Here is a 41,946-nt window from a genome sequence, read left to right as displayed (position 1 = left end):
GCACCACCCCACAAACCGCAGCCGCTGAGACTAGATCGGCCACCCTAGGGAACCGCGCTAGTTTCCCTGAGGTTGCCGAGGCCCGCCGGAGGCCCGGCCCTTCATCACAGCCCTTGACCTTGACCTTCAGCTCTTGATCTTGCACTGGCTAACTGGAGTTGAAGAGGCCTGAGGTGCGGCCGGGGTTGTGAACCCGCGAACCGGCAGCCGACAAACACACCCACCACCCCGAACCCCGAACCGGCACAACTATGACCGAAGGCCGTAAAAATCGCCTTTCAAACCACACCCCAACCGCAACCCGGCCAGCAAACCCCAGCCCTCTCCCAAAAGACCCGAACCAGACCTCACCCGTCGACGAGCGTCCGGCGAAGGAGGCCGAGCAGGCGGTCCCAGTGCAGCTGCCGCGCGTCGGAGTTGAAGGCGTCGGTGTCGGACATGGTGAAGCCGTGGATGGTGCCGGGGTAGATCTCAGAGCTGTGGCCGACACCGGCGGCGTCCAAGGCCTCGTTGAGTTCGTTCAGTGCTTCGGGTGTCATGTCGGATTCGGCGTGGCCGAGGTGGACCTCGGCAGTGATCTGCGAAAGCAGTCGGTGCAGGCCGTCGGGTCCGTCGGCGACCACCGGGCTGTGGAATCCGGCGAAGGCGGCTACCTGGGCGGGGTGGGCCGCGGCGGTGCGCAGTGCCCACAGGCCGCCGATGCAGTAGCCGGTCACCGCGACCGGTCCGGTGCCGACCTCGGGCTGGGCGGTGAGGAAACTGAGATAGGCCTCGGCGTCCACTAGGACATGTTCGTTGGTGTGCGCCGCGATCATGGGCATCAGCCGGGCGAAGATCGCGGGCCTGGCCTCTTCTCCGATGTAGTCGGGAAGTTCGATCACCGGGGTCGGGCCGGTTCGGTAGAAGTAGTTGGGGACGAGCACGTAGTACCCGTGCCCGGCCAGTTCGCCGGCCATCTCCCGCAGTACCGGCCGGATGCCGAAGCCGTCCGGGTACATCAGCACCCCCGGGTGGCGCCCGCCGTCGTCGGGGAACGCGGCGAAGGCGTCGGACTGGCCGTCAGGGGTGGGAATCTGCAACGTTTTGGTGGACACCGAAGCTGCGGGCATGGGTCCAGGCTAGGCGATGGTGCCGGTGATCGTCGGCAGGGCGTTCGCCGTCAGCGAATGGGGACGCACTTCGGCCGGGCGCCTGCCTAGGGTCGTTTCTATGACTGATGACGCCGCGTTGGCTGAATACGCGTTCGGAGTCTATGAGCGCCTGACTCCGCTGGACCCCGATGCGACGCCGGTCGCGGTGCTGGTCGCCGGGGTGCCGGGGGCCGGGAAGAGCACGCTTGCCGAGGGTCTGGCCCGGGAGCTTCGCGCGGCGGTGTTCTCCATGGACTGGCAGCTCGGGGCGCTGACGCCGTTCCGGGTGCTGACGAACGACAACCAGGTCCCGGTGGCGGAGATGATGATCGTGGCGGCACTGGCCCGGCAGTTGCAGCTGGGGCTGGACGTGGTGCTCGACGTGACCGGGCACGAGGTCCAGGCCCGGGAGCGGTATCGGCGGGTGACGGAGAATCTCGGGGCGCGCCTGGTCGGCGTGGAGTGCGTCTGCTCGGACGCGGAGCTGCACCGCTCGCGGGTGGAGGGCCGGGACCGGGGCATCCCCGGCTGGCGGCCGACGGTGCCGTGGGAGCACGTGCTGCGGATGCGGGGGCAGTGGGAGGCATGGCCGGAGCCGCACGCGGTCATGGACTCGGCGAAGCAGGACGCTGAGACCTCGCTGAAGCTCGCGCTGGAGGCCGTCGCGGCGGCCCGCGGGGCTTCGGCGTCATAAGTCGGCGTCATAAGGGAGTAAGGGTACGAGTACGAGCCACAGCCCCGGCCCGCACAAGGCGGGCCGGGGCCGGGTGAAGCAGTGTGCTGTCAAACTCAGAGCTTGATGACCTGGCCCGGGAAGATCAGGTTCGGGTTCGAGATCTGGCCCTTGTTCAGCTGGGCCAGGCTCTGCCAGCCGCCGGCCACGTGGTGGCTGACGGCGATCTGGGACAGGGTGTCGCCGCTGACGATGGTGTAGGTCTGGCCGTTCGGCTGGGCCTGGACGGCCGGAGCCTGGGTCTGAGCCGGGGCCTGGGTCTGGACCGGAGCCTGGACCGGGGCCTGCTGGGTGTTCTGCTTCGGCGCGCTCCAGTCCTGGGTGTTGGTCTGGGACTGGGTGTACTGCTTCGGCGCCTGCTGCTGGGTCTGCTGAGCCGGCTGGCTCTGCTGCTGGGTGCTGCTGCTCGACGAGCCGCCGCTGGTGTTCACGGCGGCCGCGGCGCCGCCGGCGCTCAGGCCGGCACGGGGGCCGCAGACCGGCCAGGCGCCGGGGCCCTGCATGGCCAGCAGGTGCTCGGCGACGGCTATCTGCTGGTCCTTGGTGGCCAGGTCGGCGCGCGCGGCGTACTGGCCGCCGCCGGCGCCCAGCCAGGAGCTGGTCGAGAACTGCAGGCCACCGTAGTAGCCGTTGCCGGTGTTGATCGACCAGTTGCCGCCGCTCTCACAGGACGCGACCTGGTCCCAGGTGGAGACGCTGGCGGCGCTGGCGGTGGTGGCCATGAGGGCGGGCAGCACGACTGCGGCACCGGCCACGGAGGCCACGACGATTCCGGTCTTCTTGCGGTTGGACAGCTTGAACATGCTCGGCTCTTGCTTTCTCTCCGCCACGCCGGCGGACGACCAGGGGTCGTCCGCGTCCTGCTCCGATCACGGGGGTCGGTTCCAGATGACTCTCGCGGTCCGGGGCAGGAAGGGGCGTGCCGGCCGGCGAGGTCCCCACTCGCGGCGGGGCATGCCCCAGACGGTAAGCACAAGCCTGAGCAAATAACAAGAACGATGACATGTAGTTGATATAGGGCGCACTGGCGGTAAGGGTTTTAGGTGCTTTTGACCACACGCCTTACGATCCGTGGCGGCGGGATCACTGTCAGGGCAACTGAAACCGGGAAGGGCCTGAGGTGATCTCAGGACCTTCCCAGGGGCGCAAAAGGAACTATTCAGCCCGCCCGGTCACCCCACCCGGCGGCGGCGTCCCGGGTCCTGGCGCGGCATGCTCTGCTCCGTGGGCGGCACCGGCGCGGGCAGCGTCGCGACCTCGTTCAGCTCGGTCTGGTACAGCGCCTCGGCGTCCGGGAGCTTCGGGAACGCCCGGTGCGGCTCGTGCATACGCAGCGTCCGCGTCAGGTCACCCACCGTGCGGCGGCGCCAGTCGCTGATGTTCGGCTCCCAGATGCCGAACCGGCGCTCCAGGAAGCGCAGCGTCGAGGTGTGGTCGAAGACCTCCGAGCACACGTAGCCGCCGGCGCTCCACGGCGAGACGACGAGCGTCGGCACCCGGAACCCGAGGCCGTTGGGGCCCGCGAAGCCGCCACAGTCCGCCGGCAGCGGGTCGACGGTGATCCACTCCCCCGGCGTGCCGGGCGGCGCGGTGGGCGGCGGCACGTGGTCGAACTGGCCGTCGTTCTCGTCGTAGGTGATGATCAGCACGGTCTTGGCCCACACGTCGGGGTTCTGGCCGAGCGCGTCCAGCACGTCCCAGATGTACTTCGCCCCGGCCCCGGGCAGCCCCGGCGGGTGCTCGCTGGCCTCCGGCAGCCCGATCGAGGGCTGGTACTGCGAGTTCAGCCAGCTGACGGCGGGCAGGTCGCCGTTGGCGATGTCGTCGGCGATCGCCTGCGGCGGCCGGGCCTGCACGCCGTTGATCCACAGCGAGGAGTCCTTGGGAGCGTCCTGGAAGGCCTGGAACCAGCCCAGATCCGAGCCCGCGGTGTTGGCGACGTAGTAGCGCCAGCTGATACCGGCGGCTTCCAGGCGTTCGGCGTAGGTGGTCCAGCGGAACGGCACCGGGTTGGCGTTGCTCACCACCGGGCCGCCGGCCACGCCGTGCGGGTCGTTGGTGCCGCTGATCGCCATCACCCGGTTGGGATGCGTGGGGCCGAAGACCGAGCAGTGGTAGTTGTCGCACACGGTGAAGGCGTCGGCGAGCGCGTAGTGGAACGGCACGTCCTGGCGCGTGTGGTAGCCCATGGTCCAGGGCCCGCCGTCGGTGAGGCGGTGCGCGGCCAGCCAGCCGTCCATCGCGCCGGAGTTCCAGGACGCGTGCTGGGCCGGCCAGCCGTGGTCGGTGCTGGGGTACTTGGCCCCGCTGGTCTTGGTGGTGTCGACGCGGAAGGGCAGGGTGTAGCCGTCGGGGTTGGCGGCGTCCGGCTGGTAGAACACCGGGCGGCCGTCGGGCAGGCGGACGACGTCGCGGTCCCCGAACCCCCGCACCCCGGACATCGTGCCGAAGTAGTGGTCGAAGCTGCGGTTCTCCTGCATCAGGATCATGACGTGCTCGATCTGGTCCAGCGAGTGCAGCCGCGGATCCGGGGCGGCCGCGGCCATCGCCTCGGTCAGCGAGGGCGGCAGTAGGGACAGCGCGGAGGTGGCGGCGGCTGTGGTGACCAGACGACGACGGGACAACGACATACGCGGGCTCCTGTCTTCGACAGAGGATTGAGATGTCGCTCTTCCTTCGCAAAGTAGCCGCGGATGATGGATTCGGGGAGAACTCCGGGTGCCGGGCGTTGCCCGAAGGCACCCGGTCCCCCCGATGATGACCGCATGACTGTTTCCGTCGTGTGGGCCCGCGAGCCGATCCCGGCCGGGCCGAGCGTGTTCCTGGCCGGCCCGACCCCGCGCTCGGCGGCCGTCGCCTCCTGGCGTCCACAGGCGATCGAGGCGCTGGACGCCGCGTGGACCTTGCCTGCGACGTTGCACATCCTGGTTCCGGAGAACCCCGGCGGCCTGTCGGACACCGAGTACGAGGACCAGATCGAGTGGGAGTGGGACGGACTGGACCGCGCGTCGGCGGTCCTGTTCTGGATCCCGCGCGATCTGCGCACCATGCCGGGTTTCACCACAAACGTCGAGTTCGGGTTCACCGTGCGCTCAGGCCGCACAGTGCTCGGCTGCCCGCCGGACTGCCCGAATCCCGAGCGGAACCGGTATCTGGTCCGGCTGGGGCGCAGGTTCGGGATTCCGGTGACGGAGACACTGGCGGCGACGGTCGCCGCGGCGCTGGAGATCATCTCAATGATCGATATCACGCGATGATCGCGAGCCGCTCACGTTTGGCATCGTCTTTAAGGGATATCCCTCCGGTCTGTGCACTCGCCGTCAACCCGTTGCGGTAGCGTGGCGAGGCACTTCGCACGTCCGATACACAACAATGGGGGTAACACCAATGTCCACCACGCGTGGCGTCCGGGCTCTCGTCGGCGCAGCCCTGGCCTCGTCGGTGATCCTGCTCGGGGGCTGTTCTTCGTCCGGCACGACGTCCGCAAGCAGCAGCAACCCGCTCACCGGCCACACCTCGGCGGCGGGGTCCACCGGCGGCACCTCGTCGACCGGGGGGTCCTCGACGGGCGGCAGCACCGGCGGCGCTACTTCTTCTGACACCTCGGGCACGACCGGCGGCGACTCGTCCTCGGACGACTCCAGCTCGACCGGCGGCACCACCGGCGCGCTCGGCGGTAGCGACCCGGGGTGCCAGGCGGCGATGTCGGACCTGTCCACCCTCGGCTCATCGATGGGCAGCGTCGGCACCAATCCCGCAGCCGCGATCGCCGCGTTCAAGACCCTCGGCGGCAAGTTCCACGCTGACGCGGGCAAGTCCACCGACCCGTCGAAGGCCGCGGCGATCAACAAGGTCGGCGACGACCTGACCAACATCGCCAATGCCGCCGCCTCCGGCAAGCAGCCTGACGAGACCGCGGTCACGACTGACATGACCGCGCTGGGCACGACCTGCGGCTGAGTTCCGCACAGCGCGCGGGCGGAACGTGACGACGCGCCGCCCGCGGTAAGGCACACGATGGACGGCCCTGGCCGGGGATTCCCCGGCCAGGGCCGTCACTTTTCGCGGCTCCTATCTCATCTCAGAGCTCAGACACGTCGCTCAGACACACCCGTGGATGTCACTGGTCGACGAGGCCACGATCGTGTCCAGCAGCCCGGGCACGATCACGTGCACCGCGTTGACCGTCAGCGTGTGGTCGGTGCCGGTGTCGGTGGGGAGCTGCTCGTTCAGGATCAGCTTGATCCCGAGCAGGTTCACCGTGGTGTTCGGGCCCGGGGTGAGGCTGACCGGGACCGCGATGCCGCCGACCGTGATGGAGGCGATGGTCGCGCCGCCGGTGCTGCCGGCGCAGACCGAGTGCGAGGTGGATGTGACCGCACCGATCTGGATCGCCGGGATGCCGAGCAGGCCGATGCCGACGTGCTGGACCGAGGCGTTGGCGGTGGAGGAGTCCGGGTCGAGTGCGGTGGTGACGTTCGCGCACAGGGTGCCGGCGTTGATCAGGCCGCTGATGGTGACCACGCACGGCGGGGAGCTGTTGCCGGCCACGGTGGTCGCGACCGGGCCGGCCTGGGGTGTCGGCGTGATGCCGAGCAGGCCGGAGGACTCCAGGCCGTAGGCGCGGCCGGTCAGCAGGATGTCCCAGATGACGCTGACGTTGTTGGAGCTGACGGTGCCGGCCGGGTTCGACGTCGAGGAGCCGACTGTGTCAGTCCCCGAAGTCGTACTGGTATAGCTGAACGTCGCGTTGCCCGCGGCGTCGGTGGTACCGGTCCCGGTCAGGCCGTCGTTCGGGCCGGCGGAGACCTTGAACGCGATCGGCGCGCCCTGGAGCGGGTCGCCGCAGCTGTTGACGTAGTTGGCGGTGACAGAGGCCTGCGAACCGACCGCCAGCTCCTGCTGCGGCGGCGCCAGCGACAGGATCGAGCCCGGGCAGGAGACGCTGCCGACCGGGGCCCACTGCTGGGACTCGTTGCCCATCCCGCAGGAGGCGCCGTCGACGCCGCCGGTGTTCAGGATCTTGCCGCTGTCGTTGAAGCTGCTGACCACACCGTCGATGGACACCGTGACGACCGGCACCACGCCGGACTGGTTGCAGTTGCCGGACCAGCTCGCGCCGTTCGGCCCGATGTCGGAGGTGTCGAAGGAGCCGTCGGAGGTGCAGCCGGAGCTGAAGGAGTTGATCGTCTGGGTGACGATGTACTGCCCGTTCACCCCGAGCGGTACGTTGTGCCGCCAGATGTCGAACACGCAGGTGCCGAAGCTCACCTTGATGTAGTCGACGCTGACGTCGACCCCGGTGTTGTTGATGACCCGCACCGCACCGGCGTCGAAGGTGCAGCCGCCGGTACAGCCGCCGTAGGTGACGTCCGGCGCGCCCTCCCACGGAGTCGGGAAGTTGTTGGGATTCGCGCGCAGGTTGTCGGCGTAGCCGAGCTGCACCGCGACGTTGGCGGCGGCGTGCGCCCGGCCGGCCGGAGCGACCACCAGCGCGGCGGCCGTGAGCACCAGCATTCCGAGGAACGCCAGGGCTCTTCGCACACTGATTGAGGATGCTGACATGACACCACCCCTTGTCGGACCCGAATGGGACGCGCGGCCCGCTCCCACTGGCACCCGAAGAACGGATCCGCCGGAACCCGGGCCGCGTGCCGGTGACCCTATGCGTGCTCTGATTCGGTGTCGCTCGGGCGCGGGCCGGGTGCCGGCTGGCGCGCCGCTTCAGCGCCCGCCACCGCAATGCGGCATAGCACCGTGGCCGAACGGGTCCGACAGGTGAATCAGAGAACTGAATCAGTTCGTGGCCGGCGTCAGCAGCTCCGCGGACAGGCCCAGCCAGGTGGTGAGGACGTCGCGGCCGACCGGGGTGACGAGCACCGCGCGGCTGCTGCCGACCCGCCGGATCCAGCCCTTGTCCAGCGCGTGGCCGCACAGCGCCGCGCCGACGGCTCCGGCCAGGTGCGGGCGGCGTTCGGTCCAGTCCAGACACGGCCGCAGCGCCGGGCGTCTGGCCGAGACCGGGACCTCGATCGCGAGCTCGGCGAGCCAGCGTTCGCCACCCGGCGTGAGCTTCAGGCCGTGCTCCCACTCCACGAACGCGCGCTCGGTCATCGCCTCGGCGATCGCCACGCCGACCCGGCCGGCCAGATGGTCGTAGCAGGTGCGGGCGTGGGCCAGCGCGCGCCGCCGGCTGTCGGCGGACAGCGTGCGCGGGGCCTGGGCGGGCCGGACCGGTGCGGCGGCGGCCATGGTCTCGATCAGCTCGGCGATCGGCTGGCCGGCCAGCCGCACGTAGCGGTGCCGGCCCTGGCGTTCCTCGGCCAGCAGCCCGCCGGCGACCATGGTGTTCAGGTGCTCGGTGGTGGTGGACGGCGCGACGCCGGCGTACCGGGCCAGCTCGGTCGGGGTCCAGGCGCGGCCGTCGAGCAGGGCCAGGCAGAAGGTGGCGCGGGTGCCGTCGGCCAGCAGGCGGGCCATCGCGGCCAGTTCGGAGCCGGCGAGGGTGGGGTCCGCGGGGACGGGGCCGGTGGTGCTCATACCAGCGATTATGGTCCGGCCACGGTTCGGCCGCCGCCGAAGTGTCCGCTGCCTACCTTCGGTTCATGAGCGAGCATGTCCCGATCGAGCCGACGATCCTGTATTTCGGCACCCCGGTGGTCCTGCTGTCCACGGAGAACGACGACGGCTCGGCCAATCTCGCGCCGATCTCGTCGGCGTGGGCACTCGGTTACACGATCGTCCTCGGCCTCGGCGCGGACGGCCAGAGCGCGTACAACCTCGCGCGGCGTCCGGACATCGTGATCAACGTGCCCGGACCGCATCTGTGGAAGCAGATCGAGTCGCTGGCCGGGGTGACGGGCCGGTTCCCGGTGCCGGAGAGCAAGCCGGCGGGGATGCGGTATGAGCCTGACAAGTTCGCTGTATCAGGGTTCACATCTCAGGAGTCTGTGGTTGTCAACCCGCCGCGGGTCGCGGAGTGCGGATTGCAGTTCGAGGCCCGGGTGGCGCCGGCCCGGCTCGGCGTCACCGGGGACTTCCTCATCGTCCAGGCCCAAGTGCTGAAGGTGCACGCCGATGCGGCGGTCGTCATCGCCGGGACGAACTACGTGGAACCGGCGGCGTGGAGTCCGCTGATCTACAACTTCCGGCACTACTTCGGGCTGGGTCCGGAATTGGGCCACACGTATCGGAGTCAAACCCCTCGGTGAGCCGATACAGCATGATCTACCTGGGGTTTTTGATCTGATGCTCCGTTATATTACTTGTCAGTAAGTGCGTGACTTCTCACGGTGGCGGTAGTAGAACAAGTTCTCAAAATCCGCACCGTGTGAGGAGCGTCACATGAGCGCAACAGCAAGGCGGGGCCCAGGAGTCCGAGGTCTGTCACGGCGCGGATTCCTGGCGGGAACAGGTTCCGTTCTAGGCGCGGCGGCGCTGGGCGGCTTCTCCGCCGCGAAGGCCACCGCCGCGGCCCGGCGCGCCACCCCCATCGGCAACGGCGCGCACGTCCAGGCGCTGGTCATCGGCACCGGCTACGGCGGCTCGGTGGCCGCGCTGCGGCTGGCCCAGGCCGGCGTCGCGGTGGAGATGATCGAGATGGGCATGGCCTGGGACACCCCGGGCTCGGACGGCAAGATCTTCTGCAACCTGACCAGCCCCGACGAGCGGTCGTTCTGGCTGCGGACCGAGACCAAGCAGCCGGTCGGCTACTTCCTCGGGATCCCGATCGACCGGAGCATCCCGTCGTACACCGGGATCCTGGACGCCGAGGACTTCGCCGGGATCACCGTGTACCAGGGCCGCGGCATCGGCGGCGGGTCGCTGGTGAACGGCGGGATGGCGGTGACCCCGAAGCAGGAGAACTTCGGCGCGATCCTGCCCTCGGTGGATCCGAACGAGATGTACAACGTCTACTACCCGCGGGCCAACGCCGGGCTCGGTGCCGGGGTCATCCCCAACAGCTGGTTCAACACCACGCAGTGGTACGAGTTCGCGCGGGTCGGGCAGAAGCAGGCCGGCCGCTCGGGGTTCCCGTTCGAGTTCGTGCCGGACGTGTATGACTGGAACTACATGCAGCAGGAGGACGCCGGCACGGTCCCGCGCTCGGCACTGGCCCAGGAACTGCTCTACGGCAACAACTACGGCAAGAAGTCCCTGCAGAAGACGTACATCCCGGCCGCGCTGGCCACCGGCAAGGTCAACATCTCCCCGCTGCACAAGGTGACCTCGGTGTCCCCGGCCTCCGGCGGCGGCTACACGGTGCTGATGAACCAGCTGGACACCTCCGGGAACGTAATCGTCACCAAGGAGGTGACCGCGGACAAGGTGGTCTTCGCCGCGGGCAGCGTGGGCACCAGCAAGCTGCTGGTGCAGATGCGCGACACCGGGCAGCTGCCGAATCTGAACGACCAGGTCGGCCAGGGCTGGGGCGACAACGGGAACATCATGGTGGGCCGGGCCAACCAGATCTGGGACCCCACCGGCGCCAACCAGTCGACCATCCCCTGCGGCGGCATCGACAACTGGACCGCCGGCGGCGCGTTCGCCGAGGTGGCCCCGCTGCCGATCGGGATCGAGACCTGGGCCTCGCTGTACCTGTCGATCACGAAGAACCCGCACCGCGCGCAGTTCTCCTGGAACAGCTCCACGCAGAAGGTGGATCTGAGCTGGCAGCAGGCGTGGAAGCAGGACGGGATCACGATGGCCAAGACCATCTTCGACAAGATCAACTCGACCGAGGGCACCATCTACCGGACCGACCTGTTCGGGACGTACAAGACCTGGCAGGACGAGTTGACGTACCACCCGCTCGGCGGCGCGGTGCTGAATCAGGCTACTGATAACTATGGGCGGCTGACCGCCTATCCGGGGCTGTACGTGATGGACGGCGCGCTGATCCCCGGCAACACCAGCGTCAACCCGTTCGTCACGATCACCGCGCTGGCCGAGCGCAACATCGAGAACATCATCGCCAATGGCGGATGAGATCCCGACCCTGGTGTGGGGCACCGGGAACATCGGGCGCGCGGCGATCCGGGCGGTCGCCGCGCGCCCCGGGCTGGCACTGCACGCGGTGCTCGTGCACGACCCGGCGAAAGTCGGGCGCGACGCCGGGGAACTGGCCGGGCTGGGGCGCAAGCTGGGAGTAGCGGCGACCGACGACGTCGCGGACGCGCTGCGCGGGGCCCGGGCCGTGGTGTACGCGGCTTCCGGGGACGTGCGGCCGGATGCGGCGTTGGCGGACGTCATCCGCGCGATCCAGGGCGGGGCAGTGGTGGTCACGCCGGCTTTGTACGCGTTCTACGATCCGCCCAGCGCGCCGGCCGGCCAACGGGAGCAGGTACTCGCGGCGGTGGCCGCCGGCGGCGGGTCGCTGTTCGCGTCGGGGGTGGATCCGGGGTGGGCCAACGACGTGCTGCCGCTGATGATGGCGGGGTTGGGAACCTCGATCGAGGCGGTACGGTGTCAGGAGATCTTCGACTACTCGACGTACGACCAGCAGGACTCGGTCCGGTACCTGGTCGGCATGGGACAGCCGATGGACTACGAGCCGCCGATGACCGCACCGGACGTGCCGACGATGGTGTGGGGCGGGCAGATCCGGCTGATGGCGCGGGCACTGGGCGTCGCGGTGACGGAGATCGAGGAGCACGTCGAGCGCGCGCCGCTGCCGGGGTCGGTGGACACCGCGACGATGGGGCGCTTCGAGGCCGGGACGCAGGGCGGGGTGCGCTTCGAGGTGCGCGGGCTGGTCGGCGGCGCGGCGCGGATCGTCATCGAGCACGTGACCCGGATCCACGCCTCGGTGGCGCCGCAGTGGCCGCAGGCGCCGGACGGGGTCGGGGCGCACCGGGTGGTGATCGAGGGCCGGCCACGGATCGAGGTCACGATCGAGGCCGCGGACGAGGACGGGAACCGCTCGGCGGGCGGCAACGCGACGGCCGTGGGGCGGCTGGTCGGGGCGATCGGGTGGCTGGTGGAGCACCCGGCGGGGGTCTATGACGCGTTGGAGGTGCCGGTCGGGGCGCCGGTCGGGCTGTGGGAAGGCGAATCGCAGTGATCATCGATATACCGCAGGACAAGGAGCCGATCGGTTACGTGTGGGGCGAGATGGTGCCCGGCATCGGACCGGCGGCGGCCGCGTTCTCGATGGCCGTGTATCAGCACACGACGTTGGGGCTGCGGGAGTTCGAGGCGGCCCGGTTGCGGATCGCCCAGATCAACGGCTGCCTGTTCTGCCTGGACTGGCGCACCGAGCGCGCCGGCGTGAAGGTCGAGGACGGCTTCGACGCGGCGGTCGCCGAGTGGCGAACCACCGAAGTCCTGGACCGGCGGGCGAAGCTGGCCGCCGAGTACGCCGAGCGCTACGCCCTGGACCACCACGGCCTCGACGCGGAGTTCTGGCAGCGCATGCTCGACTGCTATTCGCAGGCTGAGATAGTCGAGCTGACGATGTGTCTGGGGTCCTGGCTGGCCTTCGGGCGGCTCAACCACGTGCTGGGGATCGACGCGGTGTGTGTGCTGCCGGGACACTGATCGGGTGGCCGAGGACTGGGGCCGGGACCGGGATCCCGATGATCTGATGGTGACCGTCGAGCATCCGATGGGGACCATCGAAGTACCGCTCAGTGAGTGGATCGCGCGGGGGCCGGGGCCTCGGCCCCTGTTGCGACCGACGGCCGTCCGGTCACGCGCCACCGGCGAAGCGCTGCCGTTGACTGTGATCCCGCAGCGGTACCGGAACGAGCACCCCGGCCGATGACCGGGCGGCGCCGTTGCCGCCCGCATCGTTCCGGGCCGTTTTCCTCTTGCCGCGCCTCAGCGCGAGAGTTCCACCATGGTGTCCTCGAAGTCCGGGAACTCGTCCCGGGCCGCGGCGACCACCTGGCGGGCCGTCATCGGGTCGGTGCCGGCGTGCTTCTCGGCGATCGCCGTGAACTCCGGGTGGGGCCGGCTTCGGCGGGTCGGGTGTTCCACCGCTTCGTAGGGTCCTGAGCCGTCGGCCACCAGCCACAGGAACGAGGGCAGGTCGCAGGCGACCACTCCGGTCTCGCCGTCGGAGCCGAGGAACACGATCGGCTGTTCGGCCAGCGTGGCGTCTTCGCGGACCAGCCAGAAGGCGGCGTAGCCGCCGTCCGCGCTCTGGCCGAAGACGCGGAACTGGTCGGCGTCGACGTCCTGGTTGGCGGTCCAGCCGCGGAACCAGTCGGTGGCGTCGTCGGGGTCCAGGAACTCCTCGAAGGGTTCGAAGTCCACCGGGGGGTCTTCGGGCGCGTCGTCCTCGTCGGGTTCGGCGCGCTCCTCGTCCTCGTCCTCGTCGGCCTCCAGATCCAGCGGGAAACCGATCGCGGCTATCGCGGCCAGCGCCGCGGGCAGGGCGAGGTCGTCGTCGTCTTCGATAGTCACGAGCCGTAGATTAGCTGGGCTTGGGCCGTCTGCTCCAGCGTTGGGGCAATGGTCTGTGTCTGACGGGGTGTCCGAACACGCGGCAGGCCCGGTCCGCGAACGGAACCGGGCCTGCCGAACTGGTGATCGACTGACGATCGACTGACGATCGACCGGTGATCGACCGGTGATCGACCGGTGATCGATCAGCTTCCCAGCACTACTTCTGCTTCGGGAGCACCACCACGGCCAGCGGCGTGCGCTGCGCGCCCTGCCCCAGCGGGTTGTCCTCGAACATCTCCGCGATCTTGTCCTCGCCGACCGTGGTGGCCTGCCCGAGGATGTTGCAGCCCAGGTCGTTGGCGTCGATGATGGCCACGCCCTGGAAGGTCTGGGCGGCCGTGGCGGGCAGCACCTTGCGGATCCGGTCGGCCAGCTCGGCGGCGGCCTTGTCGGGCTGCGCCGGGGCCAGCTTCGCCGAGACGTTCGACGGGTACAGCGAGTACTGCGTCGGGCCGTCGATGGCCCGCACCGCGGGTCCGGCCAGCTGGTAGAACAGGCCCTTGCGGCCGACGACCTTGCCGACGGCGCCGGCCGCGGAGGCCGCGACGATGCGCGGCAGGCCGGCCTCCTGGATCGCCAGCTGCATGGTCTCCGGGGAGCCCAGGCCGATGCCGGCCGGGGTGCGGACCACGAACTTCTGCAGCTTGCGGGCCGCGAAGGAGGGCTTGATCTCCCACAGGAAGTAGCTGCGGCCCTGGGAGATCGCGACCACCTTCTCGCTGACCGCCAGGAACCAGGGGCTGTTCAGCGCCTCGGCGTGGTCGTCGGACTCGGCCGCCTTGGCGGCGAACTCCGCGCCGTACTCGGAGATCTTGGTGTGGAAGTCGTCGCCCTTGGCGAAGGCGTCGGTCTGGATCGGGAAGCGGAGCACCTGGCCGCTGGAGGCGGTGCTGATCGCGATCTGCTTGCCGGGGTTGGCCGCGAAGTACTCCTTGACCGCCGAGGTCGTGGAGTCCACGTGGGTACCGGGGGCGTCGACGAAGGTGCGCAGCCAGAGCTCGACGTTGAGCATCCGCCAGAACAGCATCGTGTCGCTGTTCTTGCCGGCGATGAACTCCTCGAACGCGCGCAGCACCGAGGCCTGGTCGAAGTAGGGCCGGGAACCGAAGGAGTCCGAGCGGAAGACCGTGTGCACGTGGTTCTTGATCCGCAGGAACCACTCGCGCTCCGGCGTCGTGAAGCCGATCTTGTTGCGGCGGTCGACGATCTGGTCCGGCAGCAGCCCGCGCACCGAGTCGCGCAGGATCTTCTTGTTCCAGCCGCCCTTGATGATCGCCTCGGGCTCCAGGGTGAACAGGTAGCGCACCAGGTTGAAGTCCAGGAAGGGCACGCGGCCCTCCAGCGAGAACCGCATGGTGTTGCGGTCCTCGTAACGCAGCAGCGAGGGCAGCGAGTTGGCGAAGATGTCCTCGACCAGCCGGGCCCTCAGGTCGTCCGGCACCGGGCTGAACGTCTCGCCCTTGTGCTGCTTGGCGAAGCCCTTGTCCAGCATCTGCCGGATGTCCACCGGCTGGTCCAGGCCGATCTTGCCGCGGACCACCTGCTTGCCGTAGCGGGAGAGCACGTCGGTGGAGGAGACCACCTCGCGCATCAGCTTCCCGTACTGCTTCTCCTTGCGCAGCTGGCGCAGGTAGACGAAGTAGTACGGCAGGTACCCGGCCATCATCTCGTCCGCGCCCTGCCCGTCGAGCAGGACGGTGACGTGCTTGGTGGCCTCCTGCATCACCTTGTACTGCGCGTAGGGGCCGGTGGAGATGGTCGGCTCCTCCTGGGTCCGCACGAAGTCGGCGAGGTCTTCCAGGAACTCGTCCGGGTTCGGGTGGATCTTGTGGCAGTTCACGGGACCGTCAGCCTTGGCCAGGACGGCGTCGACGTAGCGCTCCTCGTCGTTGACGCTGCCGGGGAAGACCGCGGAGAAGCTGTTCTGCTCCGAGCCGACCGACTCCACGTCCTTCGCGTGCTGCTTCATCAGCTTGCTGATGACCGCGACCACCGTGGAGGAGTCCAGGCCGCCGGAGAGCGCCGTGCCCACCGGGACCTCACCGACCAGGCGCATCCGGATCGACTCGGTCAGCCGCTCCTTGAACTCCTTGGTGGTGTCCTTGGTGAACGGCGAGCGCGGGCCGTCGGCCAGCAGGTCCTCACGCAGCGTGGTGAACATCCGGCGCTGGACGCCGGTGCCGTCCAGGACGACCAGCTCGCCCGGGCGGACCTTCTCGATGCCGGCGAAGAAGGTGCGGTCGGAGTCCTCATGGATGCGGAAGCGCAGGTAGCGATAGAGCGTGACGTCGTCCGGGGCCGCCTCGACCAGGCCCGAGGCCAGGATCGCCTTGATCTCCGAGCCGAAGACCAGCCGGTGGCTGTCGTCGGCGCCGGTGACCGAGGCCAGGTAGAGCGGCTTGATGCCGAAGTGGTCGCGGGCCAGGTAGCTCTTGCCGGTCTCGGTGTCGTGGATGGCGATGGCGAACATGCCGTTGAAGCGGTCGAAGGCCGCCTCGCCCCACTCGGCGAAGGCCTGGACCACCACTTCGGTGTCGCAGACCGTGCGGAAGGTGCGGCCGAGGGCTTCCAGCTCGGCCATCAGCTCCCGGTAGTTGTAGACCTCGCCGTTATAGACGGCGGCATAGCGGCCGTCCTCGGTGACGAACGGCTGGTCGCCGTGCGCCCGGTCGATGATGGCCAGGCGGCGGTGGGCATAGCCGACCTCCGCCCCGTCGCTATAGACGCCCTCGCCGTCGGGCCCCCGGTGGGCGATGGCGTCGCCCATCCGCTTGAGCATGGCCTCGTCATGGGCCCCGAAGACACCCGCGATACCGCACATGTACCGTGCCACTCCTCGCCGTATGTTGAACCTGCCGCGCGCTGAGCCAAACCTATACGACGAGCGGGTGACGCCCGTGCGACGCCGAGTAGTGTGATCTTCGAGCGGGCAGGGGTACCGGCGTGATCCGTCCCGACGTCGCTGTGCCACGCGCCCGGCCCGGCGTGGAATCTTCCGACGTTGCTACCATCGGAGGCGGAGGCGAATTTCCAGCGCATCCGCCCATGCCGGACGCCACGGCTACCGATCCGGGGGGACGACGATGGCGAATGACACCGTGACCGAAAGGACGCCGGGCCCGGCCGACCCCGGCCCCGAACCCGGCCGTGAACTCGGGGGGGCAGTGGCCGGCCCGGACAGGTCAGACGGACCGGTCGGACCGGCCGGACCGGTCGGACCGGCCGTCGGCGACCCGGTCGGGACCGCCACCGCCCCGACAGACCCGGACGCCCCGGAGCGCCGCCGCGCCCCGGTGACCCGCTTCGCGCTGGCCGTCGTGCGCACCTTCGCCCGCGACATGGCCGTCTTCTTCTCGGTGCCGGTCCGGGAACTCCGGACCCGCAAGCTGATGGCGATCCCGTGCACGCTGCTGTGCGTGCTGACGATCGGGGTCCTGTGGATCCTGGAGATGAACCGGCCCCACGGGCTGGCGTTCGTCCTGGACGTGGCCGGGGTCCGGCAGGGCGAGCCGATCTGGAAGCTGCTGCCGCAGCTCCCGCTGTCGCTGTTCGCCCCGGCCCCGGACCTGCCGGCCTGGGGCGCGATGACCCAGGTGCTGATCGCCTTCGGGATCGCGGAGTGCTGGCTGGGCTGGAAGCGGATGATCATGATCGCGATGATCACCAGCGCGGTCACCTCGATGGCCGCCCGGGTGATGGTCTACGCCAGCAACTGGCTGCACATCGGCACCCCGCAGATCGACAACTTCCAGGTCGACACCGGCCCCTCGGTCGCGGTGGTGTCGCTGCTGATCTACCTGGCGCTGCGGCTGCGCACGTACTGGGTGGTGGCGCTGACCGCGGTGTCGATGGGCGGCGAGGCGGCGATCCTGCCGAACCTGGCCGGCCGGGAGCACCTGGTGGCGATCAGCCTGGGCATCATCACCTACTTCCTGCTGGACCGGTGGTGGCCGGCCTGGAAGCGACGAAGGATCCAGCGGGCCACCTCGGACTGAGGGTCAGGAACCGGCGCGCCGCCGCCGCGGATTGAGCGTCAACCCCCTGATCGAGGCGTCGATGATCTCGATCGGATGCACCACCGGCGTGGCGTCCCCGAGATACCGCTGGATCTGCAGCAGGCAGCCGGGGTTCCCGGTGGCCACCAGATCAGGATTCGTGGCCCGGATCCGCTCGGCCTTGCGGCGTCCCAACTCCTCGGCCGCCTCCGGCCGGACCAGGTTGTGGACACCCGCCGAGCCGCAGCAGAACGCCGCCTCGGCCGGTTCGGCCACCTCAAGGCCCGGCACGTCGCCGAGCAGCTTGCGCGGCTGCGCCCGGACGCCCTGGCCGTGCGCCAGGTGGCAGGCGTCGTGGTAGGCGACGCGCGCCCGGACCGGATGCCGCTCGGCGATCGGATCGAGGTCGGCCAGGACCTCGGAGACGTCGCGGACCTTCGCCGCGAACTCCGCGGCCGGTTCGGCGTACTCGGGGTCGTCGGCCAGCAGTTCGCCGTACTGCTTCAGAGTGGAGCCGCAGCCGGCGACGTTGACCACCACCGCGTCCAGGTCGCTCAGCGGTACCGCACCGAGCTGCGCCGGGTGCCGGAAGGAGTCGATGAGCTTGCGGGCATAGCGCTTGGCCTCCTGGTCCCGGCCGGCGTGCAGCGACAGCGCGCCGCAGCAGCCTTGGTCCGGCACCACGACCCGGCAGCCCTCGGCGCGCAGCACCCGCGCGGTCGCGGCGTTGACGTCGCCGAAGAACACCCGTTGCACGCACCCTGCGACCATGGCGACGGTGCGGCGCGGTTCCCCGTCCGGCAAGGTGCTGGCCGGCAGCGAACTCCACGCCTTGCGCAGCGTGGTGGCCGGCATCAGCGCCTCCATGGCGGCCAGCTTCGGGAAGCGGCGCAGAAGTCCACTGGAACGGACCAGCGCCGCACCACCCGTCCGGCGGTACGCCACCGCGCCCACCGCCGCCACCCGCAGCCGGGCCGGGTGCGGGAACAGGCCGAAGACCAGTTCCCGGAAGGCGCGGTCGCCGCGGTGTTCGGCGTAAGCCTCCTCCACCTCCGGCCGGAACTCCTCGATGATCCGGTCGTACTGGACGCCGGAGGGGCAGGCGCTGACGCAGGACAGGCAGCCGAGGCAGGAGTCGATGTGCTCGGCGACCGCGTCGTCGAGTTCGGCCTGGCCTTCGAGCACCTGGCGCATCAGATGGATGCGGCCTCGCGGGGAGTCGTTCTCGTCACCGGTGAGCGCGTAGGTGGGACACGCCGGGAGGCAGAACCCGCAGTGGACGCACTTCGCGGTCAGGTCGTCCAGGTTCTCGCCGTACTCGCCCATGGCGGGCAGTGTACTGAGCGGAAGATCGCAGTAAAGACGAAAGCGGCCCCTGTTCTCGATTGACGAGATCAGAGACCGCTCCATGGAGGGTGAGCGACGGGGCTCGAACCCGCGACAACTGGGATCACAACCCAGGACTCTACCAACTGAGCTACGCCCACCATGTTGCCCACGTCGCAGAACTCCCGTTCCCGGGGCCCCGCGCCGCGCTGGCACCGCCAAGCATACATGGATCCGGCGGTGCTCCGCACGACCCTTTCCATCGGGCCCGGCGGTGCCCGATCGCGAGGTCAGGCCCCGGTACCGGCCTGGTCTCCGGCCGCGGCCGGTCCGGCCTCGATCCGGGCCGCGAGGGTGCGGGCGGTCTCCGAGTCCGGGCCGGGGTGCGGGACGAAGATCGCGTCCCGGTAGTAGCGCAGCTCGGCGATCGAGTCGCGGATGTCGCCCAGCGCGCGGTGGTTGCCGGTCTTCTTCGGGGCGTTGAAGTAGACCCGCGGGTACCAGCGGCGGGCCAGCTCCTTGATCGAGGAGACGTCCACGATCCGGTAGTGCAGGTGCTGTTCGAGCTCGGGCATGTCGCGGGCCAGGAAGCCGCGGTCGGTGCCGACCGAGTTGCCGGCCAGCTGCGCCTTGCCGGCCTCCGGCACGTGTTCGCGCACGTAGGCCAGGACCCGCTCCTGGGCCTGGGCCATCGGGATGCCGCCGGACAGCTCCTCCAGCAGGCCCGAGGCGGTGTGCATCTCGCGCACCACGTCCACCATGCCGGCCAGCAGGCCCGGCAGGTCCTCGGCCGGTGGCGCGATCACCACGTCGATCCCGTCCCCCAGGACGTTCAGCTCGGAGTCCGTGACCAGCACGGCCACCTCGATCAGGGCGTCCTTGTCCAGGTCGAGCCCGGTCATCTCGCAGTCGATCCACACCAGCCTGTCACTCATGGATCCACCCTAGTGGGGACGTGCGGGGATGACTGAGGCAGCCCGGCCCGGGCAGATGGACAACCGGGTTGGCGATCTGGGCGGTCGGGCCCTAGGCTGGAGATCGACAACCACGTTGACCATTAGCGACACCCCCCGGAGGCTGCCATGTCCTTGTCCACCCTTGCCGACGCCCCGCACTTCGCCCGCGACGGCTTCACCTTCCGGCCGCTGGCCGTCCCCTCCCGCGGCAGCAGCGAACTCGCCGTCTGGGCCCTGGACCTGGAGCCCGGCGTGAGCAGCGAGACCCACAGCATGGACCGCGAGGAGGTGTTCATCGTGATCAGCGGCACCGTCTCGGCCACCGTGGCCGACCGCGAGGTGACCGCCGGCCCCGGCGACGCGGTCATCGTCCCGCCGCACGCGACCTTGCAGATCCGCAACGCCAGCGGGCAGGAACCGGCCCGGCTCACGGCCGCGACCTCGGTCGGGATGAAGGCGATCGTCGGCGGCGCGTCGTTCACGCCGCCGTGGGCCCAGTAGACGCCGTGGGCCCAGTAGACGGCCGACAGATGGCCTCAGAGCAGGCTGTATGCAGTAGGCAGTAGCCGAAGCCATAGCCAGTAGCCGAGAGCCAGTAGCCGGACAGCGCGGCGGCTCGGGCGCCGCCGCCACCGGTCGACAGCCGGGGCCACGCCGCACAGGCGCGACCCGACCGTGGCTGTCGGCACCGGGTTGATCGTCGCTCGGATCAGGGACCGGGCGACAACCTCAGCCCTCGCGGCCCTCCCGGCCGCCTCTGGCCCGGGAGGCCAGGTAGGCCTCGCGGTAGCGGGCCGGCTGGGTGCCCAGCACCCGCAGGAAGTTGGCGCGCATCGCCGGGCCGGAGGCGAAGCCGGAGCGCCGGGCCACCTCGTCCACCGGCAGATCGGTGGACTCCAGGATGCGCTGCGCCGCGATCACCCGCTGGGAGTTCACCCAGCGCAGCGGCGTGGTGCCGGTGACCTCCAGGAACCGCCGGTCGAAGGTGCGGCGGGACATCGCCGAGTGCTTGGCGAACTCGTCGACGTCGAAGGGCTCGGCCAGGTGGTCCAGGGCCCAGGCCATGGCGTCGCCGATCGGCGTGCCGGCGCCGAGTTCGCTGGGCAGGTGCCGGTCGAAGTAGGCGGCCTGGCCGCTGCGCCGGCCCGGGCCGATCACCAGGCGGCGGGCCAGCGCGCTGGCCGCCTCGGCGCCGTGGTCCGTCCGGACCAGGTACAGACACAGATCCAGGCCGGCCGCGGCGCCGGCCCCGGTGACCACGTCGCCGTGGTCGATCTGCATCGAGCGGGCGTCCACCTTCACCCGGCGGTGGTGGCGGGCCAGGGCCGGCGCGTACATCCAGTGCGTGGTGGCCCCGCGGCCGTCCAGGACGCCGGCCGCGGCGAGCACGAAGACCCCAGAGTCGAACGCGGCCAGCCGCGCGCCCTCCTTGTGGGCCTTGCGCACCGCGGCCAGCGCCGGTTCCGGAGGGCGCTCCCCCGGCGCCCGCCAGGCCGGCACGATCACCGTCCCGGCCTGGTCGGCTCCGGACAGGCCGAACGGCGTGGAGATCCGCAGCGACCCGGTGGTGGCCAGCGGTCCGGCCTCGCCGGCGCACACCAGTAACCGGTAGTACGGCAGACCCATGACGCGCCGGTCGACGCCGAACACCGAGATCGGTATCGACGACTCGAACAAGGGGGCGTCCCGGAACAGCAGGACGGCGACGGTACCCCGGTCGCGCGTGGGGGCCAGGCGCGGGCGGGGGGCAGTCAGTGTCATTCGGCGGGCTGACCTCTCTGGTCCAGATGGATCGTCGGAACGAGCCATTTTCCTTTGTGCGCAAAGGGGATTGCGACTTGGATCGGAAGCCGTGCCGGGCCGGTGATTATCAGAACACATACATGAAGGGGCCTCGGGTGTCCACCCGCGTGCGGCACCGCGCCGGGCCCCGCTGGGCTGGCGCACGCTGGTCATCTGTGTTGACCTACTAATAATCTGTGGTGATCTAGTACAGGATCGGTACGGGGACACCCAGCGCGGGGGGACGGCGAAGGAGGGGGCACGGCGCGTGGAACTTCAGGCCGCGACGGATCGGCGGCGAGCGCTGGCGGCGGTCCTGCGGGACGTGAGCGCCGAGTGCGGACCGAGCCTTCGAGTGCTCTCCGGGCAGGCCGAACGCCGAGCGTACGAGACCGACGCCCTCACCGCGCACCGCGTGTTGCCCGGTCTGGTCCTGCTTCCGGCCGACCGCTCCCAAGTCGCCCCGATCGTCCGGGCGTGTCTGCGCCACGGCGTCCCGTACGTCGCCCGCGGCGCCGGCACCGGGCTGTCCGGCGGCGCGCTGCCGGCCGAGTCCGGCGTCGTCATAGCCCTGGCGAAGCTCAACCGGATACTTGATGTGGATCCGGACCGAATGGTGGCGATCGTGGAGCCGGGCGCGACCAACCTGTCCATCAGCGCGGTCGCCGGCGAGTTCGGGCTCTACTACGCCCCGGACCCCTCCTCTCAGGTGGTCTGCACGATCGGCGGCAACGTCGCGGAGAACTCCGGCGGCGCGCACTGCCTGAAGTACGGCTTCACCTCGCACCACGTCCTGGCGGTGGAGACGGTGCTGCCGGACGGCACCGTCACGGTGCTCGGCTCGGACGACATCGAAGCCCCCTGCTACGACGCCCCCGGCTACGACCTGCGCGGCGTGTTCGTCGGCGCCGAGGGGACCTGCGGCGTCGCCACCCGGATCGCGGTGCGCCTGCTGCGCAGGCCCGAAGCGGTGCGCACACTGGTCGCCGACTTCCCGGACGTGCCCTCGGCCTGCGAGACGGTCAGCGCGGTGATCGCCGCCGGGATCGTGCCGGCGGCCATCGAGATGATGGACAACCTGGCCATCCGGGCCTGTGAGGACGCCGTGCACGCCGGCTACGACCGCGCGGCGGCGGCCTCGCTGATCATCGAGCTCGACGGCCACGGCGAGGAGTGCGCGGAGCTGTTCGACCAAGTCAGTGCCCTGTGTTCGGAGCACGCCTGCACCCGGCTGCGGATCGCCGCCGACGAGGCGGAACGGGCCGCGATCTGGGCCGGGCGCAAGGCGGCGTTCGCCGCGATGGGGCGGCTGTCCCCGGAATTCCTGCTGCAGGACGGCGTCGTGCCGCGGACCCGGCTGGCCGAGGCGCTCGCCGGGATCGCCGACCTGTCGGCGGCCGCCGGATTGCGTGTTGCCAATGTCTTCCACGCCGGCGACGGCAACCTGCACCCGCTGGTCCTGTACCGGGAAGCCGACGGCGAGGGACCGGCCGCCGAGAAGCTGGCGGCCGACATCGCCGAGCTGTGCGTGGCGCTCGGCGGCTCGCTGTCCGGCGAGCACGGGATCGGCGTGGACAAGGCCTGCTCGATGCCCAAGATGTTCTCCCCCGCGGACCTGACGGCCATGGACCGTCTGCGCGCCGCGTTCGACCCGTCAGGGCTGTGCAATCCCGGCAAGGTGTTCCCGACTCCCGCACTGTGCGGTGAGGCGAAGGCCGGGGCTTATCAGCCGCACCCGCTCGAAGAGACCGGAAAGATCCAGAGATGGTAGGCGCCCCCTCCTCCGCTTCCACCCCCGACGGGAAGTCCGCCCCGAACGGGACTTCGCCGGCTGACGGCGCCGCGGCGGCGTCCGAACCGCCGGCCAGCCCGCGCTCGATCACGCCGACCACGGTGAAGGACCTGCGCGACGCCGTCTCGACGGTCGGCGCGGTCCTGATACGCGGTACCGGAACCGCGACCACCTGGGGCGCACCGGTCCGCGACGCCCGCACCACGGTCTCGCTGGCCGGCATGGACCGCGTGCTGGACCACCGGCCGGCCGACATGACCGTGCACGTCCAGGGCGGGATCCGGCTGGACGTGCTGCAGGCCGAACTGGCCGAGCACGGGCAGTGGCTGCCCTACGACCCGGCCCGGTCCGAGGCGACCATCGGCGGGCTGCTGGCCACCGGCGACGCCGGGCCCCGCCGGCTGGCCTACGGCTCGCTGCGGGAGCTGGTGATCGGCGCGACGATGGTGTTCCCGGACGGCGCGATCGCCAAGAGCGGCGGGCACGTCATCAAGAACGTGGCCGGCTACGACCTGGCCAAGCTGTGCCACGGCTCGCTGGGCACGCTGGGCGTCGTCGCAGAGCTCGTATTAAGGGTGCACCCGCTCCCGGCGACCTCGCGCACGGTGATGGTCCGCGACGTCGACACCGCGTCGGCGCAGCGCCTCACCTGGGCCCTGACCAAGTCGGCGATCGAGCCGAGCGCGGTGGAGTGGTGCGAGCCGGAGCAGGTGCTGGCGGTGCGCTTCGACGGGACGGCCGACGGCGCGGCGGCGCGCGCGGCGGCGGCCCGGTCCATGCTCACCGGCAGCCTGGCCGAACTCGACGCCGGCGAGGCGCACAGCTTCTGGGAGTCGCACGCGGCGCGGGTCGTGGCCGAGCCCGGCGACACCGTGATGCGCGCCGCCACCCGCCCCGGCGTCGATCCCGGGCTGGTCGGCGCGCTGTCGGCGTGGGCCGACCGGGCCGGGGTCAAGGCACTGCTGACGTGCAGCCCGGCGACCGGGGCGTACACCGTGCGGGTCACCGGCGCGGACGCCAAGGCCCATGCCGAGCTGGTGAAGAACTGGCGCGCGTCGGTCGAGGCCGTGGGCGGCTTCGTGATGCTGCGCCGGCGGCGGCCCGGGGTGGACGCGATGGTGGAGTCGTGGGGACGCGCGCCGGGCAGCGTGGAGGTGATGCGGCGGGTGAAGGGGAACTTCGATCCGGAGAACCGGTTCGCGCCGGGGCGGTTCGCGCCTTGGTTCTGAGGCGGCGGGGTGCTTTGGTCCTGAAGCAGAGGGGTGCTTTGGTTCCGAGGCGGTGAGGGTGCTTTGGTTCCGAGGCGGTGAGGGTGCTTTGGTTCCGCGCCGCCGGGGACTAGCAGCGGTACCGGCTTGGTGCGGCCCGCCGCTCGCGCCCTTCGGGGTTCGGTGAACGCATCACAGGACCTTCGGCATCCACACTTCCTGATCGCGGCGCCGGCCGACAACGCGGGCATCGGCAGGACGGACCGCGCGGAAGGCTGACGCTATGGCGTCCATCGAAGCAGACCGGGCCAAGGCCCTCGCCAGACTCCTGCGGGAGGAACTGGCGGTGGCGGGGTTCGACATCCCGCACAGCCTCGCCCTCGAGGTGGTCTCCCACCAGGTCGGTGCGAAGGACTGGAACGTGCTGGCCGCCCTGGTCGGGCGGTCGGGAAAGGCCGCGCCGCCGGAGATCAGCCCGGGGATCCCGGTGTTCCGGGTGCTGTCCGTGGAGGCGGCGCTGCCGTTCTACCTTGATTTCCTGGGCTTCACGCTGGACTGGGAGCACCGGTTCGAGCCCGGCATGCCGCTGTATGTGCAGGTGTCCCGGTCCGAGGCGGTGCTCCACCTGTCCGAGCACCACGGCGACGGCAGCCCGAACGGGGTGGCGTGGATCCCGGTCGCCGACGTCTTCGGTCTGCACGCGGAGGTGCTGGCCCGGCCGAACGCGCCAGTGCGGCCGGGCCTGGAGCGGAACGCGCCGGGCGGGCCGACGTTCAGCGTCATCGATCCGTATGGCAACATCCTGAGATTCGCGCAGCCTTCGGCGGCGTAGGCCGTCGCCGGTCGGGCCGCCTCATTCTCCCTCCGCGGGGCCGAACCAGCGTCCGAGTGCTTCGGGGAGCGACTGCTCCGACTCCGCGGTCCAGGCGACGAACCCGTCCGGGCGGACCAACACCGCCCGCGACGGGGCTTCGACACTCGTTCCCACCGCCACTTCGACCCGGTCGCTCCACTCGGCGGCGGTCTTGATCCACAGTGCGGCGTCGGGTGTCAGTGCGGCGTCGGGCGTCTCCTGCGCGGTGACGACGAACAGCTGCCCGCGGCCGGAGCGCAGCCGTTCGGCCAGGCGAACCGGGCCTTCGGGTGTGTCGAGCCGCAGGTCCGGACAGAACCGGCCGACGGCGTCCAGGCCGGAGCCGGTGTCGTAGCGCAGATCGTCGCCGCCCATCATGTCGGTGAGCCAGCGGTTGGCGTCGTCGTGCGCCAGGAGCTGGGCGAAGATGCCGCGCAGCGCGTCGGTGTGCGGGCCCGGGCGCATGAGCGCGACCTGGGCGCGGGTGTTGTCCAGGACGCGCGCGGCGACCGGGTGGCGCTCGGCGGTGTAGGTGTCGAGCAGGCTGTCCGGGGCCTGGCCGCGCGCCACCAGGGCCAGTTTCCAGCCCAGGTTCATCGCGTCGCCCAGGCCCAGGTTCAGGCCCTGGCCGCCGAAGGGCGAGTGGACGTGCGCGGCGTCCCCGGCCAGCAGGACGCGGCCGTCGCGGTAGGTGTCGGCCTGGCGGGCGTTGTCGGTAAAGCGGGTCACGGTGGTGATCGCCTTGACGCTGACTTGCGTGCCGCTGATGCGGCGCAGGGCGTTCTGCAACTCCTCCGGGCTGACCGGGGCTTCGCGGTCGGCGGGCGGGCCGTCGAACTCGACCAGCAGCAGGCGGCCGGGGTTCGGGCCGTTCACCACCATGCCGTGTTCGCGGCGGTTCCAGCCGAGCGGGACGAAGTCCGGGTCGTCGAGCTCTGCGACGGCCTGGTAGCCGGTGATGATGCCGTCGGTGCCGGGGAAGGCGAACGCGCCGCCCTTGCGGACCAGCGAGCGCCCGCCGTCGGCGCCGACCAGCCAGTCGGCGTGGAGTTCGTAGGGATCGGCCTCAGAGCCGGCGTCGGCTTCCGGGTCCGGTTCGGGTCCGGCCACCCGCAGCGTCACGCCGTCAGGGTCCTGATGCCACTCCAGGACCCGGTGTCCGCGCCGGACCTCGACGCCGAGTTCGGCCGCGCGCTTGTTCAGCACCTCCTCCAGCGCCTGCTGTGCCACCGGCAGCATGGGCTCGCCGCCGTAGCTGCCCTCCCGGAGCACGAACATCCCGGAGAAATGCCCACGGATTCCGTGCTGCCGCATCAGGTTCTGGAAGGCCAGCAACCGCTCCCCGCCGGCCTCGCGCACCCGGTCGGCCAGCCCGCGCCGGTCGAGCGCGTCCACGCCCCGGCCCTGGATCGCCCCGGCCTTGATAGTGGGGTCGATATCCGGGCGGCGCTCCAGCACCACCGTCTCGATGCCGTACAGCCGCAGCTCACACGCGGCCATCAGGCCCACCGGACCGCCCCCGACGATGACGATACGCATCGCCCACCTCCTTAACAGTGTTAAGTGCTTCGCGGCCAGCATCTCCTGAACACTGTTAAGCTGTCAAGGTGAAGCTGGAACGCCAAGCGATCATCGACACCGCGATCGCGCTACTGGACGAGGTCGGCCTGGACAAGCTGTCCATGCGCCGGCTGGCCAAGGAGTTCGACGTCCAGGCGCCGGCGCTCTACTGGCACTTCAAGAACAAGCAGGAGCTGCTGGACCACATGCTGGTCGCGATGAGCCCCGCCGAACTCCGGGTCCCGCGCCCCGGCCAGGCCTGGGACGACTGGCTCATCGAACGCTCCCGGCTCCAGTACGGAAGGCTGATCAAGCACCGCGACGGCGCCCGCCTGGCAGCGCAGACCAAGCCCACCGAGGACCTGTTCCCGGGACTGGAATCGATGCTCGAAGCACTCGGCGCCGCCGGCTTCGCGCCCGAAGAGGCGCTGCGCGGCCTGCTGGCCATCAGCAGCTACATCACCGGCTCGGCACTGGAGCGCGAAGGGGCGCGGAGTCCCGCCGCCGAGGCTGCTGAGACCCCTGAGACCGCCGAACCGGCGGGACAGCCTGACGGGATGCCGGACATGTCGCAGTACCCGAACCTGGTAGCCGCGGTCGGCGCCGCGCGCGATCCCGACGCGGTCTTCGATTACGGCCTGAACGCCATCGTCGCCGGTATGCGCGCCGAGTTGGAAAAGCGCGGGAAATAGAGGAGCCCGCGGACCGAAAGGCGGTCGGGTCGCCGGCAACGCGATCAAGTTCGGAATCGCGACGGCAGCATGCATTACACGCGCCGCCCCGATCGGCGGCGCGGCGCGGGGCCCGTCAGGAGCCCGGAGCCGTCAGAAGCGCGGAACCCTCGGGGGGAGCGAAACCGTCAGGCGGTCGGCAGCCCTTCGGGCTCCTTCTCCTGCACCGCCGCCGACTCTTCCTCAGGCTGCTGCGATTCGGCCCAGCCGAAGGCCAGCGAGGCACCGGCCATCGCCAGGAGCATGCCGATGATGAAGCCGCCGAGGTTGCTGGTCATCCAGCTGGCGACGGAGAACAGCAGGGAGAGCACCGAGTAGAAGGTGCGGTGCAGCGGGTCGAAGATCAGGCTCAGACCCAGGATCACCAGCAGGACCGGGACGAGGTAGCCGCCCAGGCCGTACAGGCCCATGTGCATCGTGTCCTTCAACGACGCGCGGTACAGCGCCAGCATCTCCCCGCCGCCCAGGGTCACCAGCAGCCCGCCCCAGAAGGGCCGGGTGCGGCGCCAGTGCCGGAAGGCACGGCGCGCCCCGCGCCGCTCGGGGGCCGGCTGGGCCTCCGGGACGCCGGGCGCGCCTTCTTCGTGCTCTGTCACCGCTCAGCAGCCCTTACTCTGGAAGGACATGTTCAGGCCCGGCAGTGAGAACGTCGACGCGGTGGTCGCGTAGCTGTCCTGCCGGACGTTGTCGATGTCCACCGTGTCGGCCTGCTGGCCGAAGGTGTACTTGTTGCCCACCACCTGGTCTTCGCTCAGGTTGGACGCGTCCCGGCCGATCTGGATGTTCTGGAAGGTCGCGTCGCCGGAAAGGTCGGTGGAGTCCAGGATCAGATTGGTGGCGTGCACCGGGGTGCCCTTGTTGCCGGCCCGGATCACCAGGTTGATCCCGACCAGGTTGACGCTCTGGCACAGGTTGGTGATCTGCGCGTCGCCGATGACCGAGGTCATCACCACGGCCTGACCGTTGGAGCTCTTCAGCCAGGGGTTCTTGCTGTCCAGGGCGTTGTCCAGGCCGCCGAACTGCTCGAAGTTCTGTCCGTGCAGGTGGTCCGCGGTCACCACGAACGGCATGCCGGAGATCGCGAACTGGACGCCGAGGGCGCCCTGCGCGGTCGCCATCACGAGCCCACCGGTGATGGCGAGCGCGGCCAGCCCGGGTATCGCGGCACGGCGGTAGCGGACCTTGCCCTCCGCCTTGCCGGGTTTGGTCGCCATTCGGCTCCTTTCCATTCCTGTCACCAGGCGTTCGTGAAGGGCCGGGGCGGTCGGACGAGATCGACCGGCACCGGCACAGCTGGATGTGACATGGCTCACCCGACACAGGGTGACTGGCCGGTAACATACTCTCAGGGTTTTGAATCGGTCAACCGTTCGGACACTGATTCACTCACCGGCGACACCGGCGTCGGCCTGCGTCGGGACACACGGCGCCACCGAACGGGGATGATCGGCGGACGCCGCCTTCGCCGCCTGTGCCGCGCTCTGCGGTCCGGCGAACGGCGCGACCACGAAGTAGACCAGCCCCGGTAGCAGTTCCGGCAGTTCGGCGATGCGGCCGCCGGCGATGTACCGGTACAGCGTCCCGTAGGCGCCGGCGACCACGCTGTTCACCACCTCCGCCCGGGACACGCCGTCCGGGACCGACGGCGCCAGGGTGAAGAAGGACTCGAAGTCACGCAGCCGTTCGGCCCGCGCCTGGCGCCCGGCCGGGCCCACGGCGTCGATCTCGACGATCGCCGCGGTGGCGAACGCCGGGACGCTGCTGAGCACGTCGAGCAGGACGGCGAGCACCGAGCAGGTGGCCCGGGCCCAGGCCTCGATGTCGACCTCGATGTCGGCCTCGATGTCGACCTCGGGGGCGTCGGCGGCGGCAGCGGCGGATCCGGCCTGCGGGCACGGCGCGTCGCCCTCGGCGGGCGCGGGCGCCGTCCCGATCGGCTCGGCGGTCTCGCCTGCCTCGCCCGCCTCGCCTGTCTCAGCAGCCTGACGCTCCTGCGCCGCATCGCAGAAAGCCTGCCGCAGCATGGCGAACAGCACGTCGGTCCCGTGCCGGTAGGCGGCCAGGAAGGCCCCCTGTTTGCTTTCGAAGTGCTCGTAGAACGCCGGCCGCGTGACGCCGGAGGCCCGGCAGATGTCGCTCACCGAGGCGTTCGCGTATCCGCGTTCGGCGACGGTGCGCACCAGGCCGTCGTAGAGCCGGTCCCGTTGCGTGGCCGCCACCTGCTCGCGCGGCACCCGGCTGGGCCCGCGTTTGATCGCCCGCTGCGGATCGCGCGGGGAGCGCGCGCCGGGCAGCGGGGCCAGAACGGTAGAAACACCCATCTTTTCCCCTGGGGACTTGACTGGCGAACCCTGCGGAGTTACAACTCCCACGAGTTTTGTTACCGGCCGGTATCAGTGTGTGATCCAGATTCAGATCACCAGCAGCGTTCTTCTGGGCTCAACAGGCGTCGTCGCGACGCAGTCCCCGCACCATCTGACATCCCCGCTGACGAGGGAGCGTGAACATGGCTTTTCCCGGCCTGTTCCACCGGTTCCGAAAACGTACACTCTGCGCGGTGGCGGCCGCCCTGGCGCTGGTCGCGGTCACCGCCGCACCGTCTTCGGCGGCCACCAGCCAGCCTTCGGGCCTGTATACGGGTATGGGCACCTGTCCCACCTCCAGTACCCAGATGCAGGATCCTGATCAGGCCGTCGTGGGCTGCGTCGTGGCCACGATAGGCGGTGGCGGGTTCACCGTGGGTTCCACCCAGGTGAACTTCACCTCACCGATGACCGTCGCCTTCGGCGCCACCTGGGCCAAGGGCGGCCCGACCGTCACCTTCCCGGACAAGACCACGGCGACGCTGTTCTCCACGGTCGCACCGACCGACGGCAACGAGCTCCAGTCCAGTCCGCTGGACGTGCCGATCCCCGGCCTGTCCAACTTCTGGCCCGGGGTGACCAGTGCCATCGTCCTGATCGAGCCGGCCGGCCCGATCACGGACTTCGCCCCGCTGTCCGCCGGCGAGAACTACCCGCTGTTCCAGCTGCCGATCAAGCTGCACCTGCTCAACGCCTTCCTCGGCCTGGACTGCTACGTCGGCTCCGACAGCACGCCGATCATGCTGGAGCCGACGGCCGGGACCACCAGCCCGCCGCCGCCGAACCAGCCGGTCAAGGGCAACACCGGCGCCATCTCGATCAAGGCCGACCCGAACGGCTTCAAGTCCTCGGTGGTCGGTTTCGCCGGCGCGACCATGGTCGACAACGCCCTGCCGGTCCCGGGCTCCAGCGGCTGCGGCCTGTTCGACTCCGCGGACTGGATCGTGAACTCGCTGTTCGGCCTGCCCTCGGCGGCCGGCCACAACGCGATCACGCTGTCCTCCGTCACCACCACGCTCGCCGTCGACTCCAGCGACAGCGACCTGACCAACGCCATCAACGCCAGCAGAAAGTGAATCCGTCATGCGTATCCGTACCCTCGCCCTGACCGCCTTCGCCGTCTCCGGCCTCGTCATCGGCGCGGCCGGCCAGGCCGGCGCCGCCACCGGCGGCGTGCTGACCGTCGGCAGCGCCGGCGGGACCAACGTCAACGTCGGCGACGTCCTGACCGGCCCGATCAGCAGCGACTTCCTGTTCACCACCAGCAGCGGCACCATCGACTGCAGCACCGGGGCGTTCTCCGCCAGCGCCACCGCCAACGGCTCGGCCCCCGGGACCGCCACCGAGAGCATCACCCAGCTGCACGCCGACCCGTCGAGCTGCAGCTCGACCATCGGCGGCACCACCAGCGTGGTCAGCGTCGAGCTGAACGGCAACGCCACCGGCACCGTGACCGACGGCACCAGCCCGACCCTGGCGGTCACCGGCCTGGACGAGCAGGTCACCCTGGGCACCATCCTGGGCGGCAACGTGACCTGCGACTACGGCAACAACGCCAGCGGCGACGCCGCGATCAACGGCAGCCTGACCAACAGCAACAACGGCATCAGCTTCGCCACCCAGAACGTCGCCCTGCTCAGCGGCTCGGGCCTGTGCCCGAGCTCCGGGACGTTCGCCGGGGCGGTGGGGCCGATCACCGACACCACGCAGAGCGCCGGGCTGGTCTTCGTCAACTAGCCTGACAAAGGTTCGCAGAACCCAATACTCTGCAACCGCCCCACAAGCGGTAGGGGCCCGGTCGGGCTCCGGGCTCCTCCGCTTCCTCCGGCACGCCCGCTACCTGGTCCGATCCAGGTAGCGGCGGCCGGCCTCGACCAGCGAGGGCACCGCCGTGCCGGCCTTCTCGAAACCCTCGCCCAAGGTCAGGCCGTGCTCGTGCCGGTAGTGGATGCCCTCCAGGATCACCGCGAGCTTGTAGTGGCTGAAGGCTACGTACCAGTCCAGGTCGTCGACGATCAGCCCGGTCGCGGCCTGGTAGCGCTCGACAAGGTCGCGGCTGTTCAGGAAGCCCTCGTGGTTGGTCAGGCCGCCGCCGCTGGCAGTCAGGATGCCCTTCGGCGGGTGGCCCGGGTCCTCCCAGTAGGTGAGGAGCAGGCCGAGGTCGGCCAGCGGGTCGCCGAGGGTGGACATCTCCCAGTCGAAGACCGCGGCTACGCGGACTTCGGCAGTGTCGGCGGTGCCAGCGGTGTCGGCGTTGCTGCCGACGCCGGCACCGTCGGCGTTGCTGCCGACGCCGGCACCGTCAGTGCCGCCGGACAGCCGCACCATCACGTTGTCCAGCCGGTAGTCGCCGTGCAGAATCGTCGAGCGCTGAGTCACCGGAACCGCCGCGCGCAGCCCGTCCCCGAGCTCGAACAGACCCCTGATCTCACGACTCTGTGACGCCGCGTACTGCCGATCCCACCGATCCAGCTGCCGGTGCAGATACCCTTCCGGCCGCCCGAAATCAGCCAGACCGACCGCCGCCGGATCCACGGCGTGCACCGCGGCCAGCACGTCCACCAGACTCTCGGCCGCCGACCGCCGCTGCGCCACGCTGAGCGCCGCGCACTGTGCCCGCGTCCGCAGCACCACGCCCTGAACCTTCTCCATCAGGTAGAACGGCGCACCGATCACATCCGGGTCTTCGCAGAGCACGTATGCCCGCGCGACCGGCACGGTCCCGGCCAACGCCGAGATCACCCGGAACTCACGCCGCATGTCGTGCGCCGTGGGCAGCACGTGCCCCAGCGGCGGCCGGCGCAGCACCCACGCGCGGCCATCGGCGTCGCGCAGCTCGTAGGTGAGATTGGAAAGACCGCCGGCGATCAGCTCGGCGGTCAACGGGGCCCGGGCCCCCAACTCCGGGGCCTTGGCGGCGAGGAAATCGGCGACAGCGGCCGGGTCGAGCCCGGCCAAGGCGGGCACGGCGGGGTCAGTCACCCTTCGAAAGGTATGGCCTATCGATCCATCGCGGAAGGGGCAATGATCGCGGCCCGGCCACCCGGATCGGCGATCGTGGCCAGGCCCCCACCCGGCCGGTCAGGTCAAGACGGCCGAAGCCCGGGCCGCCGCCACCAGCCCCGCCGCGATCCGCTCGACGTCCTCCTCCGGCGTCACATAAGGCGGCATCACATACAGCAGCTTCCCGAAGGGCCGGATCCACACCCCCTCGTCCATCGCCGCCTTGGTCGCCGTCCGCATGTCCGTCGGCCGCTCCATCTCGATCACGCCGATCGCGCCCAGCACCCGCACATCCGCCACGCCGGGCAGCTCCCGCGCCGGCTCCAAGTGCGCGGTCAGCAGCCTGTCGATCCCGGCCACCTGCGTGCGCCACGTCCCGTCGAGCAGCAGCCCGGTGGAGGCGTAGGCGACGGCGCACGCCAGCGGGTTGGCCATGAACGTGGGCCCGTGCATCAGCACCGGGGCCTCGCCGCTGGAGATCCCGTGGGCGACGCCGGTGGTGCACAGCACCGCGGCCATCGTCAGGTAGCCGCCGGTCATGGCCTTGCCGACGGTCATGATGTCCGGGGTGAGGCCGGCGTGGTCGGCGGCGAACAGCTCGCCGGTGCGGCCGAAGCCGGTGGCGATCTCGTCGAAGACCAGGAGCAGGCCGTGTTCGTCGCAGATGGCGCGCAGGACCTTGAGGACCTCGGGGTCGTAGAAGTGCATGCCGCCGGCGCCTTGGACGACCGGTTCGACGATGATCGCGGCCAGGGTGTCGGCGTGCCGGGCGGCCAGGTCCGCCAGGTGTGCGGCGTACTCCTCGGTGAGGGTGGCCGGCGGGCGGTCGGCGAAGACGTGCCGGGGCAGGACGTCGGCCCACAGCTGGTGCATGCTGCCGGCCGGGTCGGTGACGGCCATCGCGCCGAAGGTGTCGCCGTGGTAGCCGCCGCGGACGGTCATCAGCCGGGTGCGGGCGGCGTGGCCCTGGGAGCGCTGGTATTGCAGGCACATCTTGATCGCGACCTCGACCGAGACCGAGCCGGAGTCGGCGAAGAAGACGTGCGCCAGCCCGGCCGGGGCCAGGGCGGTCAGCCGCTCGGCCAGGCGGACGGCCGGGGCGTGGGTGAGGCCGCCGAACATGACGTGCGCCATGGAGTCCAGCTGGTCGCGGGCCGCCTGGTCCAGGACCGGGTGCCGGTAGCCGTGGATCGCCGACCACCAGGAGGCCATGCCGTCGATGAGCTCCCGGCCGTCGGCCAGCCGGATGCGGACACCGTCGGCGCCGACCACCGGGAACGGCTCGACCGTGGAGGGCATCGGGGCGTAGGGGTGCCAGACCGTGTCCCGGTCCGCGGCCGCCAGTTCCGGGGTCCACTTATTTACGTCGCTCACCGGGAAATGAAACCACTTTCCCCCACCCGCCTCCCACCGCCGCCCGACATGGAGACGCTACGCGTCGCTGTTCAAACATCCGGGGGACAACTCAGCGCGCCTTCCGCCGTTCGGCTCATCGATCGGCATATATGAGGAGGAAGCGGCGCACATGTATCGGTATGCACCGCTCATCCGCCACGAACCTGAGGAAGACCAGAGTGCGCACCGGGACCCCGCGCCATCCCCGCCGGACCCTCGGCGTCGCCGCCGTCGCCACGTTGCTCGGCGGCGCCCTAGGCTCGGCCGCGGTGCCGGGCACCGCGAGCGCCACCGTACAGCCGGTGGCCACGCCGATCCCCCTGACCAGCGTGCCGACCGACGGCGCCACGAACATCCGGACCGAGGTCCCGGTGAGCGTGACGGCGCAGGCCGGGGAACGGCTGGCCGACGTGACGCTGGCCGCCCCGGACGGCGCCGCGATCCCGGGATCGCTGAACCCCGACGGCACGGTGTGGACCGCGGACGACCATCTGCGCACCCGCACCCACTACACGCTGACGGCGACCGGCGTCGCGTCCGACGGCACCCAGGTGACCCGGTCCTCGTCGTTCACCACCTTCGCCCCGGGCGCCGACGAGCAGCTGAAGTTCCAGACCACCGAGCCGCAGAACGGCGACACGGTCGGCGTCGGCATGCCGATCCTGGTGCAGTTCACGCACCCGGTGACCGACCGCGCCGCGGTGGAGAAGGCGCTGGTCGTGCAGACCTCGCCGGCCCAGGCCGGGCACTGGAGCTGGCTGTCGGACTCCCGGCTGGACTGGCGTCCGGAGAGCTACTGGCAGCCCGGCACCAAGGTCCAGGTGTCGCTGAACCTGGACGGCGTGCCGGCCGGGGCCGGGAAGTACGGCGGCGCCGACACCTCGTTCGGCTTCACCGTCGGCCGCAAGCAGGTGTCGGTGGTGGACCTGTCCAAGCACGAGATGACGGTCTACCAGAACGGCAGCGCGATCCGGTCGATGCCGGTGACCGGCGGCATGCCCGGTGACGACACCTGGGGCGGGACCATGGCGGTCATCGACAAGAACTCGTCGATGACGATGACCTCGCAGTCGGTCGGCTTCGGCGACGCCTACGACATCCCGAACGTGCGGTACGCGATCCACCTGACGTATTCGGGCACCTACATCCACGCCGCGCCGTGGTCGGTCGGGTCTCAGGGCTATGCGAACGTCAGCCACGGCTGCGTGGGCCTGTCCCTGGACCGGGCGGCCTGGATGTTCCAGAACACCATCCCCGGGGACCTGGTGCAGGTGGAGAACTCGCCGAAGACGGTCGCCCCGGGCAACGGGTACGGGGACTGGCAGGAGAACTGGAACCAGTGGCTCAGCGGGAGCGCGGTGAAGTCCTAGGACTTCACCGCGGCCCCGCCGGGGTCGCGGAGTCGCAGGGGGCGCCCGTCCGGCCGGGCGCCACTTGACCTGGAGTCGACTCCAGGTCGTAGCGTCGGCGGCCATGACGATGAACTACCGCGTCCTCGGTGCCACCGGCATCGAAGTGAGCACCTACGCCCTCGGCGCCATGATGTTCGGCAAGATCGGCAACCCCGACCACGCCGACAGCGAGCGGATCATCCACGCCGCCCTGGATGCCGGCATCAACTTCGTGGACACCGCGGACATGTACTCCACCGGGGAGTCCGAGGGGATCGTCGGCAAGGCGCTGAAGGGCCGCCGCGACGACATCGTGCTGGCGACCAAGGTCCACTTCTCGCTCGACGACCAGCGCAACCACGGCGGCAACTCCCGCCGCTACATCACCCGCGCCGTCGAGGACAGCCTGCGGCGTCTGCAGACGGACTGGATCGACCTCTACCAGGTCCACCGCCCGGACCCGACGACGGACATCGAGGAGACCCTGGGCGTCCTGACCGATCTGGTCCGGGCCGGCAAGATCCGGAACTTCGGCTGCTCCACGTTCCCGGCCGAACAGATCGTCGAGGCCTGGCACGTGGCCGAACGGCGCGGCCTGATGAAGTTCCGCACCGAGCAGCCGCCCTACTCGATCCTCACGCGGAACATCGAGCGGGCGGTCCTGCCCACCGCCCAGCGGCTGAACATGGGGGTCCTCACCTGGAGCCCGCTGGCCTGGGGCTTCCTGAGCGGCAAGTTCCGCCGCGGCCAGGAAGTGGACTACAGCGTCGGCCGCGCGGCCCTGCGCGCCGACCGCTTCGACCCCTCGCTGCCGGCCAACGCCGCGAAGTACGACGCGCTCGAGGAACTGTTCAAGCTCGCCGACGAGGCCGGCGTCACGCTGCCGCGGCTGGCGACCGCCTTCCCGCTGGCGCACCCGGGCGTGACCTCGGTGATCATCGGCCCCCGCACGATGGACCAGCTGGAGTCCTCCCTGGCCGGCCAGGAAGTGACCCTCGACGACGCGCTGCTGGACCGCATCGATGAGATCGTGCCGCCCGGCACCGACCTGGTGTGGGTGGCCGAGGGCGGCGGCTGGCTGCCGCCGGCGCTGAGCCAGCCGCGCCTGCGGCGGCGGACGGCGGACGATCGGGCGGCGGCTTCGGCTGATGCCGAGGGGGACGCGGGGGACGCGGAGGCCGCTGCCGGGAAGTGAGGGACGCGGCCTGAGTGTGGGGCACCGCCTGGATGTGGGGCGCGGCCTGAATGGGGGCGCAGCCCGGACATGGAGAGCGGCCCGGATATGAGGCGCGGCCTGGATGTGGAGAGCGGCCGGGATGCGGCGCGGGGGCGCGGCTCGGGTGCAGCAGCGCGCGGCTCCGCTTCGCGACGCAACTCGACTCCGGGGCGCGACTCAAGTCCGGAGCGCGACCGGCGTGCCCGGCTCGCGCGAAGGGCGGGTGCGGGGCAGCGCGGCGATAATCGGCACATGATCGAATCCGTCGCGAATGTCCCCACCGAGCGCCCCGAGCGCTACCTGAAGCAGCTCCTGGCGCATCTGGGCCGCGAGGTCGACGCCGAGCAGGCGGAGGACGGCCGCTCCGGTGCCCTGACCTTCTGCTCGGGCAACTGCACCCTGACGGCGCAATCGGGCGCCCTGTCCATGAAGGCGCGGGCCGACGACATCGAACGGCTCGCCGCGGTCGAGGACGTCGTGGCCCGGCACCTGATCCGTTTCGGGGAGAAGGACGAGTTGGTGGTGCAGTGGTCGGCTGCCGCGGAGGTGTAGCCGACTCCGGCATCGGCAGTCAGCACCCCCGGCCGGCACGCGTGCGGCGCACCAGATCCCGCGCCGCGCCGTGCCAGGCGGGGTGGCTGAACCGGAAGCCCGCATCGAGGAGTCGGCCGGGGATGACTCGGCGGCTCTTGAGCAGCAACTCGGTGTCGGAGCGCAGCGCGAACGCGCCGAACGCGCCGATCGCGGCCATCTGCCTGGTCGCCGGGAGCCCGATCGGCATGCCCCACGCTTGCCGAAGCGTGCGCATGAAGGTGCGCTGGGGCAGCGGTCCGGGAGCAGCCAGATTGACGGCGCCGCTGAGCTCGGGGCGCGCGAGCCAGGACAGGTAGTCGAAGACGCCGGCGCGCGACGGGCTCATCACCATCGCCGAGCGGAGCGCGACCTTGCGGGTGTGCGGGGTGTCGGCCTCGGCTTGTTCGCGTTCCCAGCTCTTGGCGATCTCGACGCTGTAGGCCCAGTATCCCGGCACCCTCGCCTCGCCGCCGCCGCCGATGACACCACGCTCGTCATGCGGCGGGCCGAAGGTGTGGGCATAGATCGTGGCGGTGCTGGCCTGGAGCCAGACCCGCGGAGGCCGCTCGGCACGGCCGATCGCCTGGCCGACCACGCGGGCCGACCGGACCCGCGAGTCCATCATCTCCCGCAGGTTCGCCGGCGTGTAGCGACAGCTGACGCTGCGGCCGGCCAGGTTCACGACGACGCCACACCCGTCGATCTCCCCCGCCCACGCCCCCAGCGTCCGCCCGTCCCAGCGCACCTCGCCGGCCCGGACCGGATCGCGGCTCAGCACGACGACCGAGTGTCCGGCCGCCGTGAAGGCCCGTTCCAGCAACGCACCGACCTGGCCGGACCCGCCAGGTATCACGATCTTCATCTCGCGCCCTCCCGTTTTGAGCGATCGCTTAAACGGTATCGCCGGGCGGTCGGGGACTTGTCGGCGGGGGGCTGGCCGGCCGAGGGCTGGTGGGGTCAGACGGAGGGCTCGATGATCAGGATTCGTTGCTATTACTCACTAATTCGTCCTGGTTCTACCTCTAGCCGGAAAGCCGTCGCCAACCGTCCGAGGCCGTCCGCGCCGTACCCCTGAGCCACGGCCCGATCAATCGCCCGGCGCACGGTGTCGAGCATGCCGGTGTCCAGGCCGTGGGCCCGCGCGGCGGCGGTGACGTGCCGGATGCCGGAGGCGGCCGAGGCGATCGTGGAGCGGGTGCCGGGGAAGTCTCCGGCTTCGAGCTGTTCGGCGAAGCGGGTCGCCATATCCGGGAGCAGGGAGCCGATGCCCGTGGCGAAGGCCGCGAACTCGGTCGGGGCGATGCCCTCGGCGGTGGCCAGCCCGAAGGCGTGGAGCAGGCCGTTCGTCGCGGTGGCGAACAGATCGAGGAGCGCCACGTCGAACGCGCTCGCCCGCGCCGGATCGGGGCCGAGGTAGACGATGCGTCCGCCGAGAGCGGACAACGCGGGCGCCACGGCCGCGTGGATCGCGGCGTCTCCGCTCAGCAGGACCGTGCCGGCCGGCGTGCCGATCATCGGGGTCGAGGTGAGGATCGCCCCCGGTAGGTAGCCGATGCCGCGAGACGCTGCCCACGCCGCCATGTCCCGCGCTTGTCCGGGGTCGCCGCTCGTCAGGTTGACCAGGGGGCGTCCGCCGAAGTCGACGCCGTCGACGACTTGACGCACCACCTCGTTGTCTATCAGGCACGCCACGACCACTTCCGCGGCGTGAACCGCCGACTGCACCGACTCCGCAATCGATATCGCCGGCGCGGGCGCGGGTTCCGAGGCCGATTCCGAGGCCGACGACAACGCCGCCGCCGCGACCAGCTCCAACGCCGCCGGCATCCGCCCCGGCGTCCGATTCCACACCGTCACCGCATGCCCGCCACCGGCGAACGCCGAGGCCAGCGCCCGTCCCATGGGCCCGAGTCCCAACACCGCGATCTTCTGTCCGTCACTATTCATGCCGCGAAGCTAAAGCCTCACATTGACGTGAGAGTCAACCCGGGGTTCTCCTGGTCCCATGAAGATCGGCGAACTCTCCCGCCGCACCGGCGCCTCGATCCGTTCCCTGCGCTACTACGAGGAACAAGGGCTCCTGGCCCCGGAACGCCTGCCCAGCGGCTATCGCGTCTATGACGACCGCAGCGTGGCGACCGTCCATCGGATCCGTGTCCTGCTGTCCGCGGGCCTCGGCACGTCGGCCATCGCCGAGATCCTGCCGAACGTCTACGACGACTCGGTGGTCCTGACCGGACGCTGCCCGGAGCTGCACGAAGGGCTGGCCGTCGAGCGCGCACGCATCACGAAGCAGATCGAAGACCTGCAAACCGCGCGTGAAATCCTCGACTCGCTCATCGGTCGGCCGCTGGTGATCACCGGCGTCAAACAGCCTCGGTGACAGCCCCCAACAACGCCGGCAGGAACAGCCGCTCCAGACTCCCCGGCGGCAAGACTCCCGGCTCCACGTAGCTCTGCGCCAATGCCCCCTCGCGAACCGCGATCAGCATCCTGACCAACGACTCCAGTTCCACGCCATCGCGCGTGCGCATCCCGGCGCGCGTCAGCAACTCCCCCAGCAGCCGCACCGCCTCCACGCGCAGCCGCGCATCATGCTCCGCAAGCCGTTGCGCCGCCCCGGGGTCGCGGATCGCGGACAGCGTGAACTCGGTGGTGACCAGGTACCAGGTGCGCTCGTCCTGGTCGAAGTCCGCGAGCCCCGCAGCGATGTCCTGCACCGTCAGCGGCCCGGTGCCGAGGGCCGCCGCCTGCCTCTCGAACCGCTCCAGGACGCGCTCGGCGTGCCGGTCGAAGAGCGCGAAGAACAGCTCCTCCTTGCTCGCGAAGTTCGAGTAGAAGGCACCGCGCGTGTAGCCGGCGCGTTCGCAGACGTCTTCGATGCGCGTGCCGCCGAATCCGTTCTCGGCGAACGCCTCCAGTGCCGCGTCAAGCAGCTTGGCCAGCGTCTGCGGCCGGCGCTTCGTCATCCCCTTGGGCACGGACCCTTGACACCTCTTCCCATCCCCGGCAACGATACAGGAACGCATCCGATACAGAAATGTATCCGATTAGGAAGGGCCGGCCATGACCACCACCAAACCGGACGTCCAGCAGGTCGAGCAGGCCGTGGGCAACGCCGCGCAGGAGCTCTACTTCCCGGTCCCGCCGACGTTCGAAGACGACGTCGCCGCCGAGCGCCAGTATCGCAAGGAGCAGCTGGCCGCGGGCTTCCGGATCTTCGGCAGGTTCGGCTTCTCCGAAGGCGTGGCCGGCCACATCACGGTGCGCGACCCGGAGTTCCCGGACACCTTCTGGGTCAACGGCTTCGGCCAGTCCTTCACCCAGATCAAGGCCTCCGACCTGATCCGCTGCGACCACGACGGCAACGTCCTGGAGGGCCGCTTCCACGTCAACCGCGCCGCCTTCGTCATCCACGCCGAGGTCCACCGCGCCCGCCCGGACGTGATCGCCGCCGCCCACTCCCACTCCCTGCACGGCAAGGCCTTCGCCGCCCTCGGCATCCCCCTGGACCCGATCACCCAGGACGCCTGCGCCTTCTTCGAGGACCACGGCTTCTACGCCGGCTACCGCGGCGTCGCCGGCGACGTCGAAGAGGGCAAGCGCATCGGCGCCGCACTGGCCGACCACAAGGCCGCGATCCTGCAGAACCACGGCCTGATCACGGTCGGCGAGTCGGTCGCCGAAGCCGTGTGGTGGTTCGTGACAATGGAGCGCTCCTGCCAGGCGCAGCTGCTGGCGATGGCGGCCGGCACGCCGAAGCTGATCGACCGGGAGACGGCCCTGATGGTGCGGGAGCAGATCGGCGGGCACTTCGCCGGGTGGTTCCAGGCGCGGCCGTTGTGGGACCAGATCGTAGTGTCGGACCCTGACCTGTTCGGCTAGTAGCTGTTCGGCTGGTAGCCGTTCGGCTGGTAGCTAGTACCGCATCAGGCAACCGTTGCCCGGTAGTTCGCGACGTGCCGGTCGCCGAACGGGATCGGTTCCCGGCTGGTGCTGCGGGATTCTGGAACTGGAACTGGAAGTGGGCGCGGGTGGAGTTTGTAGGGGGGTGCAGTTTGCTGATCGAGTTACGGTTGATCTGTGGTTTTCAAAGCCTTTTACGGCCTTCGGTCATAGTTGAGCCGGTTCGGGGTTCGGGTCGGCGAGTCTGTCTATCGGCTGCCGGTTTTCGCGTTCACAACCCCGCCTCACCTCAGGCCTCTTCAACTCCAGTAAGCCAGTGCAAGGTCAAGGGCTGTGGTGAAGGGCCGGGCCTCCGGCGGGCCTCGGCAACCTCAGGGAAACTAGCGCGGTTCCCTCGGGTGGCTGATCTAGTCTCAGCGGCTGCGGTTTGTGGGGTGGCTACGGTCCGTTCCCCTCGGTCGCGTCGTCAGCCCGGGGGGTACAGCACCGGTGTCCGGGGGTAAAGTCCGCGCGCGGCGGTTGGGTGTGTGAGCTGCGGTTTTGTTCAGCGCGAACTTGACCCCCGGCCACCGGCACTGTAGG

At 70.2% G+C, this 41,946-nt stretch carries 39 protein-coding genes and 1 tRNA gene; 20 read left to right on the top strand and 20 right to left on the bottom strand.

The window, feature by feature from the left end:
* Window positions 1-347: 347 nt before the first annotated feature.
* Window positions 348-1,109, bottom strand: a complete 762-nt coding sequence (locus KGQ19_RS21935) for a dienelactone hydrolase family protein (protein ID WP_212011085.1) — start codon at window positions 1,107-1,109, stop codon at window positions 348-350.
* A gap of 100 nt (window positions 1,110-1,209) precedes the next feature.
* On the opposite strand from KGQ19_RS21935, the gene KGQ19_RS21930 reads away from it, so the two are divergent.
* Window positions 1,210-1,824 (top strand): P-loop nucleotide/nucleoside kinase family protein, encoded by a 615-nt coding sequence (locus tag KGQ19_RS21930; protein WP_212011084.1) that lies wholly within the window; start codon window positions 1,210-1,212, stop codon window positions 1,822-1,824.
* Window positions 1,825-1,919: 95 nt separating this feature from the next.
* Here the strand turns inward: KGQ19_RS21930 and KGQ19_RS51985 are convergent, their stop codons facing one another.
* Both KGQ19_RS51985 and KGQ19_RS21920 read right to left on the bottom strand, forming a co-directional pair.
* Window positions 1,920-2,666: a LysM peptidoglycan-binding domain-containing protein gene (locus KGQ19_RS51985; protein WP_212011083.1), complete on the bottom strand. Its 747-nt coding sequence runs from the start codon at window positions 2,664-2,666 to the stop codon at window positions 1,920-1,922.
* 369 nt (window positions 2,667-3,035) lie between these two features.
* On the bottom strand, window positions 3,036-4,493 hold the full coding sequence (locus KGQ19_RS21920; protein WP_212011082.1) for an alkaline phosphatase family protein: 1,458 nt from the start codon (window positions 4,491-4,493) through the stop codon (window positions 3,036-3,038).
* A 135-nt stretch (window positions 4,494-4,628) separates the two neighbouring features.
* Between KGQ19_RS21920 and KGQ19_RS21915 the strand changes: the two genes are divergently transcribed.
* Complete coding sequence (locus KGQ19_RS21915) at window positions 4,629-5,120, top strand: nucleoside 2-deoxyribosyltransferase domain-containing protein (RefSeq protein WP_212011081.1); 492 nt, start codon at window positions 4,629-4,631, stop codon at window positions 5,118-5,120.
* Between the two features lie 130 nt (window positions 5,121-5,250).
* Window positions 5,251-5,823 carry a hypothetical protein gene (locus KGQ19_RS21910; protein ID WP_212011080.1) on the top strand — a complete coding sequence of 191 codons (573 nt, stop codon included), beginning with the start codon at window positions 5,251-5,253 and terminating at the stop codon, window positions 5,821-5,823.
* 141 nt (window positions 5,824-5,964) lie between these two features.
* On the opposite strand, the gene KGQ19_RS21905 is transcribed toward KGQ19_RS21910, so the two are convergent.
* Both KGQ19_RS21905 and KGQ19_RS21900 read right to left on the bottom strand, forming a co-directional pair.
* Window positions 5,965-7,428: an Ig-like domain-containing protein gene (locus KGQ19_RS21905; RefSeq protein WP_212011079.1), complete on the bottom strand. Its 1,464-nt coding sequence runs from the start codon at window positions 7,426-7,428 to the stop codon at window positions 5,965-5,967.
* 231 nt (window positions 7,429-7,659) lie between these two features.
* On the bottom strand, window positions 7,660-8,403 hold the full coding sequence (locus KGQ19_RS21900; protein ID WP_212011078.1) for an ArsR/SmtB family transcription factor: 744 nt from the start codon (window positions 8,401-8,403) through the stop codon (window positions 7,660-7,662).
* Window positions 8,404-8,468: 65 nt separating this feature from the next.
* On the opposite strand from KGQ19_RS21900, the gene KGQ19_RS21895 reads away from it, so the two are divergent.
* The 4 genes from KGQ19_RS21895 (at window position 8,469) to KGQ19_RS21880 (ending at window position 12,402) form a co-directional block, all read left to right on the top strand.
* The gene (locus KGQ19_RS21895) at window positions 8,469-9,074 is read left to right on the top strand and encodes a flavin reductase family protein (RefSeq protein WP_212011077.1); all 606 of its coding nucleotides are present in this window, start codon (window positions 8,469-8,471) and stop codon (window positions 9,072-9,074) included.
* 133 nt (window positions 9,075-9,207) lie between these two features.
* On the top strand, window positions 9,208-10,851 hold the full coding sequence (locus KGQ19_RS21890; protein WP_212011076.1) for a GMC oxidoreductase: 1,644 nt from the start codon (window positions 9,208-9,210) through the stop codon (window positions 10,849-10,851).
* Entirely contained in the window at window positions 10,841-11,926 is a 1,086-nt protein-coding gene (locus tag KGQ19_RS21885) for an NAD(P)H-dependent amine dehydrogenase family protein (RefSeq protein WP_212011075.1), read from the top strand. Before KGQ19_RS21890 ends, KGQ19_RS21885 begins: the two co-directional genes overlap by 11 nt.
* Complete coding sequence (locus KGQ19_RS21880; RefSeq protein ID WP_212011074.1) at window positions 11,923-12,402, top strand: carboxymuconolactone decarboxylase family protein; 480 nt, start codon at window positions 11,923-11,925, stop codon at window positions 12,400-12,402. Before KGQ19_RS21885 ends, KGQ19_RS21880 begins: the two co-directional genes overlap by 4 nt.
* 282 nt (window positions 12,403-12,684) lie before the next feature.
* Here KGQ19_RS21880 and KGQ19_RS21875 read toward each other — a convergent pair whose 3' ends face one another.
* The gene (locus KGQ19_RS21875) at window positions 12,685-13,272 is read right to left on the bottom strand and encodes a hypothetical protein (protein WP_212011073.1); all 588 of its coding nucleotides are present in this window, start codon (window positions 13,270-13,272) and stop codon (window positions 12,685-12,687) included.
* Between the two features lie 199 nt (window positions 13,273-13,471).
* Entirely contained in the window at window positions 13,472-16,135 is a 2,664-nt protein-coding gene (gene asnB / locus KGQ19_RS21870) for an asparagine synthase (glutamine-hydrolyzing) (protein WP_212011072.1), read from the bottom strand.
* Between the two features lie 262 nt (window positions 16,136-16,397).
* Here asnB and KGQ19_RS21865 point away from each other — a divergent pair, with 262 nt between their 5' ends.
* Complete coding sequence (locus tag KGQ19_RS21865; RefSeq protein WP_212011071.1) at window positions 16,398-17,309, top strand: hypothetical protein; 912 nt, start codon at window positions 16,398-16,400, stop codon at window positions 17,307-17,309.
* A gap of 3 nt (window positions 17,310-17,312) precedes the next feature.
* Here the strand turns inward: KGQ19_RS21865 and KGQ19_RS21860 are convergent, their stop codons facing one another.
* From KGQ19_RS21860 to orn, 3 genes are all read right to left on the bottom strand, one after another.
* Window positions 17,313-18,635 carry a (Fe-S)-binding protein gene (locus KGQ19_RS21860; protein WP_212011070.1) on the bottom strand — a complete coding sequence of 441 codons (1,323 nt, stop codon included), beginning with the start codon at window positions 18,633-18,635 and terminating at the stop codon, window positions 17,313-17,315.
* An 87-nt stretch (window positions 18,636-18,722) separates the two neighbouring features.
* A tRNA-His gene (locus KGQ19_RS21855) sits at window positions 18,723-18,797 on the bottom strand.
* Window positions 18,798-18,925: 128 nt separating this feature from the next.
* Window positions 18,926-19,570 carry an oligoribonuclease gene (orn, locus tag KGQ19_RS21850; RefSeq protein ID WP_212011069.1) on the bottom strand — a complete coding sequence of 215 codons (645 nt, stop codon included), beginning with the start codon at window positions 19,568-19,570 and terminating at the stop codon, window positions 18,926-18,928.
* A gap of 147 nt (window positions 19,571-19,717) precedes the next feature.
* On the opposite strand from orn, the gene KGQ19_RS21845 reads away from it, so the two are divergent.
* Complete coding sequence (locus KGQ19_RS21845) at window positions 19,718-20,092, top strand: cupin domain-containing protein (RefSeq protein WP_212011068.1); 375 nt, start codon at window positions 19,718-19,720, stop codon at window positions 20,090-20,092.
* 228 nt (window positions 20,093-20,320) lie between these two features.
* Here the strand turns inward: KGQ19_RS21845 and KGQ19_RS21840 are convergent, their stop codons facing one another.
* Window positions 20,321-21,352, bottom strand: a complete 1,032-nt coding sequence (locus KGQ19_RS21840) for a GlxA family transcriptional regulator (protein ID WP_212011067.1) — start codon at window positions 21,350-21,352, stop codon at window positions 20,321-20,323.
* A 289-nt stretch (window positions 21,353-21,641) separates the two neighbouring features.
* Here KGQ19_RS21840 and KGQ19_RS21835 point away from each other — a divergent pair, with 289 nt between their 5' ends.
* From KGQ19_RS21835 to KGQ19_RS21825, 3 genes are all read left to right on the top strand, one after another.
* The gene (locus tag KGQ19_RS21835) at window positions 21,642-23,144 is read left to right on the top strand and encodes an FAD-linked oxidase C-terminal domain-containing protein (RefSeq protein WP_212011066.1); all 1,503 of its coding nucleotides are present in this window, start codon (window positions 21,642-21,644) and stop codon (window positions 23,142-23,144) included.
* Entirely contained in the window at window positions 23,138-24,394 is a 1,257-nt protein-coding gene (locus KGQ19_RS21830) for an FAD-binding oxidoreductase (protein ID WP_212011065.1), read from the top strand. Before KGQ19_RS21835 ends, KGQ19_RS21830 begins: the two co-directional genes overlap by 7 nt.
* Before the next feature lie 262 nt (window positions 24,395-24,656).
* Window positions 24,657-25,205, top strand: a complete 549-nt coding sequence (locus KGQ19_RS21825; RefSeq protein ID WP_212011064.1) for a glyoxalase superfamily protein — start codon at window positions 24,657-24,659, stop codon at window positions 25,203-25,205.
* Between the two features lie 21 nt (window positions 25,206-25,226).
* Here the strand turns inward: KGQ19_RS21825 and KGQ19_RS21820 are convergent, their stop codons facing one another.
* On the bottom strand, window positions 25,227-26,765 hold the full coding sequence (locus tag KGQ19_RS21820) for an FAD-dependent monooxygenase (RefSeq protein WP_212011063.1): 1,539 nt from the start codon (window positions 26,763-26,765) through the stop codon (window positions 25,227-25,229).
* 68 nt (window positions 26,766-26,833) lie between these two features.
* Here KGQ19_RS21820 and KGQ19_RS21815 point away from each other — a divergent pair, with 68 nt between their 5' ends.
* Entirely contained in the window at window positions 26,834-27,478 is a 645-nt protein-coding gene (locus tag KGQ19_RS21815) for a TetR/AcrR family transcriptional regulator C-terminal domain-containing protein (RefSeq protein ID WP_212011062.1), read from the top strand.
* Window positions 27,479-27,645: 167 nt separating this feature from the next.
* Here KGQ19_RS21815 and KGQ19_RS21810 read toward each other — a convergent pair whose 3' ends face one another.
* The 3 genes from KGQ19_RS21810 to KGQ19_RS21800 form a co-directional block, all read right to left on the bottom strand.
* Entirely contained in the window at window positions 27,646-28,113 is a 468-nt protein-coding gene (locus tag KGQ19_RS21810) for a DUF6114 domain-containing protein (RefSeq protein ID WP_212011061.1), read from the bottom strand.
* Window positions 28,114-28,116: 3 nt separating this feature from the next.
* A complete protein-coding gene (locus tag KGQ19_RS21805) occupies window positions 28,117-28,731 on the bottom strand; it encodes a DUF6230 family protein (RefSeq protein ID WP_212011060.1) in 615 nt (204 codons plus the stop codon).
* Between the two features lie 168 nt (window positions 28,732-28,899).
* Window positions 28,900-29,838 carry a TetR/AcrR family transcriptional regulator gene (locus tag KGQ19_RS21800; RefSeq protein ID WP_212011059.1) on the bottom strand — a complete coding sequence of 313 codons (939 nt, stop codon included), beginning with the start codon at window positions 29,836-29,838 and terminating at the stop codon, window positions 28,900-28,902.
* Between the two features lie 236 nt (window positions 29,839-30,074).
* On the opposite strand from KGQ19_RS21800, the gene KGQ19_RS21795 reads away from it, so the two are divergent.
* The gene (locus tag KGQ19_RS21795) at window positions 30,075-30,956 is read left to right on the top strand and encodes a hypothetical protein (protein ID WP_212011058.1); all 882 of its coding nucleotides are present in this window, start codon (window positions 30,075-30,077) and stop codon (window positions 30,954-30,956) included.
* 7 nt (window positions 30,957-30,963) lie between these two features.
* Window positions 30,964-31,617 (top strand): hypothetical protein, encoded by a 654-nt coding sequence (locus KGQ19_RS21790; protein WP_212011057.1) that lies wholly within the window; start codon window positions 30,964-30,966, stop codon window positions 31,615-31,617.
* 99 nt (window positions 31,618-31,716) lie between these two features.
* Here the strand turns inward: KGQ19_RS21790 and KGQ19_RS21785 are convergent, their stop codons facing one another.
* Entirely contained in the window at window positions 31,717-32,862 is a 1,146-nt protein-coding gene (locus KGQ19_RS21785; RefSeq protein WP_212011056.1) for a phosphotransferase family protein, read from the bottom strand.
* Between the two features lie 99 nt (window positions 32,863-32,961).
* On the bottom strand, window positions 32,962-34,257 hold the full coding sequence (locus KGQ19_RS21780; RefSeq protein ID WP_212011055.1) for an adenosylmethionine--8-amino-7-oxononanoate transaminase: 1,296 nt from the start codon (window positions 34,255-34,257) through the stop codon (window positions 32,962-32,964).
* 200 nt (window positions 34,258-34,457) lie between these two features.
* On the opposite strand from KGQ19_RS21780, the gene KGQ19_RS21775 reads away from it, so the two are divergent.
* From KGQ19_RS21775 to KGQ19_RS21765, 3 genes are all read left to right on the top strand, one after another.
* Entirely contained in the window at window positions 34,458-35,648 is a 1,191-nt protein-coding gene (locus KGQ19_RS21775; protein WP_212011054.1) for a L,D-transpeptidase, read from the top strand.
* 109 nt (window positions 35,649-35,757) lie between these two features.
* Window positions 35,758-36,864, top strand: coding sequence for an aldo/keto reductase (locus KGQ19_RS21770; protein WP_368862137.1), 1,107 nt, complete (start codon window positions 35,758-35,760; stop codon window positions 36,862-36,864).
* Between the two features lie 273 nt (window positions 36,865-37,137).
* Window positions 37,138-37,437, top strand: a complete 300-nt coding sequence (locus KGQ19_RS21765; RefSeq protein ID WP_212011052.1) for a DUF2218 domain-containing protein — start codon at window positions 37,138-37,140, stop codon at window positions 37,435-37,437.
* Between the two features lie 19 nt (window positions 37,438-37,456).
* On the opposite strand, the gene KGQ19_RS21760 is transcribed toward KGQ19_RS21765, so the two are convergent.
* Together KGQ19_RS21760 and KGQ19_RS21755 are read right to left on the bottom strand one after the other, a co-directional pair.
* Entirely contained in the window at window positions 37,457-38,320 is an 864-nt protein-coding gene (locus KGQ19_RS21760; RefSeq protein ID WP_212011051.1) for a DUF1731 domain-containing protein, read from the bottom strand.
* A gap of 131 nt (window positions 38,321-38,451) precedes the next feature.
* A complete protein-coding gene (locus KGQ19_RS21755; RefSeq protein ID WP_212011050.1) occupies window positions 38,452-39,405 on the bottom strand; it encodes an NAD(P)-dependent oxidoreductase in 954 nt (317 codons plus the stop codon).
* A 58-nt stretch (window positions 39,406-39,463) separates the two neighbouring features.
* Between KGQ19_RS21755 and KGQ19_RS21750 the strand changes: the two genes are divergently transcribed.
* Window positions 39,464-39,841 carry a MerR family transcriptional regulator gene (locus tag KGQ19_RS21750; RefSeq protein WP_212011049.1) on the top strand — a complete coding sequence of 126 codons (378 nt, stop codon included), beginning with the start codon at window positions 39,464-39,466 and terminating at the stop codon, window positions 39,839-39,841.
* On the opposite strand, the gene KGQ19_RS21745 is transcribed toward KGQ19_RS21750, so the two are convergent.
* The gene (locus KGQ19_RS21745; protein ID WP_212011048.1) at window positions 39,825-40,439 is read right to left on the bottom strand and encodes a TetR/AcrR family transcriptional regulator; all 615 of its coding nucleotides are present in this window, start codon (window positions 40,437-40,439) and stop codon (window positions 39,825-39,827) included. The genes KGQ19_RS21750 and KGQ19_RS21745 overlap by 17 nt on opposite strands.
* An 85-nt stretch (window positions 40,440-40,524) precedes the next feature.
* Here KGQ19_RS21745 and KGQ19_RS21740 point away from each other — a divergent pair, with 85 nt between their 5' ends.
* Window positions 40,525-41,343, top strand: coding sequence for a class II aldolase/adducin family protein (locus tag KGQ19_RS21740; protein WP_212011047.1), 819 nt, complete (start codon window positions 40,525-40,527; stop codon window positions 41,341-41,343).
* The last annotated feature ends 603 nt before the right edge of the window (window positions 41,344-41,946 follow it).

Origin of the sequence: Catenulispora pinistramenti (assembly GCF_018274385.1) — a bacterium.
GTDB lineage: Bacteria > Actinomycetota > Actinomycetes > Streptomycetales > Catenulisporaceae > Catenulispora > Catenulispora pinistramenti.
Note: the sequence above shows the minus strand (reverse complement) of the source record. Positions and strands in the feature narration are given on the sequence as shown.

Excerpts from the sequence above, each read along its gene's own strand:
- KGQ19_RS21840 (WP_212011067.1), bottom strand. The coding sequence starts at position 21,352 with ATGACACTGACTGCCCCCCGCCCGCGCCTGGCCCCCACGCGCGACCGG.
- KGQ19_RS21860 (WP_212011070.1), bottom strand. The coding sequence starts at position 18,635 with ATGGGCGAGTACGGCGAGAACCTGGACGACCTGACCGCGAAGTGCGTC.
- KGQ19_RS51985 (WP_212011083.1), bottom strand. The coding sequence starts at position 2,666 with ATGTTCAAGCTGTCCAACCGCAAGAAGACCGGAATCGTCGTGGCCTCC.
- KGQ19_RS21790 (WP_212011057.1), top strand. The coding sequence starts at position 30,964 with ATGCGTATCCGTACCCTCGCCCTGACCGCCTTCGCCGTCTCCGGCCTC.
- KGQ19_RS21900 (WP_212011078.1), bottom strand. The coding sequence starts at position 8,403 with ATGAGCACCACCGGCCCCGTCCCCGCGGACCCCACCCTCGCCGGCTCC.
- KGQ19_RS21890 (WP_212011076.1), top strand. The coding sequence starts at position 9,208 with ATGAGCGCAACAGCAAGGCGGGGCCCAGGAGTCCGAGGTCTGTCACGG.
- KGQ19_RS21915 (WP_212011081.1), top strand. The coding sequence starts at position 4,629 with ATGACTGTTTCCGTCGTGTGGGCCCGCGAGCCGATCCCGGCCGGGCCG.
- KGQ19_RS21930 (WP_212011084.1), top strand. The coding sequence starts at position 1,210 with ATGACTGATGACGCCGCGTTGGCTGAATACGCGTTCGGAGTCTATGAG.
- KGQ19_RS21820 (WP_212011063.1), bottom strand. The coding sequence starts at position 26,765 with ATGCGTATCGTCATCGTCGGGGGCGGTCCGGTGGGCCTGATGGCCGCG.
- orn (WP_212011069.1), bottom strand. The coding sequence starts at position 19,570 with ATGAGTGACAGGCTGGTGTGGATCGACTGCGAGATGACCGGGCTCGAC.
- KGQ19_RS21895 (WP_212011077.1), top strand. The coding sequence starts at position 8,469 with ATGAGCGAGCATGTCCCGATCGAGCCGACGATCCTGTATTTCGGCACC.
- KGQ19_RS21830 (WP_212011065.1), top strand. The coding sequence starts at position 23,138 with ATGGTAGGCGCCCCCTCCTCCGCTTCCACCCCCGACGGGAAGTCCGCC.
- KGQ19_RS21765 (WP_212011052.1), top strand. The coding sequence starts at position 37,138 with ATGATCGAATCCGTCGCGAATGTCCCCACCGAGCGCCCCGAGCGCTAC.
- KGQ19_RS21805 (WP_212011060.1), bottom strand. The coding sequence starts at position 28,731 with ATGGCGACCAAACCCGGCAAGGCGGAGGGCAAGGTCCGCTACCGCCGT.
- asnB (WP_212011072.1), bottom strand. The coding sequence starts at position 16,135 with ATGTGCGGTATCGCGGGTGTCTTCGGGGCCCATGACGAGGCCATGCTC.
- KGQ19_RS21935 (WP_212011085.1), bottom strand. The coding sequence starts at position 1,109 with ATGCCCGCAGCTTCGGTGTCCACCAAAACGTTGCAGATTCCCACCCCT.
- KGQ19_RS21740 (WP_212011047.1), top strand. The coding sequence starts at position 40,525 with ATGACCACCACCAAACCGGACGTCCAGCAGGTCGAGCAGGCCGTGGGC.
- KGQ19_RS21755 (WP_212011050.1), bottom strand. The coding sequence starts at position 39,405 with ATGAATAGTGACGGACAGAAGATCGCGGTGTTGGGACTCGGGCCCATG.
- KGQ19_RS21910 (WP_212011080.1), top strand. The coding sequence starts at position 5,251 with ATGTCCACCACGCGTGGCGTCCGGGCTCTCGTCGGCGCAGCCCTGGCC.
- KGQ19_RS21905 (WP_212011079.1), bottom strand. The coding sequence starts at position 7,428 with ATGTCAGCATCCTCAATCAGTGTGCGAAGAGCCCTGGCGTTCCTCGGA.
- KGQ19_RS21885 (WP_212011075.1), top strand. The coding sequence starts at position 10,841 with ATGGCGGATGAGATCCCGACCCTGGTGTGGGGCACCGGGAACATCGGG.
- KGQ19_RS21760 (WP_212011051.1), bottom strand. The coding sequence starts at position 38,320 with ATGAAGATCGTGATACCTGGCGGGTCCGGCCAGGTCGGTGCGTTGCTG.
- KGQ19_RS21825 (WP_212011064.1), top strand. The coding sequence starts at position 24,657 with ATGGCGTCCATCGAAGCAGACCGGGCCAAGGCCCTCGCCAGACTCCTG.
- KGQ19_RS21865 (WP_212011071.1), top strand. The coding sequence starts at position 16,398 with ATGGCGAATGACACCGTGACCGAAAGGACGCCGGGCCCGGCCGACCCC.
- KGQ19_RS21800 (WP_212011059.1), bottom strand. The coding sequence starts at position 29,838 with ATGGGTGTTTCTACCGTTCTGGCCCCGCTGCCCGGCGCGCGCTCCCCG.
- KGQ19_RS21750 (WP_212011049.1), top strand. The coding sequence starts at position 39,464 with ATGAAGATCGGCGAACTCTCCCGCCGCACCGGCGCCTCGATCCGTTCC.
- KGQ19_RS21920 (WP_212011082.1), bottom strand. The coding sequence starts at position 4,493 with ATGTCGTTGTCCCGTCGTCGTCTGGTCACCACAGCCGCCGCCACCTCC.
- KGQ19_RS21770 (WP_368862137.1), top strand. The coding sequence starts at position 35,758 with ATGAACTACCGCGTCCTCGGTGCCACCGGCATCGAAGTGAGCACCTAC.
- KGQ19_RS21845 (WP_212011068.1), top strand. The coding sequence starts at position 19,718 with ATGTCCTTGTCCACCCTTGCCGACGCCCCGCACTTCGCCCGCGACGGC.